Here is a 57671-nt window from a genome sequence, read left to right on the forward strand (position 1 = left end):
GAACGTGTGCGATCCTGGGGGTTGCCGCGAATGGGCTTGAGAATCCGATTCACCGTGATGAAATCACAGGTGGGTTGGCGGAGATTCAGTTCATTCACAACGCGGTGATCCCGGTTCCGGTGGATGTGTCCCTGGATGGTACGCCACTTCATTCCGGAATGGAATTCCAGAATGCGACCGGGTACACGATGGTTAGCGCAGGATCGCATGAGGTCCGGTTCCAGCCACTGGGTGTTCCTGAAGAGCAGGGAATTACTGTTGAACTCCCAACGCTGCAGGCCGACAAGAGTTATGCAGTCATCGCTCATGGCACGCTGGTCAGTAATGCGGTGAAGACGATTGAGACCAGAAAGATGTCTACTGCCACCAATATGGTGGAGGCGATTCTGGTCCATGGCTCTGGGGATGCACCGGCGGTAAATGTCAATTTGCTGGATCCCTACAGCAATAACGACTTGGAGCGGATCGTAGCCAGGCAGCTTGCGTTCGACCAGACCACGAAGTATCTCCAGTTTGATCCGGACTTTGTCAATCTCCAGGTGACTGGAGCGGACAACACGGAGATAGCGGTGTTCCAACTGGATCTGTCAGGACGCCAGGGCGAGGCTCTGATCTTGAACCTGTCGAATTTGGCGGCTGCGTTGGAGGTCTACGGCGTCGATGTGAATGGCGATCGGGTTTCCAGCTTTGTCGTGACCGATGTCATCGACACGGAAGAGCTTCCGACGGAGTTCACGCTGCACGGAAACTATCCGAACCCGTTCAATCCGTCGACCCGGATCCAGTTTGACCTGCCGGAGACGGCACAGGTGAGTCTGCAGATTGTGGACATGCTGGGTCGGGAAGTGATGACACTGCCGGCGAAGGAATTTGAAGCAGGAGCAAACCGGAGCATTGAGCTCAACGCGGTGAATCTTGCCTCAGGGACCTACCTGTACCGGATGATTGCAACTGGTGCAGAGAGCAGGTATGTGAAGACAGGTCGCATGACACTGGTGAAGTAAGGCAGACTGAGTAGCTTAGCTACTCGAGCTTCAACAAGGCGCCCCGGTACTGAAAAGTATCGGGGCGCTTTTGGTTTAGGGGAGGGAGTATGTGAGAGCGAATCAAGCTGAAAACGGACCACTCGCAATTCTTGACCTGTCATTTGTCCCATCGAAAGCTGTATGTGTCGTAGTAGCAGTACTGGCACGTATGATTATCGAAGCGGTCCAATATCACCGTAAGCTGAAAGGCTACGAACTTCTAATGGTTCTGGTACTTGATGAAGCACACACTTTCGTTCATAGGGGGCTTAACTCCAAAACAGGTTCTGCTCCTGGGCAAACATGCTGCCGAACATTTGAGCGAATTTCAAGAGAGGGTAGAAAATTTGGACTTGGACTTGTGCTTGCATCCCAGCGTCCATCTGAGATTTCACCAACCATATTGTCTCAGTGCAACACCGTTCTATTACATTGCTTTGTAAATGATAGGGATCAAGATCTGATTAAGCGTCTTGTGCCGGATAGATTGGGAGAACTCCTCCGAGAGCTTCTGAGTCTAACGTCAAGGCGAGTCATTATGCTTGGCTGGGGTGCACCTGCACCGCTTATGACAGAAATGCGAGAACTACTGGAAGCTTATCGTCCCCACTCATCTGCCCCTGTATTCTGGGATAGTGGGTAGGGAAGAAAGAATCACCATCAACTGGAAAGAAGTTGCCGACAACTGGATCTCTCCAACGAAATCAGAAGATGTTCAAGAGGGTATGACTTGATCTCAGACGGAGGTTAACTAATCTGAGGGTTCATGGAATTTCTCGGGATCCCCGTAACGACGTCGGGTCTCACCCAGCATGCCCTCTCTACTCAGCGGGCACAACTCTTCAATGAAAGATGTCCAATGTTTTTGGCACTGTGGGTGGGGAGCGTATACGCGTAGTTTCTTCAATTTGAGATTGAGCCGTTCCCTGTCCCGGTATTTGTCACCAGGTGTCCGTTCGGTTCCAGGAGGATAGTTTTCATCGTCGTTGTTGGTGTTTTGCCACTCCCGTTCTATTTCAGAATACAATTGCTTGAATCTGTTAACAGGTCTCATCGCTTGAATGAAAGAGAAAGCTGCCCGGGAGATTAAGTATATTATAGAACCAAAGTATCCAAAAAGGAAGAATAAGTATAAGAGGTCTGACAAAGTGATATTCCCCATTGGCCAGATTCCTGTAAAGCATTCGGCGAAGGGCATCAGTGTTCCAACCGCGGTTATGCCTCCGAATACAAGAACTAATGAGTCCTTGGAGATTATTTTCTTGCGCATGTTTTGAAGGATTTATTTGCGTTTCAGACTAAAGGTGATGAATAATGTGATTATTCATCTGCTCTGTGGTTCCCTAATTCTGTGATACGACCAGTAACGGGGGAAGTGTATATTTGATGGCTTGATTCTATACAGAGCTAATCTTGTTTGTGCAAATTATCCCTTCAATTCAAAGATTCGAAATCTCCTTACTTCCGTTCTTGGTCTCAAAGGTTGTCTACCAATACGAAGTTATTTCAAAAGCCTTAGCCTGTTGTGTGATATTGGTGTTTGCATTTGATATCCCGATTGTCGCAAACATAAACTTCTGGAATACATCGGCAACTGCCCCAGCCCCACCAATTAATGTTCATCCCTTCCGAATTTGCAGTGGGGATGCGTCAGAAACCAAAGTCTCGAGAAACTGTACAGCGTCTTTCCATGGTGAAGTTCTTCCCATGCTAATAATTCCCGTAATTATTAATTATTCAGATAGAGATACCAGTGATGATGGATAGATCAAAGTCACATGTCCAGCACAGGAACGACTACCATGTGAGGGTGAAAAATTTTGGTCCAATTGCTGAAGGTAGTATTGATATTCGGCCTCTGACGGTTTTTGTGGGTCCGAGTAATACCGGGAAATCGTACTTAGCCACGCTCATTTACGCGTTGCATCGTTGTTTTGCCGCGGATTTAGATGAAACCCCATACAGCTACGCTTGGAGAATCAGGTCCTCAGGACTCACAGACGAAATCATATCTGATCCAGATATCAAGGAATATCTTGATGCATGGATTTCAAGCGTAAAAAAACAAGATGACATGCCCTCGTTCTCAGGGCCAGTTGAGGATGTGATCCGCTCTATGGTTGAAGAGACGGGGGATATGGAAATGTATATAGAGAGAGAATTATATCGGTGTTTTGGGCTAGAAGCCATTAGAGAACTGATCAGACGGCCCCGAGCACAGTCAGCTGAAGTCATAATAGATCTTCATCGACGAGAGGAACGATGCAATATGCAATATCGATTAGGAATTCGTCGTAACGAGTTCAATGTGACCGGTAAGGTAATAGGTTCCAAGCTGCCTTCTCCCGATTTACGGCGATCGCGGGAAGGTATTGTGCTCCGCAGAAGAATGTATAGTGTACGTAGATCCTCCAAACGTGATGTATTCGATTCTCGGCCTTTGTTGATGTTGGCCGTTATGACGCGGAATGCTCTGACGAGTTTGCTTAGAAGGCGTGCCTACTATCTACCCGCGGATCGTACTGGTGTCATGCACAGCCATCAAGTTGTTGTTAGTACATTGATCCAGAATGCAACCAAAGCTGGACTACGCCCTGCCGTCAATGTGCCCACATTGTCGGGTGTCCTAGCCGACTTCCTCAATCAGCTCATTCAGATGGCAAGTGGGCACGGATCTAAGGGGCATGAGAACGGTGACTTACTGGCATCACGGGTGGAGGAGACAGTATTAAGAGGTGGAGTTAACATCGATGCTTCTGAGGCAAACTACCCGCATTTTTTTTACAAACCTGAAGGTTGGAAGGCGAAATTGCCTCTGATGCGATCATCGTCTATGGTATCAGATCTGGCGCCAATGATCCTATATCTTAGACACGTCGTAAGACCTGGTGATGTAATTATTATTGAAGAACCGGAGTCGCATCTACATCCGGCAATGCAGATCGAAGTGATTCGTCGCTTGGCGGAGATAGTGCGTTCTGGTATTCAGGTAATTGTTACGACACACAGCGAGTGGGTGTTGGACGAGCTGGCCAATATGGTTCTGAGCTTTCGAAAAGGGGAATCTGAGCAGGCATTCGTGAACAAGGCGACAGATAGTCTCAATCCGCGTGAGGTTGGTGTATGGTCGTTCGGACATCAGGAGACTTCTGAAGGAGTGGTTATTAAAGAACTGGAGTTAGATAAATCGGGCTCATATCCTTCTGGCTTTGACCGTGTGGCCGTTGATCAGCACAACCGATGGGTTGAAGCAGTTGGTGGAATTGAGTTTATGGATGAATGAGTCTGAGTGAGGAGATACGGAATGAATTTAAGGAAACATGCATTGTTGACGAAATGGAACGGCCGGAATGCACCTTATGCTTGCGTGGTACTCCAAGACCATTCCTGTTCATAGATCTTGACCTTCCTGGTTCACCGTTGGGCCCAAGCGATAAACGGTGTGATTTTCTTGCGTTTGTAGACAATGTTGCGGAAATGCCATGCGTGGCACCAGTGGAGTTTAAATCAACTTGGCGAAAAGAAATATTTGGGCAACTCCAGGCCGGTGCAATAGAAGCAGAAAAATATATTCCCACTCAGTTGGAATGCCGATTTCGACCGATTGGCGTACTCAACGATTTTCCGAAGGGCCGAAGAAAAATGATTCGGAGGCGTGTATCATTTCGGGACCGGTCTGAGCCCATACGGCTCATCTTATGTGGTGACAAGCTCATTCAGGCTCTATCATAGTGAATTCACCAGAGAGTGGTGCCGAACCCGACATCGCTATCTGCTTGAAAACCTCCCGGGTATAGGATGAATACCTTAGCTGGCATCCTGATATGGCCATGTGTGGGTGGAATTGATGGGAGGATCCCTTAGTTGTAAATATTAGAATGTTGATGAACTTTACCGAATTGATATGTATTGATTCATCGCAGGTCCGTGCTATGGAGAATCTGAGTGGAGAGGGATGTCTAACGGTACCGCAAGCTGAAGAGCTACCAACTACCGACGGTTCTGGTACTTAATCGAGCGCACACCTTCGTTCATAGGGGGCTTTACTCCGAAGTAAGTTCTGCTTCGAGGCAAAAATACTGCCAAACATTCGAGCGAATTTCGATAGAGGGTAGAAGATTTGGACTCGGACTAGTGCTTGCACCTCAGCGTCCGTCTGAGATTTCACCGACCATATTGTCTCAGTGCAACACCTTCCTCTTACATCGGATTGTAAATGACAGGGATTAAGATCTAGTTAAGCGCCTTTTCCCAGATGGGTTGGGAGACCTCCTCCGAGAGCTTCCGAGTCTACCGTCAAGGCGAGCAATTATGCTTGGCTGGGGTGCACCGGCACCGCTTCTAACAGAAATGCAAGAGCTACTGGAAGAGCATCGGCCCCACTCACCTGACCCGGCATTCTGGGATGTTTGGTCTGGACGGAAAAATTGTACTATTGATTGGAAGGAAGTTGCCGAAAACTGGAGTTCACCTGCACAATCTGAAGACGATGCCCAAGCAAGCATGACCTTATCTCCAACAGAGGATAACTAATCTAAAGGTTCGTGGAAATGCCTTGGATCCCAGAAATGACGTTGAGCTTCACCAAGAAGACCCTCTTCGCTAAGCAAACTTAGGTCAAAAACGAATGGTGGCCAATTTTCATCGTCATCTGGATCAGGGGCGTATATACGAAGTTTGCTCAATTTGCGACTGAGCCTTACCCTGTCACGGTATATGTCGTCAAGAGTCCGGTCAGTACTAAGCGAATAGTTTTCGTCATCATTTTGGATGTTTTGCCACTCCCGTTCTATTTCAAAATGCAGTTGCTTGAATCTGTTGACAGGTCTCATAGCTTGGATGCGCGAGAATATTGGCGAGCAAACTAAGTACAGTAGAAACGCAATGCATCCAACCGCGAGGAATAGATACACGAAGGGTGGAAAAGAGATATTTCCCATGAGCCCGGTGTCCGTAATGTATTCGGCGATAGAGACCAGTGCCCCGACGGCGGATATGCAACCGAATACAAACTTCCATGAATCCTTGAAATGATTGTTCTTGCGCATATGTTAGATGAATTTATTTGTGTTTCAGACTAAAGTTGATGAATAAGTTGATTATTGCATCTGATCCGTGGATCTCTAATTTTGTGGAACGGACCGGTAAAGGGAGATATGTATTTCATCGCTTCGGTTCTACGTGGAGTTAATCTTGTAATGCAGTTGATTGCATCAAATTAAAGATTCAAAGTCTCCGTACTTCCCGCTCCTGGTCTCGAATGATCTCTCGCTCGAAATAGTCCAGAACCCTCCTACGCATCTTTTCGGCCCATAGGCGTACTCTGGGTTTTGTATGAGTCTCAAGGTATCGGAAAACTTTCTCTAAGCGAGAGTAATGGTCAGCACATGAATCAATCCAGTGGTAAGGATGAATGTGACTTTCCAATGCCATTTGCACATCGTTACGCTCCCCGAAGTCATCCAGTAGTCGAGACATTACAGGATGGAGGCTGGCATAGCCGATTTTGTCTCCTTCCTTGGAGAGAAAAGGGACACACTGAGCCAAAAATGCAGGAGCACCATCTGGATTCACATGGCACCAAACGAACAATATGTCTTTGGGAACATCTAGGATCGGTGGATTGAAATCACGCTCAAGGATGTACGGCTGGCCCAGAAAAAATCTCATGCGGTTCGCGAACTGAGGATTCTCTAAAATGGATCCTCCGACAATCGGCCAAACAATATCTGGAAAACCTGTTAGCATTCTGTTAAGCACAGAATCCGGCTTGGCCCTAGCCGGATAAAACAAGTCATACTGATCTCCGCGGGTAAGAGCTCTAGCAAGCTGTAGAGCCGTAGTGCAAGCATCAGAATCCTCGCGGCCTTTAGCCAGCATTGGGCGAATAATCTTTTTGAAGTGATATTCTACCATGTCTGGTTGAATTCCAGACATCTTTACCTGCGGAGGGGGCCTGAATTTCGCCGTGTCCCAACGACCGGCATTGTAAATCATTTTTTGAAGTTGGGGCCGAAAATCTACTATTTTGAAAATATGCGGTTTGGCTCTTCCCTTACTTTTTTCATCTTCTTCACTATCAAGAATCCGGCCCAACATGGTGACTGCAATCGCGTAGGACGGAGCACCATGGTCAAGCATTACGTCAAGAAACAGTGAAAGCTTGTCAGGTGAGACATCTTTAAGCACCCGTGTGGAGGCCCAACGGTGCAGATCCCATGGTGCCAAAGTACCTCGATTCAGAGCGTCTATAGCATGGTCAATGTCTTGGGGCTTAAGACCGGCTCGGCCGCAAATCATTGGAACGACTGGAGCGAGATCGGGCGATTCAATCGCCCTCATCTTGAATTCTTCAACCGCATCCTGAAATATCTCTGGGAGGCCCGCAACAAATCCCACAAGTAGATCATAATTCCGGTTGGATGCAGGGACATCTTTTACGGCTTGGGCAATTGGTTCTAGCCATGTGAGTGGTAACGGTGTACACTCCGCAAGTGCGTTCCCGAGTTCATCAGCTATAAATTGTCTTCCTTGACTGATCTTGGGCAGGATTTCCTTGAGAGTTGATGAATCCTGCACCAGCTCGATGGCCAATGATCGGGCGATGGTATGACGGTGCTGATATTCCTCCTCGCCCGAACGTTTCTTGTCCGTGGATTCGGGCATGGGAGGTTCGGTCACTTGAAGCCGAACTCGTTTCCGAAGGCTTTTCGGCTCAAGCTTATTAACTAAAGACCGAACCCTGTTTAACGTACTATCATCAATACCCTCTTTGTCGTAGGTGAGAACAACCTTCAATTGTCGAAGTGCCATGGTCCAAGAATGGCCCTCATGAACAACCACGGAAATAATTTTCTCCACATCCTCAAGGAATCCGTCATCAACCAGAGATGAAATTGAGCGGCCGAGATCCGAACGAGCCTTCTCCCCCACATCGTCGTTTCGCATTGCAAGCTCTCCAAGTAGCTTTACGCATCCCAAGCAATATTCATCCCTTTCTTGATTTGAGGCTGGAAGCCATGATTCCAATGCTCTTCGAGAACCCTGAATTTCTGGTCCTACCATGCGGAAATACTTCTTCATCATCTTGCTGCCCTCGTCCAGAGCATCAACGACATATTTTAGTTGTTCTTTATCGCTCGTTTCACTCGACTCATCAATCATCTCATCAAGAAACAAGAGTCGAGTTTTGCCATCTGCTTCAGTACCTCCAAGCACAGGTGAGAAGAGTTTTGCGAAGTGCTGAGAAGTATCTGGAGGCCAAGAGTATGGTTTAGAGACCTCTAATCGGAGTAGAAGCCGAGCGCCGACCTTGAAGGATTCTGAGTGGAAGGCGATTATTCGCGACATTCTGACAAGAATACTATGCACAACTTCTCCATGCAGACTCAGATCGTCTAGGCGGTCTATGTACGGCTTAATCCGTTCGGCGACAGCAGATGAATTAATCTCAGCTAGGGCTGATAGTACCTCTGCACGATCTGAAAGATGAATACTATTCATCTGGTCGAAGGGACCTTTTGCCCGTAACACATGAGCCGCCACGGTTTTGGCAATCTCCGTGGCATTTAGTTCAGCGAGACGCCTAGCCGCAGAGACATTGAGGTCAGGGCCAATGTCGCCTGTTAATACCCGATCCCATTTCTCTTGACTCCAGTCGATCCATTGTCGCTCAGCAAGCCTGACGGCAATGGGGCGCGGTTCAAGCGTCGCCAATCCTCCTCTACGCTTGACGATACCTCGTTGGATGAGCCGTTGAATTCCTTTATATAGTTCATCAAATTTGAGTCCAAGTTTTGCGATTTTTTCGAGATGGCCCTTATCAACAGACTCCTTTATTGCAACACGATACTCCTTCTCCACAGGCTCAATTCGTATTGTTCCAAATACCGCGAGTAGTTGAGCTGAATCAAGCAATAGATTGTTATCCCTTGAACCCCTGCCACACACGTATTTGTCTATGAACGCACCATCGGCAGGATCTATAAGGTGCTTTCCCATGTCAAATTCCTTAGTGATTCGGATCGCGACTTCCGGGAATCCATCCGACAAATGTGCAAGGCGATCCTGATCCACGCTCAACATTGTGTTGGCGACATCTTCAACGATAGATTTGATTACTTCCGTGGGAGCATTGTCGATGTAATGGGTGTTCGAACTGATTCGTTCTGGAATCTCATTGTGAATGGTAATTAGTGAAAGACAGCTATCGGTATGGGATATAATTCTGTCCAGCTTCGCATGTACTTGGGGATCACAGTCGTCCACGACCACTATAGCCCGTTCTCCAGAGATTGCTAATTTCTCGACGATCCGAATGAGTGCTTGCGGACTTTCTTCACGTTGTTCCGTGTACATGACAAAGTCCCGAGGCGGATGATCAGCAACTTCGTGTTTGCTCAGCCTATCCAGAGCCACAAGGCAAAGTCGAGACTTACCGATTCCTGATAATCCGACCACCCGTAGAACTCCGTGAGGTTTGGTTATAGAAATCTCAAGCCTTTTGATAAAGTTGCCTAAACGGGGATCTTCTACCCAAGTAACCGAATGCTCACTTCGGCTATTCCATTGTTTCCAAGTAGAAAAGCCTTCAAGTGGACCGTGTCCTACCTCTTCCCGAATCCAGAGGGCAACCGCTGGATGGATGTTTACCCACTCGGCGATTTTGTTGGCATCCCAAAACCAGACTTGTTGTTCCATGTCTACTAATCCAGCCTGCCCCAGAGCTGTGCAGATGGCCAGTTTACGTTTCTCTATCTGCTGTTGGTTGTAGTGCTGTGCACAAAGCATGATGTAGCTCCCCCCGCTCCCAAGAACTGAACGAACCATTGGCTTAACTTCTCCCATTCGAGTAAGAACTTCCTTGAATGCTTGGCGCGGATAAATTTTTCCAGCCTTCAATTGAAATTGACAGAGACGTGATGGTAGAAATGGGGTGTGCGCGGGGCCATTCTGCCACGAAATTCGTCCATCTTCCCCTCCATCTGGCACATTGATATTGCTTGGGACTGAGATTCCGTTCAATGGAATATTGAACCTTGTTGCTTCCGCATTCAGTAGCCGTCGCAATAGCTGGGACATTGGTCCTGGACCCACGCAAGCGATGTCAGCACCAGCTACTTTAAAGGGGCTGACTACTTCGTGGTGGGTCAGTGAAGGTTTCTCGCCCTTTAGAGTCGAAAGAATGCTTGGATCAAGATCCAGTATCCGCAACAAATTGACCACGGCCTTGTTTGGTTTAATACTACCAGCTTCGTATTTCGCGAATGCACGCGGACCGCCTCCCAACAACTTGCCGGCTTGTTCTTGTGAGAGCCCAAGTTTTTCACGAATGGCCCGTATATGCTCTGGAGCAAAAATCTCGAAATTATCCATAATGACACCATAGTGGTAACTTTTACTAAAATATATCAATATGGGATTAATTGCAAATTTTCTTATATAGCTTCATTGCGATCGGATTTGAAATCTATTTCACATTTCTCGGTTGCCGTTTTGGTTGACCCCCTGATGTAAGAACGGATGCTTCAATTGGGGCATGCACTCGATTGGTGTGCATGGGACTAGTGTTTAATCGCGTATCTTTTCAGTAGGTCTTGTCGATATTTCCAGATCGGGGGATTTTGGAATAAACTTCCAATACTACCGTGCGATGGGAGCCAATCACATCGTTCGGTACTAGGCCTAGAATTTGGCCTTAGGGTCGTAGCAAACAGTATCTCTGAGAAATAAAATGCCCCGTGGTTTTCTGTTATATTGAGGCTATCAGTCGGCAACGTTCCATCACCTATAATTGAATTGGAATCCAGCGTATATTTAGCTTTTGGGCAGACGATATGAACGATCCTATGACATTGATTGCGAGTTACCGGTGGGGGGAAGACAATGGTAATTTCGAGGGCTAATCAACTTTGGATGTTTGCGTTCGACTATGCCATAATGTTCAAGTTTTTGAAATGGTCGGAGGGCCATGAATCTTCCTCTCGGGCCTGATCGTGTAGGCGTTAATCACGCCCCAACAAGACATGAGAGTTCAAACTTCAGTATTTGAAGAATTTGGGACGTCAACGATTCCTGCAGCCAACGTGTCTAGCGTACCGCAGCGAAGCCCTCTTAGGTACCCTGGAGGGAAAACGTGGCTTGTGCCCCATATACGTAAATGGCTTACGGATCCTGTTGACACTCTTATTGAGCCATTTGCTGGCGGTGGGATTATTTCATTGACAACTGTGATGGAGGGGTTTGCTAAACGAGCTCTTATGGTCGAAATCGATCAAGATCTGTCTGCCTTCTGGAGGGCGGTACTGGATGATCCAGAAGAGTTGATTGAACGCATTCAATCCTTTGCCTTTGATCGTACAGAGGTTGAGCGTTTAACCAAGAGAGTACCTAGCAGTGATCTTGACCGTGGATTTCGAACCCTTGTTCTCAACCGCACTCGATATGGAGGAGTCTTGGCGCCTGAGGCCTCGCTAATAAGAAGCGGTGAAAATGGCGCTGGTATCGGTTCCCGGTGGTACCCTGAAACACTGGTGAACAGGGTGAGAAATATTGCCCGGTATTCGGATCAACTTTTGTTCTGCGAAAGTGATGGTGTGCGCTTGCTGGAGTTACAGTCTGATCGACCCGAGACCGCTTTTTTTGTAGATCCACCGTACACGGCGAAAGGGGGAAAGCAAGCGGGCTCCCGTCTCTACACTCATAACACAGTAGATCATGCTCGTATTTTTGCCACTCTGGCTAGGAGCCGCGCGAACTTTCTGATGACTTACGATTGTTCTTCCGAGATCATCAGAATGATTCGAAAACACAAATTTCATGCTGCTCTCGTAACGATAAAAAATCTTCACCACTTAAAGGTACCCGAATTGATCATCACGCGTGACAAACTGTTCACCTGAACGTTTGAAATCGTGAAGTGAGACGTCAAAATTCATAATGTTTGTCTCATCAACCTAAAAGCTCACAGCCGTCTATGGACCTCCATAATATTCCTCCATCCGACCTCCACCTTGATCCGAAAAACCCACGGATCGGGTTCGAGAAATTCTCCTTAAACGACCAACAAGGTATCCTGCACTGGCTCTGGCGAAACAATTCGGTGGACGAATTGGTGAATTCTATTCTGGCCAATGGCTATTGGAAGCATGAGGAACTGTTCGCGACAGACGAATCGGGAAAGCTTGTTGTAGTTGAAGGCAATCGACGTCTTGCAGCTGTAAGAATTATCTCGGATGCCCCTCTGCGAGGGAAATTAGGCGTTAAACTGAATGAGGAGCCTTCGCCAAGAGTTCTTGAGACCATTCAAGAACTTCCAGTAATCTTAGCACCGCGAAAGGAGTTATGGAGTTTTGTCGGTTTTAAGCATGTTAACGGGCCACAGGCTTGGGATTCCATAGGTAAGGCTGAGTACGTATTCAATGTGCGGACCAACTTCGGTATGACCCTCGCTGAGATTGCGTCGGGGATCGGCGATCGTCACGAGACAGTGACCCGCCTTTACCGGGGGTATGTAGTCCTTCGACAAGCACAGGATCAATTGGCTTTTGATATAACTCAGAGCGAACACTTGCGATTCCCGTTTTCCCATCTGTGGACTGCACTGGGCTATGCGTCCATCCAAGGATACCTAGGGGTTAATTCTAAGACACTTGAGAATGAAAATCCTGTTGAAAAGGGTCGATTGTCACGACTTGATAACCTGATGAACTGGCTCTACGGGAATCGGGCCAAAAACATTGAGGCAAAGGTGCGTCGACAAAATCCAGATCTCCGTCATTTGGCGCGTGCTCTTGAAAAGCAGAAAGGTATAGATCTGTTGGAGTCAGGAAGTCCACTTTTGGCAGCATTGGAGGCTTCACTTGGTGACAAACACCTGTTTCGAAATGCACTCACAAAAGCAGATAACAGTGCGAGGGAAGCTATGCAATATGTATCCACGGGATTTGATGGCGAACATGATTTGATCGCAACCATGGAGAGTCTCCATAGGCAGGTAGAGTCGCTTAAATCTCTCATGGAACGTGGTGCTTCATGACAGTGGAAGTGAACCCAAGTTCACCGGTTGAAGAGATCGCCGACACAATAGAATGGATCTGCGTAAAGGACTCTAACGGCTACCTTTCGTGGGCTGAAGTGGTCAGCGACCTGAGACTTCTCTACTCAGGTAATGAAGCAACCGCCATTTACGGTAAGTCTGGCTTTCAGCAGTCCAATACAGAGACCTTTGAACTTATTCTGGAGGAATGGGTCGAGGTTCTTTCCTATCGGTTTCAGGCCTGCGGATCCGGTGATGGATATCCGTTCAATATCACCAAGCAGGGACTTGAATTTCGTGGAAAAGATTGTCCTGCGTATTTATTTCAGCTTCTCGTATCTCTCGGCAAGAATGACCGCCATCCTGATGGAACTGCTGTTCCCAAATTGTTTGAGGAACTGAGTGCGGCAGCTGCCGGTAGGTATCTAGGAGATAGCAAGACGTGTTTAGTGTTTGGATTCCCACGGAGTGATCTTCCTAAGGGATTTCGTGATGCAGTTAACCGATTGGTGGAATTCTTGAACGAGGGGAAGGCATGTAGAAGTCGCCGAGGGCTCGATGAAGTAAAGGATGATGGTCTTGACGTTGTGGCGTGGAGAGAATTTCCCGACCGAAAAGCTTCAAAGCTGATCTTGTTTGGCCAATGTGCGACTGGTCAGCATTGGCAAAAGAAGGCGCACGAATTGCTGCCGGACAATTGGTGCAAAAGAAACTTAGTGGACTCTCCTGCTGTGAATCCAGTGCCAGCATTTTTCGTCCCGAGGGCCCTATCGGAAAAAGATGCTGGACTGGCTGGAATCAATCAGGTTTTACTTGATCGCTGTCGTATTTCGGCATTGTGCTCAGGAAAATTAAGTGGCCAGTTGAAGAAGAGGCTTTGGGCCTGGATTGACTCCTCCTGTAGTACCCAGAGCTGAGTAATGATTTCAGTGAGCATCCCGAGACGTTTGCGTAGACCGGTAAGCACGATCCGCTATGGAGAGGAGCCCCTCTTTCAGAAGACTCGCATGTTTCCTTGCGCCAACTGCCAAAAGAGTTCCGTGGGCGAAGTCATGAGTCCAACTGAAAGCTGGACGCGGGATTACCGCGCGTCCAGTTTGATGAGCCGGAAGTGGAAACGGATCGACGGAACAACGAGCTGGAACTAGCCGGAAGGGAACAATGAGCATTCCCGACCCTAGTGATACCACACCACTCCACCCACGACTCTACTATACCTAAGGGGTGAATAGGGTAACAATAGTACACTTGTGCCGCCGCCTCTCCCAAAGATACTGGTCCAATCTGAATGGGACTGTTGTTGACTGCAATAGATTTCAACCAGGCCCCTGATGACAAAGTAGAGAAAGTACTCGGCAATATAATTCTACTTGAATTCAAAGTGAGGTCGAGCGTAGACGACTATGTGTCATAGTGACTATTCCCTGAATTTGCACTTGAATTAGGGCCAGGTATGGCATCAACCTGTTTTTTCTTGGGCGATTGTAGAGTTAATACCAAGATGGTTTTCCATCCTGGCGAGTAGCCGTTCACGGCGAGCCTCATAAAACACATTAAAGCCGGTAATATCTTTGGGCACTTCGCCAAGATCGTGCAGTCTCCGATGTTCAGCAGCTGTTTTATCATCTTCCATTTGTGCAAGCCATTCGTACGGGAGTGTTGCACCCTTTGCCTGATTTGGCCCCCCAGGAAGTAATTGAAGATTGGGGAGTCGATCTACACGGTCCATGAATATCGGAATTTTATCTTCTGGCACACCGGCATCCCCTAAGCTCCTCGGCGTAAATCGGCTCTTGGGAAATATATGGTCAATGTGGAATTGATGATGCTCGATATCAACGATGGGGTACAGGGTCGAGAGCAGGGCAAATGCGCGATCCTTGGATTCTGCCAGATCCTGTAACTCCTCTGATTCAAACGCAAGACGGCCTCCCCTACGAAGTATTACCTCTTCAATCTTCGCATATGGGAAGCCGCTATGGCCATGTTCGTCAATTACCTTTCTGAGCCGGGTGAGTAGCGAATCTTGATTACCGGACCACATAGTACGCTTCAGTAAGGATCGGGTAATCCATTGACGAATACATGCCCTGTCCCCGTCTGACTTACCAGACCTGCCGTGTTTACGGAAATAGTAAGCGACGGGCAGGACTACAGAGTGAGCCGTCAGGGTCGGGCGCGAATACCCGTAATCGCGCAAAAGCCTCGCAGCAGAATAGACGGCGTCTGTGATATCTTCCCACTGCTCATTAATGCTTTCAATGTGGTCAATCGTAAAGTTGCTGACCTTGAAATCAATACTACTGATTCCTGCAAGAAGGAAAGCAGCCTTGAGGAGGAAATCTCGGGAAAATCCAAACTCTCCTACTTGGGGACCATTGATTTTCCGAACTGATCCATTGATGTCATCTCTCGCATTTCCATTCCAGTGTGCGGTTGCTATGCTCATTAGCATGTCGGAACGGTTGAGTGTCATTCCTCCGCTATTGGTGCGGATAAATATATCAAGAACCCGGTCAATATCCTGACTAGTCTCTTGGTAGAATGAAATCACCGGTTTGACATGAACAACTTCACGGAGTTGTTGAAGTATCTCTGTCGGTTTATCCAAGTCCTCCAATGTCATGTGGCCGAGATGCTGTTGAAGGTATTTATTGGGGTCGTTAGGCCCTTTGAACTCCATGACGTTACAGACTGGGTACCAGAATTGAGACTCGTCCTGTCTCTCGGCTTCCTTATTGGTCAGGAAACGGAAGTCATATTTCATCCCATGATCATTTTCTGGGGCATCCTGAAATAAGTTCAGATAGAGTTGGCGGACCGGGAATGCGTCGGGGTTGTCCCACCATAGGCGCGGAAGCTTGTAGGCATATGTTCCATTCAAAGCGATATTCAGTGCCGTAAGACGTTGCTGACCATCAAGAACAGCGGTGACAGTTTCCTTGGTGGATACTTTGGCTTTACGAGCATTTGGAGAATCCTTCTGATGGTAGTCGATTCTAAAATCATAGAACTGAAACTTCCTTATACTTTCGGACCTGACCTCCCAGAAGAGGAATGATCCAATTGGATAATTGCGCATGAGGCTGTCAAAGAGTCTTTCGATTCTATGCGTCGGCCAAACAAATTCTCGCTGAATTGCAGGGAGAACATACTCCCTATTCTGAATGTGCTTGATTGCCTGGTAGATTGTAATCGGAACCTGAAATGCCATCAAATATTCAATGATTTATCGAAAGGTAAGAATTTACTGCTGCAGCCATCAAAATAATTTCCCAATCCTGTACTCCGGACGATTGGATTTCAGAGACGACCTGTTGAGTGAGGTTTTAATCGTATCTGAAGACGAGTTCCTCGAGTGCATCCACATCAAGCATCTGGGTTTTTCGAAGGAAATGTGGCCCTTATATCTGCTCATCGGATTGCAGGTTTGACATCATCCTCGCGTACTAACCAATTAGGCTCCTTCCTCGTTGCTGACACCTCTGCCAGTATCGAGAGAGGCCCCAACCCTGCGGTTTACTCAATAGCTCGTTGATGACCTTTTTCTGTATGCCAGAGCCATCTATTGCATGGGTAGGTTTTTCGCTACGCCATAGAAGATTCTACCCCAGGATAAGTCTCCTTGTACGCCCCGGCAATTCGGTTGACTGCACCAATCACGAAAACAGTGCCCCCAATCGTAACCAGTACCGGTGCCATACTCGAAAGTACAGGCCCGGCCCCGCAAGCGATCGCTACGGATATTACGGCTCCGCCCACTGCAGACAGGGCTCCTTTTTTCGCCATATTTTTTCCCATATCAAGAGCGGCTTCTTTTGCCGTACGTTCTCCGGCGTATATATAAATCAAATTCTCTCCTAAACTTACGATCCCTTCAAGGGCCATACCGACACACGCGGCTACCGCCGCAGTCTCAAGGGCTTCTACAGCTACAATCCCCGCCACGTCGACGAGATTAGCTGCGTTGGCTTTAGCCAGTTCTGCTCCGGTCATATTGGAACTGCCTCGTGCAAGATTCTCCTTCGCGGCTTCCCAAACAATGTTGCTGTCCTTCATAGCCAGAGAAGGATCATTATATACAGATTTAATATGACTGGCATGCTTACCATCCGAAAAATCTACCACAGCATCTTTCCCGAAATTCTTGACTACTTCGGGAAGAGAAGATTCATAAAAGCTCTCCGCGGCCGATACTGTGCGAAAACTTTGTTCGCCCCGCAGGCCGGCAAAGACCATCTTTGTTTTGAGTGTCTGTGGCAATTCTGAAAAACTAGGTGAAGCGGCCAAGATTTTAGAATAAGCACCAGCAGTAGCAGCCACCATAGCCAGGGCTGCATTTTTCAGAATCATTATAGATTGTTCCTCCAGAGTTATCCGCTCGGCAGTTTTCCTTAATTTTTGGTTTGTAAGATCTATGGTCGCGGCGACTGCGTCTGTGTATTTTTTCGAAGCATCCGCTACTTCCTGTCGGAATTTTCTAAAACTCGGTTTCGTGAGAGCCACGATCTGGAGCAGCGCATCTTCACCGACATCTACCACTTTGCTCGCAGCTACTTGTGCTCCGCGGACGACTTGATCGCTGGCATCCGCCACCTTGTTTGCAGCTTCTTTTGCTCCTTGTTTGACTTGGCCACCGGCATCCACCACCTTGTCTGCAGCTGCCTGTACTCCCTGTTTGACTTGGTCGCTGGCATCCGCCACCTTGTTTGCAGCTTCTTGTGTTCCCTGTTTGACTTGGTTACTGGCATCCACCATCTTATTCAAAGCTATTTGTGTTCCCTGTTTGACTTGGCCACCCGCATCCACCGCCTTGCTTGCTGTAGCTTCAACCCCGCGTCTGATCTGGTTGCCCACATTCGCGACTCGGTTTGCAACTACCTTTGGATCACGCATCTTCAGATTGATTTCGTGAATCAGCGACAAAACAGACTCACGCGAACGAATGCTAAAGTTCAGACTCGAACTCAAAGGATCCGCCTAATCGGCAAATCGGCCTCAATATACACATTCACCTTTGGATTCAAAAGCTCTCGTCAAAGCGATTGGACGATACCGTTGCCTCTTCTTTCTTTAGTCAGGTATTACAATGTGGTCTGGCACATCAAGAGATTTATGATGGCAAAACAAACATTTTGAATACTCGCACAGTTAGCTGTTTGGGGTTGATAGGCGGCGGCAAATCGTACAGCGTGCAACCATTTCAACGTGGCTATTCCTAGTTGAGGGAGCAGTATAGTGGGGAGGTCTGTAGAATAATACTGTCGGACTCATGCCTGACGCACAAGACCATGACGGCATAGGGGCATTAGTATTTAAGGGGAAAACGACCGTGAATTCCCATTCATTACCGATCAGCAACCTAAAGTCTGCATGCGCTCGCCTGAATAAGCAGGTTTAACATCATGGTCAGTCAGGGTATTGATCCTGAGCCAGATTATTTCAAGATCAAATGAAGGAAGTCAATCCCCAAACCCATAAAACATAGAATGAAAGCCGTACTACGCCCAAACCAATCATCTGATTTGGGGTTTACGGCCGCTTAACAGGCCTGCGGTAGGACGCCGATTATCGAGGCTTGCTTTGTATGAACAAGACAGGGCTAGGAGAACTTCTTTTGCAGAGGGATCAAACTGTATAGCTTAAATGTTTGCGTGCAATTGTCTAAAAGTTTTCTTATCTTTGGGCCTATATGCTTCCAGAGGAGCCCTGTGTAGTCCTTACCATGGAAGTTTCCACTCACAAATATCGAAGATCTCATGAAGAAAAGATACTATTTCCTTGTTCTTTGCATGTTGCTGTTCCCAGGGTTGGCAAATGCTCAGAGCGTAATTTCCGGAACGGTTACAGATGACACAGGTGAGCCGCTCATCGGAGCAAATGTGCTCATCGAGTCACTAGTGATCGGTGCATCCACCGACCTAGATGGGACGTACACGTTTCAGGTTCCTTCTGATCATGTTGGAGAAACGCTGGATTTGACCGCTCGTTACGTTGGATTCGTAGAGCAAGTGCGATCCATTACAGTCAGCGAAGGCATCATGACGGAAGACTTCGTCTTAGAGGTAGACTTCCTTCAGCTGGGCGACATAGTCGTTACGGGGGTCGCGGAAGCAACGCCGAGGAAGAAGTTGGCGTTCACAGTAAGCCAGGTGGACGGTGAAGACATTACGTTGGCGCCTGCAACCAATCCGGTAGCATCCATTCAGGGAAAGGTTGCCGGAGTTGCCGTTATGGCCGGTAGTGGGGCGCCTGGCGCTACCTCTTCCGTGCGTTTGCGGGGTGCAACCAGTATCACTGGTAGCAACCAGCCACTTTACATCGTGGATGGAGTTGTTCTCGGCGCGAACCAGGTTGACTTTGACGCGCTGGATATTGCGGACATTGAAATTGTTAAGGGAGCGGCTGCCTCATCGCTCTACGGTTCACGGGCCCAGAATGGTGTGATCAATATCACAACGCAACGTGGTTCGGCGATGCCCCTCAATCAAACGCGGGTGACGGTCCGCAATGAATTTGGGATTAGTGATGTTGCCAAAAGCCTGCAAGCCAATACTTCGCATGATCTGCAGGTTGATGCATCGGGGAACTTCGTGGATGGCACGGGCGCGATCAATACCTGCCCCAATTGTTTGGAAAATGGATACGGTCCTGGGGTTATTCAAGAGGTCAACCCTCATGGTGCTGCTTTCTTCGACAATCCGTATCAGGGTACGTTGCACAACGGTTTTGATGACTTCTTCGACCCTGGCAATACTTGGATAAATTATGTCGGTGTAAGCCAAAACAGTTCAAAAACAAACTTCTTGGCATCTTTTACGAATGTTGCTGAGCAGGGATCGGTTCTGAGCCTCGAAGGTATGAAGAGGAGGAGTTTTCGTGTAAATCTTGACCACCGAATTCGACCAAACCTGACCGTTTCGACCTCTGGATTTTACTCCCAGACAGAAAACGATGGCGTCACTGGTGTACCGGGATCAGGTGCATTTTTCAATCCGTTCTTCGGCCTGATGTTTACTAATCCATTGGTAAATCTAACTGAACGGGATGAAGCGGGCGATCTAAAAATTCAGGCGGATCCACTCGCGGTCGAGGAAAACCCACTCTACCTGCTTGAGAATACAGATATTTCACGATCACGGTCACGTCTTCTCGGTAATTTCCGTGCACGTTGGAATCCGCTGGATTGGCTGAATCTTGAGAGCAATTTCAGTTATGACCGTTCGGATCGCGACGCAACGGAGTTCTATGATATTGGATTTCAGTCAATAGATCCATCATCTGTCAATAATGGTCGCATTGAGCGGCGCAACGAAGTTGCTGAGGCAATCAACTACGACTTGACCGTGTCTCTTCGGAAACAGTTCGGAGATTTTGCGACACGTGGTCAGCTGAAAGCTCAGATAGAGAATTTTGACTCTTTCTCGGAATTTATTATTGGGACCAATCTGGTAACATTGGGGAATAGTGACCTCTCCAATGTAAAGCAATTCTGCACAGAGCCGGGATGCGATGCTGGTAGTAGAGACTTCGGAAACGGATTCTCAACAGTTCGGTCGGAAGGGTACTATGCAACCGCAGGCCTGGATTACCAGGACAAGTATATCGTGGATGTTTTCTTCCGCTATGATGGCAGTTCGCTGTTTGGAGCCGAAGAGCGCTGGCAGCCCTATTATCGTGGAAGTGCCGCGTGGCGGGTTTCCGAAGAGTCATTCTGGCCAGCAAATAACCCAATCACCGAACTGAAACTGCGTGCGTCTATCGGGACCGCCGGTGGCCGCCCTGGATTCCAGGCGCAGTATGAGGTACTTTCCCTGGGAAATGGTCAGCTTTCCAAATCGACCTTGGGAAATGCATTCCTAAAGCCGGAATTGCAGACAGAAATGGAGTTTGGACTTGATGTAGGCGTTCTTGACCGGATCTTCCTTGAGTTGGTGTATGCCGATACACAGGTTGAAGATCTGCTCCTCGCTGTTCCGCTCGCCGGATATTATGGGTTTAGCAGCCAGTGGCGGAATGCTGGTGATTTGGCTTCCAATACCATTGAGGCCAGTGTGAATGCGAGCGTCTATAGTTCAAGGGATATGGATTTTGAGGTTGGAGTTATCTTTGACCGTACTCGCCAAGAAATCACTGATTTCAATTCCAATCCCTATGTAGGTGGTCCTCAGAGTCTATACTTTTTCCGTGAAGGTGAAATCCTCGGAAGCATGTATGGAAACGAATTCATCACGGATCTCTCCAGGCTCCCATCCGATGCCGACGCAAGCTTCTTTGATGTCAATGATGATGGGTATGTGGTCGCGGTTGGCCAAGGTAACACCTATGCCAGTGGTCCAGGCTCGGATGGTGTCCTAGGTGGAGCAGACGATCTTTGGGGGACGCTGGTGAACGTAAATGGAACGAATTACCGCTGGGGAATCCCCATCAAGTACTATGACGAGGCAAACGAGACAGATCAGGTCCAAATTGGAAATGGGCTTCCTGACTTCAGTCTTGGATTCAACACGACGTTCCGCTACAAAGGATTCTCACTCTACATGTTGTGGGGTGCGCAGATTGGAGGTGATGTCTATAACTTCACCAAGCAATGGGGATACCGCGATGGTCGTAATGCAGATCAGGACCAAGGAGGGAAAGAAGAAAGTATGAAGAAGTCAACGACCTACTACGAAGTCCTCTACGATGCAACGGCGAAAAACAGTCACTTTGTAGAAGATGCCACGTATCTCAAGCTGCGCGAGCTTTCGGTAGGGTACACACTCAATCGCCAGCAGCTTTCTCGGGTCTTCGGCAATGTGCTGCATTCCCTCTCCGCAAGTATCATCGGGCGCAATCTGCTCACCTTTACTGGATACTCTGGATTTGATCCTGAAGTAGGAGCAGGGTCCGATCCGACACTCTATCGCGTAGACAGTTTCAATTACCCGCCGCTCCGTACGATTCGGGCGAAATTGGAATTCCAATTTTAGGTGAGGTGACCCACATGAAATCTAAACACATCAAGCAAATGAAGCAATTTACATTTTATACGCTGGTCGGTGTCTTGGCGCTCGGTGCAGTGGGTTGTCAGGATCTGGTTGTGGAAAACAAGAACTCACCGGACAGATCGGTTGCCTTCGCGCAACCTGGCGATGTCGTGAACCTGGTATCAGGTACGTGGCTTGATTATTGGTCTAGTGTCCAGTATTGCAATTCGCTCTTTTATTCAACTATAGCAGATGAGAACTCGTCTTCCTGGGCAAACTGGGGGATGCGGGATATGTCCAGCGAACCTCGTATTGGTTGGGATAACAGTGCAACCTATAGCCGCAGAGGCGCCACTCAAGGGCCTTGGTTTGGTCATTACAGGGGCATCTCAAATGCCAATGATGCACTGCAGGCGATTATTCGGGCTGAAACAGAAGAGAGTGCGGACAATAACGTGTTCACCCGTGACGGCCATGACACAGCACAACTGAAAGCATTTGCAAAAATGAATCAGGGGTTGATGCATGGGATGCTCTCACTGCACTTTGACCAAGCGTTTGTGTTTGACGAGACCGTGGATCTGGACAATGACGTACTCGAGCTGCGTCCCTACGCGGAGGTGAACCAGGAGGCGATCCGAATGCTGGAAGAAGCGCGTGCAATCGCAAGTGCAAACTCGTTTTCGATACCCTGGATCTGGGGACTGGAATTGAGTTCCCAGGACATGGTCAAACTGATCAACTCGTTCATTGCACGGTTCACGGTTCAGGTCGCACGGGATGAAGCCGAGCGTGCCGCGGTGAACTGGGGCAATGTCATCGGGCTCATAGATGCCGGGATTACCGAAGATTTTGTACCTGTCGGGGCTGATGATGGGGATCAACAGTTTGACTGCCTGAAGCACTTTGGTCAACAGGGAACCACCTGGAGCAGAGCTGATTATCGCACGATTGGTCCGGCTGATGAGTCGGGGGGCTATGATGACTGGCTGGCAAAGATGAATGCAGGGGACTATCGATCCGTTCGGGTGTTTAATATCGTCACGGCAGATCGCAGGATTGTTGGTAGTGCCGATGATCCTACGGTGGATGGGACAGATTTTCAGTATCAGGGGAACAATGGTCCATTTCCGGCCGCTCGCGGTTACTACCACTTTTCAAGCCACAACCATAAGCGGTATCAGTATTACCTCTTGGCGGATGCAAATGGCCCCATGCCACACATGATCCTCACGGAAATGCACATGTACAAGGCGGAGGGTTTGTTGCGCAGTGGTGGCAGTACGGATGAAGTTGCTGAGTTGCTTAACATCACGCGAGTGTCGCGGGGACAACTGAATCCAGCTATGGGATCGGATGCTGCGGGTTCCTCAACAGATGCGCAGAGTCACTTGGATTCCGCAAGCCTGTGGGCTAAGCTAAAGCATGAGCGCCGGATTGAGACCTTCCAAACTGCAGGAGGGTTAGCCTATTTCGACGACCGCGGGTTAGGGGATCTCGTTACAGGAACGCCAGTCCATTTCCCTGTGCCCGGCAGGGAGCTGGAAACGCTGGGTCTGCAGAATTATACGTTTGGTGGCGTTGGAGGAGTCGGAGGTGCGCCGATCGCTGGTCGATTTGAAACCGACAATAGTCGACCGCGCTGACCCACGCTCAGTTTGATGAGATGAAGGGGGCAGTGCTCATATGGGAACTGCCCCCTTCATATTGTTGACCAATCACCACTATACGGATAGAACCCTGATGAACCGATCAATTTTTTGGATTTTGTGTTATGTCTTACTTGTGAGTGCCTGTTCTGGACCGGGTGCCGACAGTGAGCGGGCTGGGAACAGTACGTTCCGCTATAACCTCGGAACTTCTGCGCGGTGGCATATTGTCTCAACCGCCCAGGATGCTCTCCTCACCAGGTACGGATACCGCTTTAATCGAGAGGTCAACACTGCCGAGGATGTACGCCTGGAAACGTCATGGAGTGACATGACCACCTTTGCCGATGAACAGGCTGCTGGGTATGTGGAAGCCAGAGTACGCATCTTTGTCAATGCCCGTCCGCGTAACCGCGCAGCAGGGAACGCGAGCACGTTTTCTGCGCGCATGGAAGCCGAGTTTGAGGCCCGACTTTCGATGAATGGGAACTGGGAACCAGCAGCGATTACGGCCGAGCGGGAGGCTTATCTGGATGAGATTGCCAAATACCTTGAGAACGAGTTCAAGGCGGGGGTAATGCAGTAATTCCTCTGGATGCCCAGGTGCTCCACATGCACGGTTTGGCGTGTGTTCCTGCTTGGAGTACTCCTTCTTGTGGGATGCACCTCCGAGCCAGAACGCACATGGACTTCGTTTGAAGAGTACCGGGTGCGTCCACTGCTTTCCCCCATTGGCACGGGGACCGGGTTCTCCGAAATCCCCGATGCGATTGCGTTCAGTAATCATATCAGCACGTCGACTTTTGTAGACAACCGGCATGTTGTAAATGGATCGGGGGTAACCATCGGAGATGTGGATGGAGACAGTCTGCCTGATGTTTTTTTGGCAGGAATGGAGCATCACAGCACACTCCATCGCAACTTGGGACGTTGGGAATTCCAGGATATCACACTTGAGGCAGGTCTAGGCCTTGTTCACCCAAGAGCAATCGGCGGAGCATTCGTAGATGTTGATGCAGATGGGGACCTAGATCTTCTTGTGACGTCGCTAGGAAGCGGGGTGCAGTTGTTCTTGAATGACGGCACAGGTCAATTCACAGATTTTACTGTCGAGGCAAACCTTCCTCAATCTGGGGGTGCTACCTCAGTTGCGCTGGCTGATATAGATGCGGACGGAGATTTGGACCTGTATGTCGGGTTCTATAAAGAGGCTACGGTCAAAGATATCTGGCCCCCGGAAGAGATCACGTTTGAACGCGTCGTTGAACCGGTTGCCGACTCGTTCGCCGTGCGCGAGTTCTGGTCAAAGGACTATAAACTCGTCCACCAGGAAGGTCGATTGATGCGGGTCGAACTTGCTGAGCCCGATCGAATCTTTTATAATGATGGAGATGCGAGTTTTACGGAAGGCTCGTTCACCGATGGGTCGTTCTTGGATGAGCACGGAGATCCGTTAACCAAAGTGCCCCAGTATTGGACTCTGGCGGTACGTTTTCAGGACTTCAATCAGGACGGGCACCCGGATCTCTATGTATGCAATGATTTCGAAAGCCCGGATGCCTTCTGGTTCGGGAGTGCAGATGGTACATTCAGAGCCGCTTCCACACTGGCGCTTCGAAAGACAAGCCAGTCAACAATGTCTGTGGCAGCGGCAGATATCAATGCGGATGAGCATGTAGATCTCTTTCTGGCAGATATGCTGAGTGGCAGTTATACCGAGCGGCAAAGACAGCATTTTGTGATTCCCCCTGAAGTATTGACCATGGGCGATATCCGTGCTCGCCCCCAGGAGATGCAGAACATGCTGCTGATCAATCGCTCGGATACAACCTACGCCGAAATTGCCCGCTATAGCGGTGTTGCCGCAACCGGCTGGACGTGGAGCAGTGCATTCACCGATGTAGACCTGGACGGATGGCCTGATTTACTTCTCACCACAGGGCATGCATACGATGCGATGGACGCGGATGCTCAGATTGCTGCCCGCTCCTCTCGACGCCCCTGGCGAGAGGTCTTATTGGATTTCCCAGATCTGGATTTACCAAATATTGCATTTCGCAATCTTGGGAATACGCGATTCGAGTTGGTTGAAGAGGGCTGGGGGTTGGGAGTAAACCCGGATGTATCTCATGGCATGGCAATGGCAGATCTTGATGAAGATGGAGATCAGGATCTGGTGATCAATCGACTGGATGGTCCCGTCGGGGTATTCCGCAATGATGCGGAAGCCGAGCGGATCCTTGTCCGTCTTCAGGGACTGCCCCCTAACCCTACAGGTGTTGGTGCACTTGTACGTGTCGTCAGCGACGGTTTGCCACCACAGAATCAGGAGGTCATTGCGGGCGGGGAGTACCTTTCATCCAGTGATGCAGCACGCACGTTCGCCTATTCAAGCGGTGCGGTCATTGAGGTACACTGGCCTGGTGGTGGATTCAGCAGGGTTGACGAGGTGATACCAAACAGTGAGTATTGGATCATGCAGCCATCCCCGCAACTCAAGGAGTCTACGGAGCATCCGCCTACAGAGGTACTATTCAAGGCCTCCAGCACCGGATTGCAGCATGAAGAGACCAGCTATACAGATTTTGCCCGACAGCCACTACTTCCGCATAAGCTCAGCCAGAGGGGGCCAGCACTGATTGCGGCAGACATAGATTCTGATGGGGATGAGGATCTGATTCTGGGAGGCGGAAAGGGGAAGAGATTGCAATTGTCTGTCAATAATGCAGGGGCATTCGCAACGAAACAGTACCTAGGTAATTCCTCGACTGGAGATCACGCGGGAATGGTTGCTCTACCGGGAGTCGTATGGGCAGCAGTAGGTAATTATGAGCGGACTCCAGAAGACGCAGGAGATTCTTCTCAGATTCTTCAGGTGTCATTCGGTGGAGTGGAAACCACCTATACCCTAGGGACAGAGACTCCTGGGCCGCTTGCGTTGGGGGATTTCACCGGAGACGGTTCTTTGGAGCTCTTTGTCGGGGGGCATTTTATCCCCGGTCAATACCCCTCGGTTGCAACCAGTACCATCTATCGGATCCGCGAGGGAGAGCTCCTTCGGGATGATGAACTCAGTGCGCCGTTCGAAAATCTGGGACTCGTATCCGGGGCTGTCGCAGCAGACCTCAATGGTGATCAGCAGACGGATCTCGCACTTGCAACGATGTGGGGGCCCGTACAGGTATTCCACAACCGAGGGAGTGGTCAACTGGTTCGTATGACACGCTCCTTGGGGCTCACGGATTATGTGGGGTGGTGGAATGGGGTTGCACCGGCCGATTTTGATGGAGATGGAAGGCTAGACCTAGTTGCGACCAACTGGGGACAGAACGTTCCCTATGACCAGAACACTCCCCTTCGTGCTTACTATGGCGATCTGGATCAGAACAGCAGCATGGATCTTCTCGAAGTTCAGTGGACCCCTGATCTGGATGCATTTGGATTGGTGCAGGATTTTCAGACGCTCACACATGCCTTGCCAATTTTGCGTCAACACATTCGAACGTATAGAGAATTCTCTGAGCGTTCGGCGGAAGATATCTTCGGCCCTGTATTATCTGGAGCTGCTGATCACGAAGTTACGCATTGGCAAACGACTGTGTTTATGAACAGGGAGTCGCACTATGAGGCAGTTCCGCTAGCGGCCGAAGCTCAGTGGTCGCCCGCCTTTGCGCCGGTGGTGGGGGATTTCAATGGCGATGGGAGAATCGATTTATTTCTAAGTCAGAATTTCTTCGCAGTTGCTTCGGGCTATCCCCGACTCGATAGTGGTCGAGGGCTGCTGCTGCTTTCAAATGAATCTCACGAGTTAATCCCACAGTCTGCACAGCATTCAGGGATTCGGATTTATGGCTCTCAGCGGGCATCCGTAGCTGCCGACTTTAACCTGGACGGACGTCTAGATCTGGCAGTGACCCAAAATGCAGGCCCCGTAGTATATCTTGAGAATCAATCTGCCGAGGTTGGTCTTCGTGTTGAGCTGCGGACAGAACGTGCCAATACATTTGCCATCGGAGCCAATGTTCGGGCACAATATCGGGATGGTTCGTTTGGTCCTGCGACAGCTGTTGTTGCAGGAAGCGGGTATTGGAGTCAGAACAGCCTTTTCCCTCTGTTAACTCCACGCGATGGGATCAAAAAAGTGTATGTCAGTTGGCCAAGCGGGGCAGATACTACTGTCGTGGTTCATCCAAATACCCAGATGGTTAAGATCATCCAGCAATAAATACTAATGTGAATGGTTGTAACAAAGCAATTTGGGATGCAATCTAAACATTGCGTTATTTGAGACGCGATACATCTATGGATTTATATTTAAGATAGTATTCAATACATCTTTTGGCAATGGAAGTCCTCGACTCAACCAGTTATCAATTTGGTTCAGACCTGCGACTCGATAAACCGGCGTCTCTCTTTGCACTGGCTTCCTCCCATCCTCCTTGCTTTGTTGAGGATTTCGCGCAAGCACAAGTATCTGGGGTGTCGCATTGATACCTTGGATATCTCTTAAATAGATATTTGCTCCCGTACCATGCCATTTTCGTCCTGTCATAATCTCATCAAAATAGCCGAATTTGTCCAAATGATCTATGCCGTCCGATGTTATCCAGTCAATTGATACACCAACTGTGCTGAAGGACCAACCTTGGTCAGTAGCTTTGTCTTTCAGTTTTAGCTTCGCCTCTTCAATCAATTCTGGAAGGGAACTATCGTTGCTGTATCCGCAGGTGGATGATCCGATAAACACCATGACGAGTTCCTTCTCGGGAATAGTTCCGTAGGACGGAACATACTCAGGGTGTACTCTCTCATCAGGCCAGCGAAGTTCTAAAGTAGGAATAAAGTGAAATTTCCCGGTGAGGCCTAGAATAAATGACACGGAAACCAATGTAACTGCAGAAAAAAACCACCAGCGGTTATTCATGCCGATCACTGTAGATTTGTTTTTCAAGCAACTTGTCCATTTTCAGGCTCTACTGAGACTTGTATATACGAATCTGGGGGAACCCTGAGGTCTCAGTTGTAGTGAAGCGGTATTCCCCATCTATAGCTCTCAAAATTTCCCCGGGCTCTGGACCTGAAGACCCCAAATAAATGCCCAATCCTGTTTGTGCATGTACTCTGAATGCGTGGCCACCCGAGAGTTTGGGCTTAGAAAAGAAATGGAATCTTGATTCCTTCTGAGCAAAAACATAGACCACATAGAAGTACTCACCGTCAGAAAATAATGGTCCGAATGCCGAGGTGCCATCGTCACGGTTTTCTGTGAGATATTTTCTTCCATTTTCCCAGTGTTCTTTCGTCGTAATTGGACGATGACCTGGGAAAGTTACCTGCCAAAGTTTTTCCCCTTGATCCGAATAGCCGGTCATTGCAGGAATGCCACGCGTGACAAATGCAATGGTTTGATACTCGGAATTACAGGCAAGAGAGGTATTGTAAGCAAACTCAGAAACCACAAATGGATCATCGTAGTCGTAGGAATTCCCAAAAGAAGTAACCCATTCACCCTCCAAGGTATACTTGTGGATTAATCCCATTTTGGAAGATGTTTCTGTGTTATTAAAGCTAACGAGATAGTAGTGTTCGTCCATGGCACACATTCTACCGTTAATGCTCGGATATATTGGTCGTTGTGTTGCTACAAGTTGGAATGACGAATCTTTGCGCTCAAAAATGTGATTTATGAACTGGTCAGCAATTATGACCTGATTACGTTCAGATACCACAGCGAGTCCGAGAGGACTCGCAAGTTCTCCTGGTCCAGTTCCGGGAGAACCAACGCTCGAAATCCAGTTGCCTCTGTAGTCATAAGCCCGAACCTCTTGATGCACAATATCGAAATAGTAAATCGTTCCGTTATGGTCTGTCTTCAAATCAAACACAAACCCGAGCATCTGAGAAAGGCTACCTTCATTGACTCCAATGGACGACATTTCCAATGAATCCCACTCCCAGGATTCATCACCATCTAATCCATGTCGCAACTCAAACCGAGGATCGGAAGGGTCGGGAATATTTTCACTCGTTGGATGAATTACGACTTGGGGAAATGCCGTCACATGAAAGAAAGCAGTCAGAGTCACTAATCCAACATACCTAGTCACAAGTAGAAAAAGAGGCATCCAGTCGTGTAAAAACTGCTCTACCAGCCAAAAGTTAACACAGACTATTGGGGGCCGCCAGGACAATCTTTCTCACAACCTACATCTCCATCATCACCACCAACATTGCAACTGTATGTCCGACAGCTTAAATCTTGTGCTTCACAGCCAGTATTGGAATGTGGCGAATCTGAGCACCATCCAAACCCAGTGAAGATCCAGGATCTATTACACCGGTCATTCTCACAATATTCAACCTCAACAGTGGCGGTTGCTTGCTCAAGCAATGAACCACCGGTATAAGCAAGAAATGCTAAAACGATCATCACAACAGCGCGCATAGACCAATACTTAATTGAATTTGTCATGGTTTCAAAATTTAAGGTTTCAAAGTTCAAGTTCAAGGTACCAAAACGGGACCAGTGGTGGCTTACATCAAATGTAGTCAAAGGTTCCAACTGTACACATTGATTAAGTTAATGGAGAAAGTTTGGACACGGCTAGCTAGTGTCTGTCCAGAGTGTGCCACGTAAATACATAGCGCCCCGTAGCCTTATCTGACGGTTGTCCTACTGGTATAGGATGACAGGTTCCATCAAGGGCGGTATGTTCGGTTTTTTGTTACATTGTCACGAAGTTTTGCGAGTTATCAAGGGGAAGGGTACCCTGGCGTTGTTACGACGGCTGATCGTACTGGTATGCGCATGCTAGGCCAATGGCCATAATGCTTAATTATAAATTCGTCGGATCTGCCATAATCTATAAAACTCGGGCTCGCTAGGTGAGCTACCAAAAGTAGGACACGTGGGCTCTCCTTTCTCGCCTGGAGGAGCCTTCCCCATGATAATCCGCAACGATTCATTTCGCTGGAACGGTTTGCATCGCTTCCCACAGAAAGCCAGACAGCTCGCGAGCGATTGCGACTGCGGCGACTTTCGGTGGACGGCGTTTCGTCAGGGAGATATATTGCTTGTGTAACCGTTTTTCTGCTCGCTGACTGATGGCAACGACTGGGGCGCTGCAGTCCTTTCGCCGTTCACTCAGAGTTGCACTATGCCGGGGATAATGAATATACTTCCACGCTGCACCGACCATGGCTTTCGCGCTTGTGCATTCCCGGTCTTGGTAATCCCCCCATGGCGCGTCGTGCTTCCCGATGAATGTTGCGACGGAACTAATCCCAAGAAGCCCATGAATGTCGTTGCGCTTTTGAATCGGCTGAAGTCTCCGATCTCGCAGACCAGTTGCATCGCTGTCGCCAATCCGATCCCCCGAAACCCCTGTAAATTTTGAACCGATTCACAAAACCTGGGCATGGCAGCCGTGATCTGGATTTACTTCTCCACCTCCCGGATTCGAGGCACGATGAACTCAATCTCCGCCAGATAGCCTCGCAGGATATGCTCATCATTGGCCTGCTCCAGTTCGACTTGGTTAATCCAAACCATGAACTTCTTGGTCCAATAGTTGCCGGCATTGTAGACCTCTCCACGACCACGCAATAGGTGAATCGTACGCATTGTCGTACGGTGTAGGGTCTGAAGTAATCCCGTACGACTGCGGACTAGAATTCGAGCAGATTCATATTCCTGGTCTGGAATAAAGCATTCAGTCAGGAGGTTGTTTGCAAAGAACTCGGCCAGCATTCGCGCATCCCGTTGATCTGTTTTGATTCGATTCCCGTTACGTTGAGGAATGGAGCCTGGAGTAATCACTGCACAGTCAACGTCCAATTTTTTCAAGTCCATGTACAGCACATAACCACAGTTCTCATAGCAAGCACGAAACTCGCCGTACTTCCTGCGGACATGATCGACAAAGCGGGAGAGCTTGCTCGGTGTGTGAGCACAAAATTCGGTTTCGTAACCGTGACGCCGTAGATTCAAATCGTAGACGCATGCCGCAGTTGTATCGCGATGAACGTCCAGACCGACGAAATAACGCATCAAACTTGAAAGGGAAGACCGTTGTGATTGCATGATCGGATGAAGGTTGATTAAACGCTGAAAGGATAAGCCCCGGAAGGGAACCTGTCATCATATGTAACCTATACCAGGGATTTGCACATATATCAGGGCAAGGAGTACCACACTGATCAGTACTGTAGGCCACTCGAATTTTCCGATCCATGCACCTCGAAAACGGTCATCTATTTGACGGTTATGCTCTACAGGATCAATGGTCCACTGCGCGTGGCTTATTTGCTGAAGCCGGCATACATATGGAGTTGTCTTCAGGGTAATCGGATGCGTGCCAACCCTCTTTACTTCATCACAGCAGTTCTTCTATTTTCCGTGATGGGCTGCACAGATTCAACATCTGGGTGGATTCAGGGAGAGGGATTCCGCTACCAGGAGTTGAATGTGAGAGGCCGCTCCCGGACAGGATTCACGGAAGTGAATGCACAGCAGTCAGGGATGGTCGCAGAGAATCAGGTCTCCCTTGAAGCGATTGTCGAAAACAGAAATATGAGGCATGGTTCCGGGGTTGCCATTGGGGATGTGACTGGGGACGGGCTACCAGATGTATACGTGGCTCGGCTGGCAGCACCAGATGTGCTCTACCGAAACCTCGGGAATTGGCAGTTTGAAGACATTTCATCTCAATCGGGATTGGATCGTACAGGTGAGAGCACCTCCGGGGTGGTGATGATTGACTTGGACGGAGACAAGGATCTAGATCTACTCCTTACCATGCCACTTGGGCCGGGAGCTGTCTATCTAAATACAGGAGAAGGTGCATTTACTCGAGCTGTAGATGCGTCCGGTCTTCGTTCGTCTTATGCGAGCACCACAGCCACATTGGCGGATGTGGATCAGGATGGAGATCTGGATGCATATATCGCAAGGTATAAGCGTATCGTGCTGGCAGACAGTTTGCCACCTGAGGCCATCACCTGGGATGCCGTACTCCAGGAGGATGGACTGGAACCCAAGGAGGAGTTCCAGGCACACTACAGGTTTACAAGTATTGGCAGTAGAGTCATTCGTTATGAGCTCGCAGAGCCGGATGGACTCTATCTCAATGATGGGTCGGGACAATTTTCTGAAGTATCATGGATTGGCGGCTCCTTTCTAGATGCGGAAGGACACCCATTGACTTCTATCCCTAGGGATTGGGCACTCACGGCAAAATTTTACGATGTGACGGGGGACGGAATCACAGATTTGTATGTTTGCAACGATTTTGATAGCCCAGATGAGTTGTGGATCGGATTGGGGTATGGGAGATTTCAGCGTGCACCGGCTCACACGCTCCGCAAGACCAGCAACGCAACCATGTCGGTGGATTTTGGAGATGTGAACAAAGATGGGATCACCGATTTCTTTGCTACGGATATGCTGAGCCGGGATTATTCTCTACGACTTCGTCAGCGCAACACACGGATTCCCATTGAACCGCCTCTTGGGGACGAATCTTTTCGCCCCCAGGAAATGCAGAATACGCTCATGATTGGCCGTGGCGATACCACGTTTGCCGAATTGGCTTGGTTCGCAGAGATTGCGGCATCAGACTGGTCCTGGGCGACCAGCTTTATAGATATAGATCTTGATGGCTGGGAGGATATTCTTATTACCACAGGACATGTATTCGACGTGCAGGATCTGGATGCACAAATGGTTGAACAACGTCGTATGGCCGCGGTGCCCTCGTGGAAAGAGGGCAAAAAGCTAATCTTGGATTTTCCTCCCCTTGCACTCAAAAACGTCGCATTCCGTAATCGCAAAGACCTCACCTTCGAAGATATGCCCGGAGGATGGGGGTTCGGACAGGATGCAGATATTACTCATGGAATGGCAATGGGAGATTTGGACGCAGACGGAGACCTGGATATCGTAACCAATCGTCTCAATGCCCCCCCTGGAGTTTATCGCAATACAGGTGGGGCGGATCGCCTAGCGGTCATTCTGGAGGGAGAGCCCCCCAATACAGCAGGGATTGGAGCAAACATACGAGTTGAGTGTGCTGATTTACCCGAGCAAACCAAACAGATGTCTGCAGGAGGTAGTTACCTCTCATCCAATCAGTATGTGGCGGTATTTGCAATGAAAGATCAACCGTGTCAGATTGAAGTAAACTGGCCGCTCGGCCGGCAATCCAGAATTCAGGTTAATAAAGGGAACCGGCTCTATGTCATCGAAGAGTCCGGCACCGCAATAGCGCCCGAATTCCAGACACCAGAGCCCATGTATCAACTTCATCAGAAGGTCAGCCCGGTGATTGAGCATGACTTCGATGATTTTGCCCTGCAGCCACTTCTGCCTTGGCGTCTCAGTCGTCGGGGGCCAGCGCTCGCAGCGGTGGATGTCAATAGAGACGGTCGTGATGAACTGCTTCAGGGTGGAGGTCGTGGCCATATGATCCGGCTTAATGGATCACCAATTCTGGATTCATTACCTGGTGATGCAGCCGGATTATTGGCTTACCCGGTTGACAATGGACTCACACGCATCATAGTGGGAGAGTCGAACGATGAGCGGTTCCGGGACTCCTCCTGGGTACACATCTACGACATCAATGCAGATGCGGAAAAAGTGCAACACCAAAGACTCCCATTTGGACTAGCCGCACTAGGGCCTATGTCCGCAGTGGACATAGATGCAGACGGAGACCTTGATCTTTTTGTGGGCGGCCATTTTATTCCAGGTCACTATCCTAATCCAACAAGTAGCCACGTCTATTTGAATCAAGAGGGTACGTTCAGGGTCAGTAGCAAATTTAGTGAGCCGCTGCGTGACCTCGGACTCGTAAATGGAAGTGCATTTGGAGATTTGGATGGGGATGGATTCAGTGATCTGATTCTGGCTACGGAGTGGGGAGCGGTTCGGGTATTCAAGGGAGGGTTGGATCGGCTGACAGATCACACGGAATCACTTGGACTCGCTTCGTTCAGGGGCTGGTGGCGAGGAGTGGCACTCGGAGATTTTGATGGAGACGGTGCACTGGATATCGTCGCGTCGAATGCCGGATGGAATCACCGATATGGTCGCACCACACAGGTACGCCTAAGCTACGGAGATTTCAATTCGGACGGTCGAACGAACATGCTGGAATCGTTCCTTGATCCAGAGACTGAAATCTATAGACCATCCCGGATGCTCGCTGATCTGGTTCAGGTCATGGCGGCCCGGATACAGATGCGGATTGCCTCCCATCGGGAGTTCAGTACCATACGTGCGAATGAACTTCTTCCAATACGGAATGCCGCGGGGCTGGAAGTCAATACGTATGCATCCAGCATCTTTCTCAATCGGGGAGATCACTTCGAGTATCACCCGCTGCACCCAGAAGCGCAGTATAGTGCGGGGATCAGCCCCATTGTACTGGATGCCAATCAAGACGGAAATGAAGATATCGTTTTGTCTCAGAACTGGTTCGCATATCCTTTGTCGACTCCCCGGCAGGATGCCGGAAGAGGACTTCTCCTTCTGGGAAATGGGGACGGAACGTTTGTACCTGCAGAGAGGTCTGGATTTGAAGTCTATGGGGAAGGGAGGGCGGTCTCGGTCGGGGATTTTGATGGGGACAGGCAGCATGAGATTGCATTTGCACAGCACAATGGGCCGACTCTGGTGTACAAAGAGGTATCCACAAAAGAGAACGTTTACATTGAGTTTGACAGCCCCGCGGATGCGATTGGATCTGCTCTTCGCGTAGTGTATTCAGATGGTACCCGTGGCCCCACGCGCATCGTGACCGCGGGAGCTGGCTACTGGTCACAAAATGCTCAATCAACGATCTTAGGTTTACGGGACCGCTCGGCTACCGCTGTTGAAGTCACTTGGCCGAACCAGGAGCCAATCGTGATGGACTTGGGAGGAAAAGATGGCGTGCTTACCCTTAAGAAATAGTCGAATGTTTCGCTGGTTACTGCTTTGCATATTTATTTTTACGTCATGTACCTCTTCTACGCCCACGAGCACCGTGCAAATGGCAGAAGAGTTGGCATTCATTGCTGATGAAACGGATATGTATCCGCGCGGCAATGCGCATGCAAATCGGGCACGCGTAGCAGAACTCAAAAAGGTGACACCCCCTACAGCCCCCTCTGAACGGATTCAGTATGAATCATTACTGGGGACTGAGCTCCTGCGTGCAGGGGAGAGCGAAGAGGCCGTGATAATCTTCGAAGGGATCATGGAATCCATGCAAGCATATCCAAATGCGGGCGATCCGTTACGGCAGTTGGCGATCATGGATCATCTTGCACTCAGCTACCTCCGTATTGGAGAGCAGGAAAACTGCCTCATCAATCATACGGCTGCCAGATGTCTGTTTCCGATTGATCCCGCGGGTGTTCATACCCAGCGGCGAGGGTCCGAAATGGCCATCCAATGGTATGAACAGATTCTTAGCCAAGACTCCACCGATCTGAATTCACTGTGGTTGCTGAACCTTGCTCATATGACCTTGGGCAGTTACCCGGATGGGATTGATCCCAAGTGGCGCATCCCAATGGAATCATGGCAACCTACGACCGCCATCCGCAGATTCACGGATGTGGCCCCACATCTGGGAGTGGATGTGATGGCGTTGTCGGGAGGAGTAGTCCTGGAAGATCTGTCTGGAGATGGTTGGCTGGACCTTATGGTTTCTTCCTGGGGATTGCGAGATCCACTTCTGTATTTCGAGAATAACGGGAACGGTGGATTTGAAGAACGTACAGAAGAGGCAGGACTAACTGGTCTGACCGGCGGGCTCAACCTGGTGCATGCGGACTATGATAATGATGGCGATCAGGACGTATTGGTTTTGCGCGGAGCCTGGCTCGATGAAGGGCATCCAAATTCGCTCTTGCGCAATAATGGACGGGGAAGGTTTGAAGATGTGACCAGAGAGGCAGGAATCTATTCCCGAAACCCAACACAAACAGCTGCGTGGAGTGATTTTGATCGGGATGGAGACCTGGATCTTTTCATAGGAAATGAGTCAAATCCCATGGCCGGACGCAATCCAAATGAGTTTTTTGTGAATCAAGGGGACGGAACATTCGTAGAGGCTAGTCGGGACTATGGACTTGCTCGGATGGGATATACAAAGGCAGTGGTCTGGGGCGACTACAACAATGATGGTTGGCCAGATCTGTTTATTAGTCGATACCGGGAACCGAATCAACTCTTTCAGAATCAGGAAGGCAAAACCTTTATTGATGTGGGCGATATTGCGGGGATACGTGAGCCCATGGATAGTTTTCCGGCATGGTTTTGGGATTTTGATCAGGATGGCTGGCTAGATCTATTTGTTTCTGGATGGCGTGCCACCGCCGGTGACATCGCAGCCGAATTCCTGGGAATTCCCGGCAATGACGAAAAGCCTCGGTTATATCGAAACCTGCAAGATGGTACCTTTGAAGATGTGACCGAACAAACCGGATTGAACAAGGTCATGTACACGATGGGAAGTAATTACGGAGATCTCGATGGTGATGGGTGGCTTGATTTCTATGTGGGAACCGGAGACCCAAATCTTCGTGCACTAATGCCTAACCGGATGTTTCGGAACGTTAACGGGGTTAGGTTTGAGGAGGTCACAACCCATGGCGGCTTTGGGCATTTGCAGAAAGGCCATGGAGTGGCCTTTGGAGACATAGATCATGATGGTGATCAAGATGTATATCAGGTCATGGGCGGAGCGTTTGAGGGGGATCTGGCAAGGAATACGCTTTTCGAAAACCCGGGGCATGGCAATGGATGGGTGATCCTGTCCCTTGAGGGGACCACCTCCAATTATAGCGGGATGGGGGCCCGTATTTCAGTTGTGACCGATGCAGATACACTATATCGAGTGGTTGGTACCGGTGCAAGCTTTGGTTCTTCGCCCTTGCGAGTGGAGATTGGTCTCGGGAAAGCTACATCCATTAATCAAATTGAGGTCAAGTGGCCAGCCCCGGAAAGCGTTGATACATTCAGGAATGTACCAATGAAGCAACTCATCCGACTCCGTGAGGGAGACTCTGAATTTGAAGTGGTCTCGCTGAAACCTGTGCGATTAGGAGGAACCAATCCGTAACACTGCATCATGACTAGCAGGACGTACATGTTACTGTTTTCTGTACTCTGTTGCGTGGCAGGACAGAACGTCTGGGCACAGTCACTAGATCTGGAAGACATTGCCCAAGCTGTAGCTGAGTATGAGTCATTGTTTGAGGATACAGATCTGGCAAGTGACCCTGCACTGGAAGTTGAATTGCGGAGGCTGATGCCACTTCTACCCGAGTCAATTCTGCCGACCGTAGTTGAATCAGATTCGATCAAGACAACTCTGAGTGCACGAAGTTCTATTCTGGGTTGGTGGAGAAGCCAGGATCCGCTCCCTGCCTCTGAGGTCAACGAGCGCATGGTCGAACATGTCCGGCGCGTGCAGTATGCACTGGACCACTATGGGTGCACATCATGTGAGGAGGGATATGATGAGCGCGGCGAAATCTATGTTCGCTATGGGGAGCCGGAGCGGATTAGTCGAGTTACTTTTGACGATCCACTGCTGATTGATGCAATCTATCAACCTGGTATTGCCGTGAGCCCAGCGGATTTTCCAGACAATGAATTCTGGAGATACTTGAATCTTGATCGGGATGCATACTTTCTGTTTATACAGGATGGGGGATTCTATCGGATCGGCGATACGTCGGATTTATTGCCTTCTGTGCTCCGGTCTGGCTTAGGATATAGTGGTCGTGGACTGGTGAAATCCAGAATGTTACTGGCTGCTATGCGGTCTATATACCGGCAATTGGCCCTGGAACATCACCATTTCGGATCAAGATTCAATGATGTTGACTTGTGGTTGGCTGCACGTGAGGAAACAGGGCGACTGAGAGGCCGCGATAACGTAGAAAACTCAAAGATCATTACAGGGGCAGCTCTGGTACAGGGTGAGACTCCTGAACAGTTAGATCTTGACCAGGAGTTGAGGCAACCCCCGATCCTTTTTGCACAGAATACTATCCTGAGTGCACGAACGCAAGATCAGCAGGCCGCTTATCAACGGGAGATCTTACTCCCCTCAAGTACATCAGAGGTTCTGAATGCTCTGCCAACTTTCGCATTGGGGGTACGTCATGCAAGATTTCTAAAACCTGACGGGACAACGACAACAGAGATTTACTGGCATCCTGAGTCTACCAGCTTCACAGTCCCTGGACATCCGGCTCAAGAAGAGTATATCATCAAATCCTTCGTTGCTCAAGAGGATGCAGCGCACACACGGTTAAATACGATGACGGATGCCATCCGTGTTGAGATGCCATCTGCTTCGGAGGCGGTTACCATTCCCGTTCAGACGATTGAGGTAAATGGAAGTACCGGGCTCTATCATCTGGCGCTCCAGTGGGATCAACATGAGGTCACTCCAGCGGGTATTGGGAATCGATTACAGCTTGCATCCAGGCGAATTGACTCGCTGCGCGCATTGGATGCCAGTGGAGCGACTCTCGAGATGAGCGATTTAATACCTCTCGCCCACAACATAGACACTGACGAACTGGTCCCCTGGCCTCATGAGTGGATATACAAGGGGATGCGGTTTGGTTTAGGGTTCGAAATCTACCATCTGGCCTACGGGCAGGGAGACCAAACCTCCTATAAGGTTACGTATCAGGTTTCATCAGGACGACGACGTATCTCCTCTACAAGTGTCGAATTTGAAGGGCAAAGCAGGCTGGAGACGGAGGAAGTTTATCTGGATTTGGGTCAAAGGGCGGGAGAAATTATCGTCACGGTCAGTGTTCAGGACCAGATATCGGGTCAAGAGATATCCAGGAGTCTCACATTGACGCTGTTTGATGACCAAGGGTAAATTTTTTGAGAATGTTTGGGATACCGTTGCCCAGATTCCACGCTCAAAAGTAACCACGTACGGACATATTGCCGAATATCTTGGAAGCAGAAGTGCTGCCCGAACCGTCGGTTGGGCACTCAAGGCTGCCAAAGGATCCCATTTGCCGTGTCACCGAGTGGTGAATCGCAATGGCGCATTGACGGGAGCAAAGAACTTCGGGGGCCCCAATATTATGGAGCAGTTGCTTCGTATGGAAGGGGTCACCTTCGACGAGGAAGGCTGTGTGATCATGTCACGTCATTTATGGGTTCCTGGTAGCGAATTCTATTGATCCCGTATTTTCCGATTACCAGGCAGCAGCTCCCCGTCATTCCTTCAGTTTGGCGATCGTATCCCAGAATTCTGGAAATGATACGGAAGTGGCGTGCGCGTTTTGAATGGTTGTCGTTCCGTATGCTCCCAAGCCAGCTACTCCCATTGCCATCGCGATCCGGTGGTCGTCATAGCTGGAAACCGTAGTTCCTCTCAAGGGCACCATCCCGGTAATCGCAAATCCATCCTTGAACTCCTCAATTTCTGCTCCTAATTTGCGGAGGTTTGTTACGGTGGCATGAATTCGGTCGCACTCTTTGTAGCGCAGTTCCGTCGCGTCGCGTAGAATGGTGGTTCCTTTTGCGAACGCTCCGGCTACAGCAATGACCGGGATTTCGTCAATGATATTCGGGATTTGTCGGCCCCTGATCACAACCCCGTGCAGTGGAGTTCGCTCTATGGTTAGGTCGCCGATGGGCTCTAACTCGGAGGTCTTGTGCTCAGTGATTTGAATATTTGCCCCCATTTGTTTCAGCACGGCCAGTAACCCCGTTCGGCTTGGATTGAGTCCCACATTCGGTAAATGAACCGGCCCAGTTCCGGCAATCAGTGTGGCGACCAGTATGAATGCAGCAGCAGAAAAATCACCCGGCAAGATCATCGTACCACTGGGAATAGGATGGGACGCATCCGAATTGATAGAGCAACCTTGCATAGAGCGGGATACGGGAAGACTAAGCATCCGCTCTGTGTGGTCACGTGAGAGAATGTCTTCCAGCACGGTTGTGCGCCCACTGGCCCATAGTCCTGCGAGAAGGACACAGGATTTTACCTGTGCTGAGGGGACAGGAAGCCGGTAATCAATCCCTTTCAGGCCATCACAGCGTCGTATTTTGATCGGGGCGTGTCCATCGGTGAGTGAGATGTCGGCTCCCATCATTCGCAGAGGGTCGGCAATCCGTCCCATCGGGCGTGCGCTGAGTGAAGAGTCTCCAATCAACTCACTGTCGAAGGGTTGTCCCGCAAGCATTCCAGAGAGCAAACGCATGGTTGTCCCAGAGTTGCCACAATCAAGAGGAGTATTGGATTTACAGAATCCATTCCGTCCGACCCCCTTGATCAATACGGTGTTCGACTGAGAGGTCTCAATTGGAACTCCTAACTGCCGAAGGCAGGAAAGAGTACTCTGCGGATCAGCGCTTGCAGGGAAATTGTGCAACGTCGAGGGTCCATCCGCAATGGATGCGAAGAGTGCGGCCCGATGGGCGATTGATTTATCTGCGGGGAGCTTCGCGGTTCCTGCAAAACGAGTCGAACCAGAAATAGTCTGTATCATGGCAACGAAGGGGGATTCTACAATTCCCCATAGTATTCACATCCGCTTTTACGCTTCACTGCTCAATGAGGTGATTTCAGGTAGGAGGGTCCCCATCCGTGAAACTGGAACGTTAAAGCCTACAATTTTTGGTGCAAACCACCCAAGATAATGTACGTTTCTCTTGTACCCATATTGCTGAGACCGTACCGAGTTGCGTGCCCCAGTTTGTTCGAGGTATGGCTTGGAACCTCTTTAGCCAGTAAACAGGACTTGAGATGGCACTCTACGTTCTTTCCAGATTTAAGTCCACAATTCTGAGTTTCTTATTTCTCGATCAATCCCAGAACATCGAGGATCTTAACAGCGCTTGAAAGCTGAATGTCTTTTTTCTGTTGCTCGAAGCGTGAGACCGTCGGTTGACTCACCTCCGCTATAGCGGCTAGGCGGCGCTGGGAGATTTTTCGTTCCTTGCGCCGCTTTATCGCTTCTTTGACAAGTAAGTCCCAATTGAGTCGAATGTCCCGTTCCATCTTTTCTTTATTTGCTGATGCAATTTGTCTTTAATATGCTGGTCGACATTTTTCGAGGCATCAATAGCGCTGTGGGCCCTGTCAAGACGACTAGCGAAGTCAGAAACCGCCAACATAATTGCCCTGTCGGGTAGTCCGAACAGATTGCCCAGTCGGACTATGTTTTTCGGGCTGATGCTGCCGATTCTCATGTTCTCTGTCCCTGCAATTCCCAGCGCCAGCGTCTGGTATTCAGGGTAACAGGCGGTAGCGACAAGATCATAGCAAGGAGCGAGGCGCAATCCGCTTTCTGTATACTCCATAGCGAAATTTTTAAGGTGCGCATCTGTATTTCCCGTGAGAATACAGGCCATTACCTGGCGAAACAGGGTATCGCACTCTGCCCGCAAGCATATATCTCTGTTTTGGATGATAAAATTGGCCATGTCCTCGTAACAGGCCAAGTATTTATCCTCCGAGTGATTACCGAGCAACTGGTTAAATTCCTCAAAGTGAATTTGCTTGCCGTCTTCAGCCCTGTCGAACCGTTTGATGAGCAGAGCTCTTTCCGAAACGCCCTGAAGCGGTCTCAAAGTCATCTCCACAACGATGTCTTTCTTAAGAAGAGCCCTGCACGCCTGCGTAGTGATGTACTCAAGTCCCAGAATATCGGGCAGTGTTGGAGGCGGGAGCTTGGCTATATGGGTTGCCCGCTCACCGCGCTCCACGGGGCGGAACACACGGCCTTCCTTTATTGCACCCATTTTTGGCTGAACCCCGGAAAGAGACGCTCTTGCTGAAAGTGCTGCAATGATTTCCGGGTCGTTGTGATCGATTTTAATGTCCCCGGCAGGATCTGGATCAATGATGCTTACGGCACCGGCAAGGTCTGTGCCGAAGGCAAGTAGCAGCGCGAAACGGTCGTTCCTCCACAGGCCAAGTGCACGTGCTTGCACGTTCTTAAGCCAGCCCTCAGCACATAGATTGTCAAAGAAGGAATGCAATCCGTATTCACTTAAGTGAGGCTCGGCCCGAAGCGGCAGCGTGTAAGAAATGGCGGGTAAAGAGCTTTGCAGATAGCTCTCGTCGTAGGTGAATACGTATCGGCCTCCAGCCTCCCGCGACAGAATGCCAGCGAAAGTGTCCCTGTAGTATACCTTACCCCAGAGATTAATTGCCATTGATTCAATCCTCCCGGTTGTTCACTAGTGGGATTAAATATTATAAAACATGTTTTGTCGAATAGAAGAATTGCTAATTCTAAATAAAATATAATTGGTCAAATAATTTCTCAGGTATTCAACAATAAAAAGTATTTGATCATTTCTGAATGAGAATTTGCCAGTGATTTTCGTTCCGAATTCCGAGAGAACGGCTCCAAACTACGAATATCATTGGGGGCATGAACAGTCGACTGGCACATACCACACGCAAAGTCACCCGATGGTACAACTCGGGCCAGCTTCAACGATAGATCGGCACCACGTCCCCTGACATGGAACATAACCCCGATACACTCAGACTTGCCACCTGAGTAGGTGAATCGGCGAAACATCGTTGGGGTTCTCTACCACGTCGTGAACTCACTACCAGGTGTGTATGCATAGTCCGACACCTGTTCGAGTATCAATCATGAAAAACCAATCAGGGCGGGGGCACGATAAAATTAGATCACTGACTCGTTAAACATCTTCATTATCTTCTTGCTGGAAATTCTACCTTCAGCGTTTTTAGGTAGATGTATAAAACCAACAATTGCGATTCATCCTTAGAATAGATGATTCGTGTACCAGATCTTCGACCCATGTTTCCTGTACCGCATCGAATCTGAGATATCAAACCATCACATCCTAAGCATCTCTTTTCATTGAGTTTTTCACCAGAGGCGAGACGGTTTAGGATGATTTCAACTTTACCTGCTAACCCTCGATACGTTTTGTCTTGCAGAGCAAGTTCTCATTCAAATATTTTTACCCTTCTTAATCTCCCGCTGATTCATCCATCAAACTCTTCATCTCAGCCTCTATCATCTGGGTAAACTCTTCACTTGCAGATAGTGCACAGATTTCTCCAACATCTTCAAGTAAAATCACCAGATCTTCGAGCTTATCATGTGCTTTTTGCTTCCAAGACACATGTTCGGGTAGACTCTTGTAATAATTCAAACCTTGTTCAAGCAATGCAACAGCTTCAAACGCCTTGGCAGCCAATTTCTTGACTACTTTTCGATTTTCATCTGAAAGCACTTTTATGGTCCCCAAAAAAGCCACACCTATTTTTAGACCATCGATATATTTGTCGATGAGACGATAGTCTGGTTCTGAATAAAAAAATGTCTCTATTTCCTCAAACTCCAGAAAATTACTTATGCTGTGAAAATGAGTTAATTCAGGATCATCTATATGTGTTTGAACGTGTGCCATGGTTCAGTAAATACCAAATTCGAAAAACACGAGGTAACTACACAATCCGCATGAATATATACTAAGTTTCAAAGTTTCAAAATTTCAAGACCTATCAATCTCTCTCCAAATTGCGTACATTGTCGTTGCTTCATCTTTCTCTGGCTAATGGAATATGAGGTCACCAAGGAACATTTCAAACAGTTCAATGGGAGTGGTGGTTCGGGTGCTGTATTTATTCGTTACAAGATAGACTAAAATCATGCTTGAAGACAAGAGAATTAACTACATTGAATTGCCTTCAAAGGATTTTTCGGACACGAAAGAGTTTTACGGGAAGGTGTTCGGTTGGACATTTCAAGACTATGGTGATAACTACGTTGCCTTCAACGATGGCCGACTTGATGGCGGTTTCTATCGTTCCCCATTGAAGTCTGACAGTACCAAAGGCGGTGCTGCGTTGGTTGTTCTTTATGCAGATGATTTGGAGGCCACATTGAAGCGAATTACCGATACCGGTGCCGAAATCTGTATGGAAATTTTCTCGTTTCCCGGTGGTCGGAGATTCCATTTTCTTGATCCCAGTGGCAACGAACTTGCAGTTTGGAGTGATAAGTAGATTGTCCGAACTCCAAAGGAAAGGGCATCAAGTTTCCACCGAAAGTCCTACGATCCACCCGGGTTACAGGTAATGTTCAAGTGGGAATCCACATGTTGAATCTGCAGGTCGGCAATCGTATTGACGATCAAGTCGGCCTCTTTCAGAGAATCAGATGGATTGGTCGTTTGGACGGCGATCACTTGTGCTCCAGCCGATTGGCCAGACTGGATACCTGCAGGTGCATCCTCAATGACAATGCAGCGCCCAATCTGGTGGTTTAGGCCCTGAGCTGCCTGTAAGTAGGGATCTGGGGCCGGTTTCCCCCGCCCAATGTCGTCCCCACTAATGAACACCTTTGGCATTGGCAGTGCTACGTGACGAAGCATTTGGAGGGCGGAGGGGCGCGGTGCACTCGTTACAATCGCCCAGCGATCTTGAGGAAGATGTTCAAGCAGTGCAGCAACCCCCGGAAATAAACGCACACGCTCCAGGTGATTACTGGCAGCCAGCCCATCTCTGTAGGCTTCTGCTTCCACGATAGGATCCAAATGGGGAGCAACCAGTCGGATCGTCTCCGTAACAGGGCGGCCATGATGAATATCCAGAATGTGTTCAACCGATACGCGCCGTTCTTTTGCCCAGATCGCCCAGTGCGTTTCGTAGACGTGGTTGGAGTCTATGAGTACACCGTCAAGATCAAACAGTAACGCGTCACAAGTGAGAGTTATCACAGTGTCAGGAGGGGATGAATGAAAGAGCTTTAACGATCTGCATCAGATTACGATACATTCTTTTGTTTGGATTGTACAAAGGGCCGACTTGAGTATCTTCACATTTCGAGTAACGCAAAAATAAAACTGTTGTGGTAATACCTTCACGATCAGATCGCATGATGTCAGTGCAAATGCCCGTAATGGGGTTTGTTGCAGATCTTATGCGGGAAAACCCAGGAACGATCTCTCTTGGGCAAGGCGTGGTTCATTATGGCCCACCGGCGGCAGCTCTTGAAGCAGCTGCCGCGGCGGTCACTTCCCCAGATACTCACGGCTATGGGTATGTCATCGGGAGGCCGGAGCTCCGAAGTGCCTTTGCACAGAAACTCACCACAGAGAACCGTTTGGATCCCGGTTATGAAGTTGTTGTGACTGCCGGAAGCAATATGGCATTCTTTGCATCGCTGTTGGCGGTGACCAGCCCGGGAGATGAAGTCATTTTACTTGTGCCATATTACTTCAATCACGAAATGGCAACGCGTATCGCGGACTGCACGCCAGTTCTGGTTACACTCGACGATTCATTGATTCCAGATGTGAGTGCCGTTGAACGTGCAATCACTCCACGGACCCGCGCGATTGTTACGATTTCACCGAACAACCCAACTGGCGTTGTATATCCTCCAGAAACGCTCAGAGCGATCAATGATCTATGTGCTCGGCATGGCATCTATCACATGTCTGACGAGGCATATGAGTACTTCACATTTGATGGGGCGGAGCATTATTCCCCAGGAAGTGCTCCCGGGGCGCATGCGCATACGATCTCACTCTTTTCCATGAGCAAAGCGTACGGGATGGCAGGCTGGCGGCTGGGCTATATGGCGATCCCGCCGCATATCCTGGCCGATGTGCGAAAAATCCAGGATACGAATCAGATCTGTCCGGCAATCCTGAGCCAGGTAGCGGCACTCAAAGCATTGGAAGATGGGGGTAACTATTGCAAGCAGTATGTGAGTTCTATGGCCAAAGTGCGTGCCATGGTATTGCGGCGACTGCGGAGTATACAGGCTCCAGTCACCATTTCTCCTTCCGATGGTGCATTTTACTTTCTGTTATCGGTTGACTCGCAGTTAGATGCGAAGACGCTCACAACCCGTTTAATCCAGGAGTATGGTGTGGCTGTAATTCCCGGAGATACGTTTGGAATGGAAGGAGTTACCAGTCTGCGGATTGCGTACGGTGCTCTCCAGGAATCAACACTGACGCGAGCAATCGATCGTCTGGTCAGGGGGCTGGAAGCGCTGACCGGCTGATTCAGAGCAGCCGCCGAGCGATTACAGGTTGCAAGGGCAGGGAGCGACCGTGCAATTGCCACGTAGCCATATCGTCCAGCCCAGTTCAGTCTTCGGATTGAACCTGTGGCAATGCGGGCATCCGGTCAAGGACGCCCTGCAGCTTGTTTTTTGCCAATTGAGCACGCTCGTCAAGGGTAGAATCATCCAAGGCCTGAACTTCGTCACGGTCCTCGGACCAGTTGAAAAATTGCCCATTTCCATAGAGTTTCCAAGTTTGATCCTGCGCCCATCGCGCCGGTGCAAACCGGCCCCACCGTGGATCGTAATGGCAATAGATCCAGCTGCGCGTGGTATCCGCCAGTCCGGTGAACTGATCATAAAAACTCAGTCCGTCTGCCGTAAAATCGTCTGGGACGCTACTCCCTGCCGCTTCAATCAGAGTTGGTAGAAAATCTGTGAAGTCCACCAGCGCATCATTGACGATATTCGGCTGAATCGTTCCGGGCCAGTATGCGATGAGTGGTACATGCGTTCCCGCAGCGACAGGATAGGCTTTTTTACCTCGGATCAGTCCTGTTTTGTGCTGAGAGGATACGATCCGATGGGTCCCATTGTCCGTTGTGAACAACACCAATGTATTGCGGTCAAGCTCCAATTCATGTAGTTTGCCGGTGATGCGGCCAACCAGTTTATCCACATAGCTCACCATGGGAGCAAAATATGCAGTATCGTTGCGCGCTGTGGCAATGTCAAGGCTGTCAAAATCAGGATGGCCGGGCGGTGGCAGAAAAGGGTCATGTGGCAAGGCCATCGGGAAATACAAAAAGAACGGTTCATCCTGGTGTCGTTCAAAGAATTCCTCAATGTAATCTGTATAGAGACCCGGCCCATAAGCATCGGGGAATGTTTCAGGTTCCTGACCAGAGTAATGTATTGTAGGTGACTTGTAACGGCTGCCACGCTCGATGTACTGCCAAAGTGCAAATTCTTCGAATCCTGCTTCCTCGGGAGTTGATCCACCCCGTCCCGCCAGTTCTCGTTGGTACATGTTACCATACAACTGCCACTTGCCAGCAACTCCCGTGGCATAGCCGACATCCTGCAACAGATGGGCAAATGTTTGTTCAGCTGGATCCAGCAACCCAAATCCAATGTAATTTCGAAAATTATATTTGCCGGTCATCAACTGTACCCTTGAAGGTGTGCAGAGAGGAGTCGAAAATGCATGGGTGAATCGCATTCCATGTTGAGCGAGGGAATCCAAATGTGGTGTATCATAACTCAATCCACCATTCACTCCCAGCGTCTCGTAGCCCATATCGTCGGCCATGATGAGTACGATATTGGGTGGGCGCTCAGCCGCGCAGCCAGCTATGATGAGCAGCAAGGGCAGTAGTCGAATAATCGTCATCGGAGGGATAGCGGAATTGATCTAAATAACATCTCTAGGTAGATGGCCCCAAAAGGACAACCAATCAGAGATCGACCGCAAAGGGGATATGCTTGTTGGCTAATCGGGCAGTAGCCAGGTCCGCGCATTTGCAATCACACGCTTGTAGGCGGCAAGGTTGTGTGCGCGGTCGTCATGTCCAAGGGTATTGACTACGATCGTAGCATCCCCGACCTGACGAACCCAGATCACCGGATATATCTCGTTGGTTTCATGAGAGCGTCCAATGGCAAGAATATTTGCATTGGCGTCTGGCAGGAGTTCGGCCCGATAAAGTTCATCCGTAATCTCAAATCTATTCGGCACCCCATCCACGAGCGGATGGTTTGGTTGGAGCACCTCTACCGAAAAAGTTTGCAGAGGCTCATGACTACGTGCTCCACCACCAACGAGCATTTCATTATAAGCTGGCCAGTCTTCCCAGTTATACCAGAAGGCAGGGTGGGTAATCATAAGTGGACGGCCAGTTTCCACATGTTGCATGATTGCCTGACGGCTCTCTGGCCTCTCTACAGGTTTATTGTTCGCGAGCGCAAGCAGTGAGGCATTCGTTAGCAACTCTTCAAATGCCTCATCCGAAGTCTCGGTGTACACATAGGTCCGATCACCCGTCCCAAACAGGATTTGCCCATCCGAAAAGCCAAATACTCGTGCGTGGTAGTGAGACTGGGAACTGCGACTGGCACTGCCTGCCAGATACACGATGGGTGCAAGATCGACATCAGAGCCGGTCCATGTCCAGCCCGCATCATTGCGACGCAGGATCGGAGGATCTAAAACCTCCAATGTGCCCTGCATCAGAGCCCAGTGTCCAGGTACGGTACACAGGAATGTATAGGTACCCTCGGAGAGCGGGCCGATTGTGGTGCTTGCCGACTCACCTTGAGATAATACACCGGTAGAGCCGAGGACTTGATCTGCCCGGGCAGGTGGGATGTATTCAGTATCTGAACTTGATGGATCGGTCATATAGCTGTCCAAATCCTGCCCGAATGCCGGCACATCAACTCCTCCATCCAGAAATACAGCATTATGGAGGTCGGGGTGCAGGTTCGCAAAATCAACAGTGATTTCCTGTCCTACAAAGGCTTTCAGGACTGGCGAGTCAAAACGCATGAGACCGTCCGGTGCCGTCAGCGTGAGGCGGGCAGGGGGGAATCCTTGGGGCTCTCTCTCTACAACCGGGTCAGGCTCACGCTGAACTATCCCAATGGGGGCAATAGTCTCATATGCAGATACGAGCCATGCATCTCCACCTTGTACGGCTTTGCGTGCTTCGGTCAGAATTCGGGGATGCGCAACGAGTCCACCAAAATCCTCCGCTGCCAAAAGGGCAGACAGACGAACACTCAGGTCGTCATCTTGAAAAACGCTGTGCTGGATCAAGAGGTCAGCACTCTGACGAGAAGGAGGAAGCGTCTGAATGCCAGCCTTGCGTGCTGCGGGAGATGGATGAGTCAAAGCCGCTGCAGAAACACTTGCCAGCGCCTCTTCGGCTCCCAGGCCTTTCAGTACCCATAGAGCATGCACTGCGCCTGGATCAAAGCCTGTTTCGTCCAAAGCGTGACGAGTGACTAGACCGATCAGGTCATCTTCCAGTCCCTCCGCGGCACTTTCAACCAGCATTCTTTGGGCTGTAAGACGCCAGAACTGGTTGGTACTCTGAAGAGCTTCCAGTAGACGCTCGGGATCGTCATAGGAAAGGCTTTTTGGGGGAGAAGATTCGCCGGACGTGATGACGTAGATGCGTCCATGCTCCCGATCACGCAGGGGGGTCAGGTGTGCATTTCCAGGGCCGGGGTTGTCATTCCAAATCTGATTCACCATACCCCGCCGATCGGGATTGTGCTGGATCACTGGATTATACCAGTCGGCAACCCATAGATTCTCGTCAGGACCGATATCGGCAAAAACCGGAGCAACCCACTCATCACTACTGGCTAGGATATTTAAAATTTCCCCTTCAGATTCCTTTTCAATACTTCCGTCCGGCTCTAATTTTACCACATGCACGACGTGAGCTGTGGGCTCCGTTACCATGAGAGTTCCCCAGTATTCAGGCGGGAAGCGTCGACCATTATAGGGAAATGCTCCTGCAGCGGCCGTATAGCCATCCCGAAAGTCTACCTGTTGAAGTTGGCGCGGAGACGAGTGTCGTATCAGGTAGTGACTTTGAACATTGGCTACATTCATACTCGCCTGGTGTCGCAGGGGAATCCCTACTACAATCGCGTGGTTATTATTGGCTGTAGATCCGTAGATCGTGTTATCCTCTCCAATCCCAAGCCCCCAGGTATTGTTATTGAATTCGGCGACGGGCTCCAGGTCCGTTCCATCTGTTCGTACACGAAATACCCCTCTTCGCAGGATGAGTGCCTCCGGGTCTGGCGCGCGTCCAGGCTCAAAGAGTCCACTGTATCCGACAGCTCCCCAGAGAAAATTGTCTATGCCAATTTTCAGATTATTCATTACGGCATGGGTATCGTAGGTACCGAAGGCGTTATCTACAATGACATGTTTTTCGTCTGCCCGGTCATCTCCATCCGTATCCTCCAGAAATACCAGGTCTGGTGCCTGTCCAACGATTGCCCCTCCTTTGACCAGGGCAATGCCGGTCGTTAGAGGAAGGTTTTCTGCGAATCGAATGAACCGGTCTGCCCGGTAATCCCCGTCTGTGTCCTCGCAGATCGTAATCCGATCCGTGCCGAATTCTTCGCCAACATGATCGTGTGGGTAGTTTGTTGATTCAACCACCCATAGGCGCCCCCGCTCATCCCAGGTGAGTGCAATCGGGTTCACAATGTCTGGCTCATGTGCGAATACGTGGATGTCAAATCCATTAGGCACCTCCAGGTGCGTCCGTGTTTCTTCGGGAGTTAAGGGTGCTTGGAGTTCATGTGTCGTCACGCTGTTGCTGGCGGATGAATAACGCAGGGCGGCTTTTCCGGAGCAGCCGCATAGCAGGAGGATCAAAAAAGCAGGTACGAGAGATTTCATGTGAATCAGGAATTACGAGCCCGAAGCATGCTCCATGGTTCCTGGTCGGATAAGTCCTCAGAGAGAGGCTGTTCAAGTTCTGCTGGTGTCAATGCTACAAAGAGGATCGCGGGGGTTTCCCCCATATTGAATGAGGCATGAGGGACCCCTGCAGGGATCATCACCGCATCACCGGGGGCTAGAATCTGGCAGGTATCATCAATCCATTGCTCAACCATCCCCTCTAAAACGACAATCAATTCTTCCCGGCCAGGATGCCGGTGAAAGTCGTGACCCTTACTAGGATGGATCTTTGCCCTTGCAGCAAAGAGGCCAGGGGTAACCGAGTCTGGGTAATTGATCCAGGTAATGGTTCCGTGGTCAACAGGTTCCACGAAATGGGAATCTTTACGTAAAAAAAAGTGCTTAGACATTAGCGTTTATGGGCTGCAGGACACGGGATCTGTTTGAATTCGTTTGTGAGATTGATCAAAGACTCTTCGACACCCATTCGTTCAAGGCTGCTGGCTCCAACAAATCCGACCGCATCGGAGTGTTCGTTTATGTACGCAGCATCAGACGGCGTACAGATAGGACCTCCATGACTTAGGAAGAGGATGTTCTCTCGAACGGTGCGGGCAGCTTCAATGATTTCCTGAGTGCGTGCAGCAGCTTCTTCAAGTGTGCAGGTAGCATCGGTTACGCCAATTGATCCTCCGATCGTACAACCTACATGGGCGATAATCACATCTGCACCAGCCTCAGCCATCTTACGGGACTCCTCCGGTGTAGAGACATAGACGATTGAGAATAGGTCAATTCCTTTCTTCTGAGCCAATCCTACCATATCAATCTCGTGTTGAACACTCATTCCGGTTTCCTCCAGTACCTGTCGGAAGAGGCCATCTACAATTGAGTGCGTAGGAAAGTTATTGATACCACTGAACCCCATATCCTTCACTTTCAGGAGATGGTGCCAGATACGTCGGCGTGGGTCAGAGGCATGGACCCCGCAGATGACAGGGATTTCTTCTACTATGGGGAGAACTTCAAATTCACCGATTTCCATGGCGACTGCATTCGCATCACCATAGGCCATGAGTCCCGCTGTTGACCCGTGCCCAGACATACGAAAACGGCCCGAGTTATAGATAATTAGAAGATCCGCGCCACCCTTTTCAATAAATTTGGCACTGATACCTGTACCAGCTCCGGCAACGATAATCGGTTCGCCACGGTCCAGCGTGGCATGTAATCGTTCCAAAACTTCGGTGCGTGTGTACGGATTACCAATTCCGGTCCAGGGATTTGGCATGGCTATAGCGATAAGTTGTGCCCATAAGATAAGGGTAGAATAGCATCATTAGATCCAATCCTCAAGAATACAACAAAGGAAATAGGAAATCACCACTTCGGAATCTTATATTACGTTTTCGCAAAGTGAACATCAAAACAAATGAAATCCAGCACCTTTACTCGTCGCAGTTTTTTGAAGGGTATGGGAAGTGCAGCGGCACTCCCCATCATCGTACCCGCATCCGCACTCGGACGAGGACATCGACCGGCCCCTAGTGAACGAATAAACATGGGCTTTATTGGTATGGGCAGTATGGGGATCAATAATCTACGGGGATTCCTCCAAAAGCCAGACGTTCAGGTATTGGCGGTGTGTGATGTGAATAAAGCCGGAGAGAATTATGCTGGAAGGGGGCCGAAAGGACGTGAACCTGCTCGCGAGATCGTTGAGTCTACCTATGCAGAGAACAGCAGTATGGCCTCCTACGCTGGCTGTGACGGGTATAAATTTTTCTGGCAGGTTCTGGAACGGAAGGATATAGATGCCGTGTGTCTCGCGCTCCCGGATCATTGGCATGCATACATGGCCGTGGCAGCAGCCAAGGCAGGTAAAGATATGTACAGTGAGAAGCCGTTGGCTCGAACGATCCGTGAAGGCAGGTTGATGGTGAAAGCGGTTAGAAAGTATGGATCCGTTTTTCAGACCGGGAGTCAGCAGCGTTCAGATCAGCGTTTTCGCCACGCCTGTGAGTTGGTCCGTAATGGATATATCGGAGAAATACAGAAAGTGTATGCACAGGTAGGGGGAATTTCCAGACCATTCCCGCATGGAGAGGAGCCGGTGCCGGAGGGTTTCCTGTATGAGTTGTGGCTTGGTAATGCTCCATCCGCTCCGTATCACAGCAAGCGAGTTAGTGGAGGATATAATACGGAGGAAGGTGCTTGGCGTGCATGGATACCCTATTCAGCGGGACATGTGGCAGATTGGGGCGCACACAATTTTGACATTTCTCTCTGGGGGTTGGGTCTCGACCGATCAGGTCCAGTGAAGATTGTTCATGCCAATGATGCAGAAGAAGAGGAACTTACACTGATGTATGCAGATCACCCTCCGATCATTAAGAAGAAGGGGCCGCATGATGGGATGATCCAGTTCATCGGCACGGACGGTTGGGTTGGCGTTAGCCGCGGGGATATCTGGGCTTCTGATGAGCACCTGCTTACCCTTGAAATGAAACCCAGCGATACACGCCTATATCATAGTAACGACCATCGAAGAGATTTTTTGAATTGCATCAAGACGCGAAGCCGGCCTGTATGTGATGTCGAGATCGGTCACAGCTCGTCGGTCGCCTGTTTGACCAGTGAGATCTGCATGCGTCTGGAACGCACGCTGAAGTTTGATCCAATGAAAGAGAAGTTTCATGACGAAGAGGCCAACAGCCTGGTGAGTAGGAAGATGCGGGGGCCGTGGTCGTTGTAATGATGTATATCCCCATCTGTGTGTGGTAGCCTTTGTCATAATTTCAAAAAAAGTCCCAGAAAGATTCAAATTTTATGCGAGAAATTTCGTGCCGATTATTGATTGACTCTTAACCTCAACGGAAGAACCTTCATGACGACTGGTATTACCCGCCCTCCACTCGACGCGACGGGCATCACCCTTTCAACCCTCTGCTTCGTGCACTGCCTTGCCGTGCCATTCATCGCCACGGGTGCGTTGGCATGGATGGCGTCTGAAGCCATCCACATCGGTCTAACAATAGTCCTTGCGGGGATCGTCGTACTCGTGGCGTGGCCCAGCTACCAACGACACCGCCGCGTCGCGGTGCCCGCCTTGCTGGCGAGCGGCCTCGCTTTGCTCATCGTCGCCGTCCTCGGCGAGGACACTGTGGGCGAGTCCGCCGAGACAAGTCTGACGGCTCTCGGTTCGGTTGTCCTCGTACTTGGCCACATTCTGAACCTGCGGTTTCGGAAGACGTGCGTGTGAGACCGACAATGCAATTGAAAGAGCCGCTGAGTGGTTAGTGATTATTCATTACTCCACTCTTATGATACAGTACATCTAGATTATTGCCAGGGTACTCGGCCACTGTCCTGCATGTATTGTCGCAGTGCGGCAGCGAGTTGGCGAAAGATTTCTGGTTCTGTTGCTGACAGGTCTGTAGTTTCGAGCGGATCTTGCTCCAGGTTATACAACTCCAATGGAGCGTAGGGGCTGTTGTGAACCAGTTTCCAAGTGCCCTTGCGAACGGCTTCAATTGTTTTCCCGCTGAAGCGGAGACCCCCTTCCCGTCTGGAGAAAAAGAGCGTTCGGTCGGAATCTGGCTCTGGGCCACCTCGGAATGAATCGAGAAAGCTGATCCCGTCAATCATATGTGGTATTCTGACTTTCGCCGCTTCGAGAAGGGTCGGATAAATATCCATAGTCGTCAATAGAGCTTGGTTCTCCGTATTGGGAGAACTGCGCCCCGGCCAAGAAGCAATCGCTGGAACTCGAATCCCTCCCTCATACACAGTTCCCTTTCCATCACGTAGTGGGCCATTACGTGCCCCTACATTGAGTTGACCACCGTTATCGCTAACAAACATCACAAGTGTATTGTCATGGAACCCATTTTCATGTAAGGCTTGAAGAACCTTTCCAATCCCATTGTCCATGTGTTCGATCAGGGCGACAAGTTTGGCCCGGGTTGTATCAATGCCAGATTCTCGCTCTTGGATGCGCGCAACCCATTCATCAGGTGGCTGGATGGGGGTATGAGGTGCATTGTAAGCCAGATACAGGAAGAACGGCGCTGGGGATACGGTACGGCTTTCAATATATTGCACCGCCCAGTCGGAGAACAGATCTGTCGCATGTCCTTCTGGATGGATGACTTGCTCGCCGTGGCGCATATAGTTTAGGCCATGGCGCCGATGATTATAATAATCATCCATCATATCCCCCAGGAAGCCTTCAAAGTGCTCAAACCCTCGATCTATTGGGCGATGTGGGGGCTCCAGTCCGAGATGCCATTTCCCTACCATTGCGGTATGGTACCCGTGACTACGAAGCATTTCCGGCAGCAATTGAACATCTTCTGCGAGCTTTCCCCAATTATCAGTGGCATGTGTACGAATGACCCCGGGGACGCCAACCATTGGCGGATAACGGCCGGAAAGCAGGGAAGCTCTGGTTGGTGAGCATACGGGTGAGTTGGCATAGAACTGCGTGAAGCGAACGCCATCGGAAGCCAGGCTATCAAGGGCAGGTGAATGCAGATCTTCGGCACCGTATGCCGAGAGGTCCCCATATCCAAGATCGTCCGCTACAATGAGGACAATGTTTGGCCTTTGGGCGACAGTAGCAGTAGTCCAGAACGACAAAAGGAGGGGGAGTAATAATCTTGGCATATTCCAGATGGTGTACGGTAATAAAAGAGTTCCCAGTCTGCGGAGCAAAAATTTAAGCTATTCATGCAAAACACACCATAGCCTGTTGAGGGGCATTTTGCAATGCGGTATAGATAATTAGATTGACCAGCGCAGCAGTTACACCGCATCTACCGAGGATCTCATTTTGGCGCGAATGACGAACTGCCTGATATTAAGTAAGGCCTGAATTGCGAGGCACAATATTTTGGTCGGCTCGGGAGGAGAAGAGGGGAGATTATCAAGCTATGGATGCAATAGGAATTTCCATCCCGTGAGGATTTGCTCTTCGGTGACATTGCCAGTGATATACGCGCTTCCAATCTCTCGAAGGAGAATGAGACGAAGATTGCCAGACTGGACTTTTTTATCGTAGTACATCGCCTGGATCAATTCAGTGAGATCAAGATGGTTGATTGAGTTCCTTACAGGCAATCGTTTCAGGAGAGAATCGATAGTTTCGTACGGTAGATCAGGGGTTAACATTGCAGATACCTTGGTGGCTGCACGCATTCCCAGGGCAACCGCCTCCCCGTGCGTAAATTCTCCGTACCCTGCAACCCGCTCAATTGCATGCGCGAACGTATGCCCAAAATTCAGGATGGCTCGTCGTGAGGTTTCACGTTCATCTTCACTGACTACATCTGCTTTGATCTCTGCTGCCCGGATGATCATCCGCCGGATTATGCTTCGGTCTCGACGAAGGATACTGTCCCAGTTCACAGACAATTCCTCTGCAAAACCCGCATCTGCGATCAAGCCATGTTTGACAACCTCAGCGAGCCCGCTTCTCCATTCCAGTTCGGGAAGACTCTGGAGTAGATCCAGGTCGGCGAGTATCAGTTTTGGCTGATGAAATGCCCCGATCAGATTCTTGCCCAGTGGATGATTAATCCCGGTCTTTCCTCCGATGGAGCTGTCCACTTGCGCAATCAGAGAAGTTGGCAGGTGAACCAGTGGCAGACCGCGAAGCAGGGTAGCGGCCGCGAAACCCGCCAAGTCTCCAATCACTCCTCCGCCGAGTGCTAGAACAGGAGTTTGGCGATCAATTCCTGTTCCCAGGGCTTCATCATGGATGTGCTGAAGCAGTTGGGGGCTTTTAGAAGATTCTCCCGATGGAAGGATAATCTCTGTAAGCCCTCCCCATCCAGCTTCCAGGAGGGTGCCCCTAACTGCCTCCAGGTGAAGGGCAGCGACATTTGTATCCGTCACAATGATGCAGGGGCCTTTTCGAAGCCCATTCTCGCCCAATAGATACGGTAGTGTCTGCAAGCGAGAGAACTGAATCGGGTATACGCGTCCATGATCCAAACGGACATGTACAATAGTTTCGCTCATACGGTCAGAATCAAAATCCTGGAGCCGCAGCCGACCCTAGGAGGTATATTCATTTGAGGTTGACCTGCTTCAGAGGTAGGTTGGCTACTCAGGCTTCGTGAGTGCTGTCATCAGAGATAGAAACTCATTCGTATCCTCATTGACTGCCTGCGGACGCAGCACCTTGACCAAAAAGGTCGAACCCGGTTCGATGTTTCTGTATGCGCGCCTAAAGTCGCCAATATCCTTCACCGGTTCTTTGTTGATTTCAACGATTACATCGTCGCGGCGCAGGTCTGATTCATCATACGCCTTGCTGCTTTCATCAATTAATTGAATCCAAACTCCCTCAATCTCTTCGGAGACAAGAAATTGCTCTTCCAGAGTTTCCCGATCTAGATTCCGCAACATGAGCCCCAGTTCATCCATTTCTCCCTGCTCTTCATTCCTGTTCTCACTTGGCGCATTATTTCGCGAAAGATTTTCCGGGAGTGACCCCAG

39 protein-coding genes (1 of these 39 running past the window's edge) are annotated in these 57671 nt (G+C 49.5%); 19 read left to right on the forward strand and 20 right to left on the reverse strand.

The genetic code is table 11. From position 1 onward, the window contains the following. Positions 1 to 1004, forward strand: a 1004-nt coding sequence (locus F4Y64_05015; GenBank protein MXX96958.1) for a DUF4397 domain-containing protein, incomplete at its 5' end; no start/stop codon positions are given. A gap of 91 nt (positions 1005 to 1095) precedes the next feature. Next, the gene (locus F4Y64_05020) at positions 1096 to 1668 is read left to right on the forward strand and encodes an ATP-binding protein (protein MXX96959.1); all 573 of its coding nucleotides are present in this window, start codon (positions 1096 to 1098) and stop codon (positions 1666 to 1668) included. A gap of 108 nt (positions 1669 to 1776) precedes the next feature. On the opposite strand, the gene F4Y64_05025 is transcribed toward F4Y64_05020, so the two are convergent. Then, positions 1777 to 2295, reverse strand: coding sequence for a hypothetical protein (locus F4Y64_05025; GenBank protein MXX96960.1), 519 nt, complete (start codon positions 2293 to 2295; stop codon positions 1777 to 1779). 486 nt (positions 2296 to 2781) lie between these two features. On the opposite strand from F4Y64_05025, the gene F4Y64_05030 reads away from it, so the two are divergent. Together F4Y64_05030 and F4Y64_05035 are read left to right on the forward strand one after the other, a co-directional pair. Then, positions 2782 to 4308, forward strand: coding sequence for an AAA family ATPase (locus F4Y64_05030; GenBank protein ID MXX96961.1), 1527 nt, complete (start codon positions 2782 to 2784; stop codon positions 4306 to 4308). A 1028-nt stretch (positions 4309 to 5336) separates the two neighbouring features. Then, positions 5337 to 5558 (forward strand): hypothetical protein, encoded by a 222-nt coding sequence (locus F4Y64_05035; GenBank protein MXX96962.1) that lies wholly within the window; start codon positions 5337 to 5339, stop codon positions 5556 to 5558. 693 nt (positions 5559 to 6251) lie between these two features. Here F4Y64_05035 and F4Y64_05040 read toward each other — a convergent pair. Continuing rightward, positions 6252 to 10400, reverse strand: coding sequence for a hypothetical protein (locus F4Y64_05040; protein MXX96963.1), 4149 nt, complete (start codon positions 10398 to 10400; stop codon positions 6252 to 6254). Positions 10401 to 11050: 650 nt separating this feature from the next. Here F4Y64_05040 and F4Y64_05045 point away from each other — a divergent pair. From F4Y64_05045 to F4Y64_05055, 3 genes are all read left to right on the forward strand, one after another. After that, on the forward strand, positions 11051 to 11926 hold the full coding sequence (locus tag F4Y64_05045; protein ID MXX96964.1) for a DNA adenine methylase: 876 nt from the start codon (positions 11051 to 11053) through the stop codon (positions 11924 to 11926). A 74-nt stretch (positions 11927 to 12000) separates the two neighbouring features. Further along, entirely contained in the window at positions 12001 to 13062 is a 1062-nt protein-coding gene (locus F4Y64_05050) for a hypothetical protein (GenBank protein MXX96965.1), read from the forward strand. Beyond that, entirely contained in the window at positions 13059 to 13979 is a 921-nt protein-coding gene (locus F4Y64_05055; GenBank protein ID MXX96966.1) for a hypothetical protein, read from the forward strand. Before F4Y64_05050 ends, F4Y64_05055 begins: the two co-directional genes overlap by 4 nt. A gap of 542 nt (positions 13980 to 14521) precedes the next feature. Here F4Y64_05055 and F4Y64_05060 read toward each other — a convergent pair. Together F4Y64_05060 and F4Y64_05065 are read right to left on the reverse strand one after the other, a co-directional pair. Then, positions 14522 to 16276 (reverse strand): DUF262 domain-containing protein, encoded by a 1755-nt coding sequence (locus tag F4Y64_05060; GenBank protein MXX96967.1) that lies wholly within the window; start codon positions 16274 to 16276, stop codon positions 14522 to 14524. Positions 16277 to 16650: 374 nt separating this feature from the next. Continuing rightward, positions 16651 to 17958 carry a hypothetical protein gene (locus F4Y64_05065; GenBank protein ID MXX96968.1) on the reverse strand — a complete coding sequence of 436 codons (1308 nt, stop codon included), beginning with the start codon at positions 17956 to 17958 and terminating at the stop codon, positions 16651 to 16653. An 863-nt stretch (positions 17959 to 18821) separates the two neighbouring features. Here F4Y64_05065 and F4Y64_05070 point away from each other — a divergent pair. The 4 genes from F4Y64_05070 (at position 18822) to F4Y64_05085 (ending at position 27905) form a co-directional block, all read left to right on the forward strand. Further along, a complete protein-coding gene (locus F4Y64_05070) occupies positions 18822 to 22034 on the forward strand; it encodes a SusC/RagA family TonB-linked outer membrane protein (GenBank protein MXX96969.1) in 3213 nt (1070 codons plus the stop codon). A 14-nt stretch (positions 22035 to 22048) separates the two neighbouring features. Further along, positions 22049 to 23677, forward strand: coding sequence for a RagB/SusD family nutrient uptake outer membrane protein (locus tag F4Y64_05075; GenBank protein ID MXX96970.1), 1629 nt, complete (start codon positions 22049 to 22051; stop codon positions 23675 to 23677). Between the two features lie 97 nt (positions 23678 to 23774). Then, positions 23775 to 24266, forward strand: a complete 492-nt coding sequence (locus F4Y64_05080; GenBank protein MXX96971.1) for a hypothetical protein — start codon at positions 23775 to 23777, stop codon at positions 24264 to 24266. Between the two features lie 9 nt (positions 24267 to 24275). Then, a complete protein-coding gene (locus F4Y64_05085; protein MXX96972.1) occupies positions 24276 to 27905 on the forward strand; it encodes a VCBS repeat-containing protein in 3630 nt (1209 codons plus the stop codon). A gap of 75 nt (positions 27906 to 27980) precedes the next feature. Here F4Y64_05085 and F4Y64_05090 read toward each other — a convergent pair whose 3' ends face one another. From F4Y64_05090 to F4Y64_05105, 4 genes are all read right to left on the reverse strand, one after another. Next, positions 27981 to 28604 (reverse strand): hypothetical protein, encoded by a 624-nt coding sequence (locus F4Y64_05090; protein MXX96973.1) that lies wholly within the window; start codon positions 28602 to 28604, stop codon positions 27981 to 27983. A gap of 49 nt (positions 28605 to 28653) precedes the next feature. Next, positions 28654 to 29805: a hypothetical protein gene (locus tag F4Y64_05095; GenBank protein MXX96974.1), complete on the reverse strand. Its 1152-nt coding sequence runs from the start codon at positions 29803 to 29805 to the stop codon at positions 28654 to 28656. A 1019-nt stretch (positions 29806 to 30824) separates the two neighbouring features. After that, positions 30825 to 31100 carry an IS110 family transposase gene (locus tag F4Y64_05100; GenBank protein MXX96975.1) on the reverse strand — a complete coding sequence of 92 codons (276 nt, stop codon included), beginning with the start codon at positions 31098 to 31100 and terminating at the stop codon, positions 30825 to 30827. 18 nt (positions 31101 to 31118) lie between these two features. Further along, positions 31119 to 31763 carry an IS110 family transposase gene (locus tag F4Y64_05105; protein ID MXX96976.1) on the reverse strand — a complete coding sequence of 215 codons (645 nt, stop codon included), beginning with the start codon at positions 31761 to 31763 and terminating at the stop codon, positions 31119 to 31121. Between the two features lie 183 nt (positions 31764 to 31946). Between F4Y64_05105 and F4Y64_05110 the strand changes: the two genes are divergently transcribed. The 4 genes from F4Y64_05110 to F4Y64_05125 are packed head-to-tail and all read left to right on the forward strand — an operon-like array spanning position 31947 to position 39895. Continuing rightward, positions 31947 to 35636, forward strand: coding sequence for a VCBS repeat-containing protein (locus tag F4Y64_05110; protein ID MXX96977.1), 3690 nt, complete (start codon positions 31947 to 31949; stop codon positions 35634 to 35636). Continuing rightward, positions 35611 to 37794, forward strand: coding sequence for a CRTAC1 family protein (locus F4Y64_05115; protein ID MXX96978.1), 2184 nt, complete (start codon positions 35611 to 35613; stop codon positions 37792 to 37794). The genes F4Y64_05110 and F4Y64_05115 overlap by 26 nt, the downstream gene beginning before the upstream one ends. A 9-nt stretch (positions 37795 to 37803) precedes the next feature. After that, positions 37804 to 39582, forward strand: a complete 1779-nt coding sequence (locus F4Y64_05120; GenBank protein MXX96979.1) for a GWxTD domain-containing protein — start codon at positions 37804 to 37806, stop codon at positions 39580 to 39582. Further along, positions 39569 to 39895, forward strand: coding sequence for an MGMT family protein (locus F4Y64_05125; GenBank protein ID MXX96980.1), 327 nt, complete (start codon positions 39569 to 39571; stop codon positions 39893 to 39895). The genes F4Y64_05120 and F4Y64_05125 overlap by 14 nt, the downstream gene beginning before the upstream one ends. A 36-nt stretch (positions 39896 to 39931) precedes the next feature. Here F4Y64_05125 and aroA read toward each other — a convergent pair whose 3' ends face one another. From aroA to F4Y64_05145, 4 genes are all read right to left on the reverse strand, one after another. Continuing rightward, positions 39932 to 41212, reverse strand: a complete 1281-nt coding sequence (aroA, locus tag F4Y64_05130) for a 3-phosphoshikimate 1-carboxyvinyltransferase (protein MXX96981.1) — start codon at positions 41210 to 41212, stop codon at positions 39932 to 39934. A 305-nt stretch (positions 41213 to 41517) separates the two neighbouring features. Further along, positions 41518 to 41724, reverse strand: coding sequence for a helix-turn-helix transcriptional regulator (locus tag F4Y64_05135; protein ID MXX96982.1), 207 nt, complete (start codon positions 41722 to 41724; stop codon positions 41518 to 41520). Beyond that, positions 41673 to 42884, reverse strand: coding sequence for a type II toxin-antitoxin system HipA family toxin (locus tag F4Y64_05140; protein ID MXX96983.1), 1212 nt, complete (start codon positions 42882 to 42884; stop codon positions 41673 to 41675). The genes F4Y64_05135 and F4Y64_05140 overlap by 52 nt, the downstream gene beginning before the upstream one ends. A 798-nt stretch (positions 42885 to 43682) precedes the next feature. Beyond that, on the reverse strand, positions 43683 to 44126 hold the full coding sequence (locus F4Y64_05145) for a hypothetical protein (GenBank protein MXX96984.1): 444 nt from the start codon (positions 44124 to 44126) through the stop codon (positions 43683 to 43685). Between the two features lie 241 nt (positions 44127 to 44367). Here F4Y64_05145 and F4Y64_05150 point away from each other — a divergent pair, with 241 nt between their 5' ends. Continuing rightward, the gene (locus tag F4Y64_05150; protein MXX96985.1) at positions 44368 to 44724 is read left to right on the forward strand and encodes a VOC family protein; all 357 of its coding nucleotides are present in this window, start codon (positions 44368 to 44370) and stop codon (positions 44722 to 44724) included. A gap of 47 nt (positions 44725 to 44771) precedes the next feature. Here the strand turns inward: F4Y64_05150 and F4Y64_05155 are convergent, their stop codons facing one another. Continuing rightward, positions 44772 to 45437 (reverse strand): HAD-IA family hydrolase, encoded by a 666-nt coding sequence (locus F4Y64_05155; protein MXX96986.1) that lies wholly within the window; start codon positions 45435 to 45437, stop codon positions 44772 to 44774. A 158-nt stretch (positions 45438 to 45595) separates the two neighbouring features. On the opposite strand from F4Y64_05155, the gene F4Y64_05160 reads away from it, so the two are divergent. Further along, a complete protein-coding gene (locus F4Y64_05160) occupies positions 45596 to 46735 on the forward strand; it encodes a pyridoxal phosphate-dependent aminotransferase (protein MXX96987.1) in 1140 nt (379 codons plus the stop codon). Between the two features lie 85 nt (positions 46736 to 46820). On the opposite strand, the gene F4Y64_05165 is transcribed toward F4Y64_05160, so the two are convergent. From F4Y64_05165 to F4Y64_05180, 4 genes are all read right to left on the reverse strand, one after another. Next, a complete protein-coding gene (locus F4Y64_05165; protein ID MXX96988.1) occupies positions 46821 to 48119 on the reverse strand; it encodes a sulfatase-like hydrolase/transferase in 1299 nt (432 codons plus the stop codon). A 108-nt stretch (positions 48120 to 48227) separates the two neighbouring features. Further along, positions 48228 to 51164 (reverse strand): hypothetical protein, encoded by a 2937-nt coding sequence (locus tag F4Y64_05170; protein ID MXX96989.1) that lies wholly within the window; start codon positions 51162 to 51164, stop codon positions 48228 to 48230. 5 nt (positions 51165 to 51169) lie between these two features. Further along, entirely contained in the window at positions 51170 to 51577 is a 408-nt protein-coding gene (locus tag F4Y64_05175; GenBank protein ID MXX96990.1) for a cupin domain-containing protein, read from the reverse strand. Beyond that, positions 51577 to 52458: a phosphoenolpyruvate hydrolase family protein gene (locus tag F4Y64_05180; GenBank protein MXX96991.1), complete on the reverse strand. Its 882-nt coding sequence runs from the start codon at positions 52456 to 52458 to the stop codon at positions 51577 to 51579. Before F4Y64_05180 ends, F4Y64_05175 begins: the two co-directional genes overlap by 1 nt. A gap of 141 nt (positions 52459 to 52599) precedes the next feature. Between F4Y64_05180 and F4Y64_05185 the strand changes: the two genes are divergently transcribed. Together F4Y64_05185 and F4Y64_05190 are read left to right on the forward strand one after the other, a co-directional pair. Continuing rightward, positions 52600 to 53922, forward strand: a complete 1323-nt coding sequence (locus F4Y64_05185; protein ID MXX96992.1) for a Gfo/Idh/MocA family oxidoreductase — start codon at positions 52600 to 52602, stop codon at positions 53920 to 53922. Between the two features lie 132 nt (positions 53923 to 54054). Continuing rightward, positions 54055 to 54429 (forward strand): MerC domain-containing protein, encoded by a 375-nt coding sequence (locus tag F4Y64_05190; protein MXX96993.1) that lies wholly within the window; start codon positions 54055 to 54057, stop codon positions 54427 to 54429. An 80-nt stretch (positions 54430 to 54509) separates the two neighbouring features. Here the strand turns inward: F4Y64_05190 and F4Y64_05195 are convergent, their stop codons facing one another. From F4Y64_05195 to F4Y64_05205, 3 genes are all read right to left on the reverse strand, one after another. Then, positions 54510 to 55835: a sulfatase-like hydrolase/transferase gene (locus tag F4Y64_05195; protein ID MXX96994.1), complete on the reverse strand. Its 1326-nt coding sequence runs from the start codon at positions 55833 to 55835 to the stop codon at positions 54510 to 54512. 264 nt (positions 55836 to 56099) lie between these two features. Then, complete coding sequence (gene aroB, locus F4Y64_05200; protein ID MXX96995.1) at positions 56100 to 57179, reverse strand: 3-dehydroquinate synthase; 1080 nt, start codon at positions 57177 to 57179, stop codon at positions 56100 to 56102. Positions 57180 to 57275: 96 nt separating this feature from the next. Then, a protein-coding gene (locus tag F4Y64_05205; GenBank protein MXX96996.1) for a PDZ domain-containing protein crosses the window boundary here: on the reverse strand, positions 57276 to 57671 show its end. 1146 nt of this gene lie beyond the right edge of the window; 396 of the gene's 1542 nt are visible here — the last part of the coding sequence; its start codon lies off the right edge, out of view — the gene reads right to left on this strand; the stop codon is at positions 57276 to 57278.

The sequence above is a fragment of the Rhodothermaceae bacterium genome, from assembly GCA_009838195.1.
Taxonomy (GTDB): domain Bacteria; phylum Bacteroidota; class Rhodothermia; order Rhodothermales; family Bin80; genus Bin80.

Excerpts from the sequence above, each read along its gene's own strand:
- F4Y64_05025 (MXX96960.1), bottom strand. The coding sequence starts at position 2,295 with ATGCGCAAGAAAATAATCTCCAAGGACTCATTAGTTCTTGTATTCGGA.
- F4Y64_05030 (MXX96961.1), top strand. The coding sequence starts at position 2,782 with ATGATGGATAGATCAAAGTCACATGTCCAGCACAGGAACGACTACCAT.
- F4Y64_05035 (MXX96962.1), top strand. The coding sequence starts at position 5,337 with ATGCTTGGCTGGGGTGCACCGGCACCGCTTCTAACAGAAATGCAAGAG.
- F4Y64_05040 (MXX96963.1), bottom strand. The coding sequence starts at position 10,400 with ATGGATAATTTCGAGATTTTTGCTCCAGAGCATATACGGGCCATTCGT.
- F4Y64_05045 (MXX96964.1), top strand. The coding sequence starts at position 11,051 with ATGAGAGTTCAAACTTCAGTATTTGAAGAATTTGGGACGTCAACGATT.
- F4Y64_05050 (MXX96965.1), top strand. The coding sequence starts at position 12,001 with ATGGACCTCCATAATATTCCTCCATCCGACCTCCACCTTGATCCGAAA.
- F4Y64_05055 (MXX96966.1), top strand. The coding sequence starts at position 13,059 with ATGACAGTGGAAGTGAACCCAAGTTCACCGGTTGAAGAGATCGCCGAC.
- F4Y64_05060 (MXX96967.1), bottom strand. The coding sequence starts at position 16,276 with ATGGCATTTCAGGTTCCGATTACAATCTACCAGGCAATCAAGCACATT.
- F4Y64_05065 (MXX96968.1), bottom strand. The coding sequence starts at position 17,958 with ATGCGTGATCCAAAGGTAGTTGCAAACCGAGTCGCGAATGTGGGCAAC.
- F4Y64_05070 (MXX96969.1), top strand. The coding sequence starts at position 18,822 with ATGAAGAAAAGATACTATTTCCTTGTTCTTTGCATGTTGCTGTTCCCA.
- F4Y64_05075 (MXX96970.1), top strand. The coding sequence starts at position 22,049 with ATGAAATCTAAACACATCAAGCAAATGAAGCAATTTACATTTTATACG.
- F4Y64_05080 (MXX96971.1), top strand. The coding sequence starts at position 23,775 with ATGAACCGATCAATTTTTTGGATTTTGTGTTATGTCTTACTTGTGAGT.
- F4Y64_05085 (MXX96972.1), top strand. The coding sequence starts at position 24,276 with ATGCCCAGGTGCTCCACATGCACGGTTTGGCGTGTGTTCCTGCTTGGA.
- F4Y64_05090 (MXX96973.1), bottom strand. The coding sequence starts at position 28,604 with ATGAATAACCGCTGGTGGTTTTTTTCTGCAGTTACATTGGTTTCCGTG.
- F4Y64_05095 (MXX96974.1), bottom strand. The coding sequence starts at position 29,805 with ATGCCTCTTTTTCTACTTGTGACTAGGTATGTTGGATTAGTGACTCTG.
- F4Y64_05100 (MXX96975.1), bottom strand. The coding sequence starts at position 31,100 with ATGCCCAGGTTTTGTGAATCGGTTCAAAATTTACAGGGGTTTCGGGGG.
- F4Y64_05105 (MXX96976.1), bottom strand. The coding sequence starts at position 31,763 with ATGCAATCACAACGGTCTTCCCTTTCAAGTTTGATGCGTTATTTCGTC.
- F4Y64_05110 (MXX96977.1), top strand. The coding sequence starts at position 31,947 with ATGCTCTACAGGATCAATGGTCCACTGCGCGTGGCTTATTTGCTGAAG.
- F4Y64_05115 (MXX96978.1), top strand. The coding sequence starts at position 35,611 with ATGGCGTGCTTACCCTTAAGAAATAGTCGAATGTTTCGCTGGTTACTG.
- F4Y64_05120 (MXX96979.1), top strand. The coding sequence starts at position 37,804 with ATGACTAGCAGGACGTACATGTTACTGTTTTCTGTACTCTGTTGCGTG.
- F4Y64_05125 (MXX96980.1), top strand. The coding sequence starts at position 39,569 with ATGACCAAGGGTAAATTTTTTGAGAATGTTTGGGATACCGTTGCCCAG.
- aroA (MXX96981.1), bottom strand. The coding sequence starts at position 41,212 with ATGATACAGACTATTTCTGGTTCGACTCGTTTTGCAGGAACCGCGAAG.
- F4Y64_05135 (MXX96982.1), bottom strand. The coding sequence starts at position 41,724 with ATGGAACGGGACATTCGACTCAATTGGGACTTACTTGTCAAAGAAGCG.
- F4Y64_05140 (MXX96983.1), bottom strand. The coding sequence starts at position 42,884 with ATGGCAATTAATCTCTGGGGTAAGGTATACTACAGGGACACTTTCGCT.
- F4Y64_05145 (MXX96984.1), bottom strand. The coding sequence starts at position 44,126 with ATGGCACACGTTCAAACACATATAGATGATCCTGAATTAACTCATTTT.
- F4Y64_05150 (MXX96985.1), top strand. The coding sequence starts at position 44,368 with ATGCTTGAAGACAAGAGAATTAACTACATTGAATTGCCTTCAAAGGAT.
- F4Y64_05160 (MXX96987.1), top strand. The coding sequence starts at position 45,596 with ATGATGTCAGTGCAAATGCCCGTAATGGGGTTTGTTGCAGATCTTATG.
- F4Y64_05170 (MXX96989.1), bottom strand. The coding sequence starts at position 51,164 with ATGAAATCTCTCGTACCTGCTTTTTTGATCCTCCTGCTATGCGGCTGC.
- F4Y64_05175 (MXX96990.1), bottom strand. The coding sequence starts at position 51,577 with ATGTCTAAGCACTTTTTTTTACGTAAAGATTCCCATTTCGTGGAACCT.
- F4Y64_05180 (MXX96991.1), bottom strand. The coding sequence starts at position 52,458 with ATGCCAAATCCCTGGACCGGAATTGGTAATCCGTACACACGCACCGAA.
- F4Y64_05185 (MXX96992.1), top strand. The coding sequence starts at position 52,600 with ATGAAATCCAGCACCTTTACTCGTCGCAGTTTTTTGAAGGGTATGGGA.
- F4Y64_05190 (MXX96993.1), top strand. The coding sequence starts at position 54,055 with ATGACGACTGGTATTACCCGCCCTCCACTCGACGCGACGGGCATCACC.
- F4Y64_05195 (MXX96994.1), bottom strand. The coding sequence starts at position 55,835 with ATGCCAAGATTATTACTCCCCCTCCTTTTGTCGTTCTGGACTACTGCT.